Annotated in this window: 49 protein-coding genes and 1 pseudogene (2 of these 50 only partly in view); 29 read left to right on the top strand and 21 right to left on the bottom strand. The window is 70.7% G+C overall.

The window, feature by feature from the left end:
- The 4 genes from NMN56_RS19200 to purU all read left to right on the top strand — a co-directional run.
- A protein-coding gene (locus NMN56_RS19200) for an NsdA family TPR-like regulatory protein (RefSeq protein WP_274046091.1) crosses the window boundary here: on the top strand, positions 1-458 show its final stretch. Its footprint begins 934 nt before the window's first position; the window shows 458 of its 1,392 coding nt (coding positions 935-1,392); its start codon lies beyond the left edge, outside the window; its stop codon occupies positions 456-458.
- Between the two features lie 226 nt (positions 459-684).
- Positions 685-2,859 carry a hypothetical protein gene (locus NMN56_RS19205; protein WP_274046092.1) on the top strand — a complete coding sequence of 725 codons (2,175 nt, stop codon included), beginning with the start codon at positions 685-687 and terminating at the stop codon, positions 2,857-2,859.
- 59 nt (positions 2,860-2,918) lie between these two features.
- A complete protein-coding gene (locus NMN56_RS19210) occupies positions 2,919-3,416 on the top strand; it encodes an SCO4402 family protein (protein ID WP_430542644.1) in 498 nt (165 codons plus the stop codon).
- Between the two features lie 134 nt (positions 3,417-3,550).
- Entirely contained in the window at positions 3,551-4,450 is a 900-nt protein-coding gene (gene purU / locus NMN56_RS19215; RefSeq protein ID WP_274046094.1) for a formyltetrahydrofolate deformylase, read from the top strand.
- A 23-nt stretch (positions 4,451-4,473) separates the two neighbouring features.
- On the opposite strand, the gene NMN56_RS19220 is transcribed toward purU, so the two are convergent.
- Together NMN56_RS19220 and NMN56_RS19225 are read right to left on the bottom strand one after the other, a co-directional pair.
- Positions 4,474-5,820 carry a zf-HC2 domain-containing protein gene (locus NMN56_RS19220; RefSeq protein ID WP_430542638.1) on the bottom strand — a complete coding sequence of 449 codons (1,347 nt, stop codon included), beginning with the start codon at positions 5,818-5,820 and terminating at the stop codon, positions 4,474-4,476.
- Positions 5,821-5,963: 143 nt separating this feature from the next.
- Positions 5,964-6,515, bottom strand: a pseudogene (locus NMN56_RS19225) (sigma-70 family RNA polymerase sigma factor); the annotation flags it as partial.
- A gap of 373 nt (positions 6,516-6,888) precedes the next feature.
- On the opposite strand from NMN56_RS19225, the gene NMN56_RS19230 reads away from it, so the two are divergent.
- The gene (locus NMN56_RS19230) at positions 6,889-7,269 is read left to right on the top strand and encodes an STAS domain-containing protein (RefSeq protein ID WP_274046096.1); all 381 of its coding nucleotides are present in this window, start codon (positions 6,889-6,891) and stop codon (positions 7,267-7,269) included.
- Positions 7,270-7,368: 99 nt separating this feature from the next.
- On the opposite strand, the gene NMN56_RS19235 is transcribed toward NMN56_RS19230, so the two are convergent.
- A complete protein-coding gene (locus NMN56_RS19235) occupies positions 7,369-8,931 on the bottom strand; it encodes a class I adenylate-forming enzyme family protein (RefSeq protein ID WP_274046097.1) in 1,563 nt (520 codons plus the stop codon).
- A gap of 129 nt (positions 8,932-9,060) precedes the next feature.
- Here NMN56_RS19235 and NMN56_RS19240 point away from each other — a divergent pair, with 129 nt between their 5' ends.
- The 4 genes from NMN56_RS19240 (at position 9,061) to NMN56_RS19255 (ending at position 13,529) form a co-directional block, all read left to right on the top strand.
- A complete protein-coding gene (locus NMN56_RS19240; protein WP_274046098.1) occupies positions 9,061-10,287 on the top strand; it encodes an amidohydrolase family protein in 1,227 nt (408 codons plus the stop codon).
- Positions 10,287-11,459, top strand: coding sequence for an acyl-CoA dehydrogenase family protein (locus tag NMN56_RS19245; RefSeq protein ID WP_274046099.1), 1,173 nt, complete (start codon positions 10,287-10,289; stop codon positions 11,457-11,459). The genes NMN56_RS19240 and NMN56_RS19245 overlap by 1 nt, the downstream gene beginning before the upstream one ends.
- A 7-nt stretch (positions 11,460-11,466) precedes the next feature.
- Positions 11,467-12,522, top strand: a complete 1,056-nt coding sequence (locus NMN56_RS19250) for an acyl-CoA dehydrogenase family protein (RefSeq protein WP_274046100.1) — start codon at positions 11,467-11,469, stop codon at positions 12,520-12,522.
- 431 nt (positions 12,523-12,953) lie between these two features.
- Positions 12,954-13,529 (top strand): ATP-binding protein, encoded by a 576-nt coding sequence (locus NMN56_RS19255; RefSeq protein WP_274046101.1) that lies wholly within the window; start codon positions 12,954-12,956, stop codon positions 13,527-13,529.
- Between the two features lie 250 nt (positions 13,530-13,779).
- Here the strand turns inward: NMN56_RS19255 and NMN56_RS19260 are convergent, their stop codons facing one another.
- Positions 13,780-14,715, bottom strand: a complete 936-nt coding sequence (locus NMN56_RS19260) for a cyclase family protein (RefSeq protein ID WP_274046102.1) — start codon at positions 14,713-14,715, stop codon at positions 13,780-13,782.
- 150 nt (positions 14,716-14,865) lie between these two features.
- Here NMN56_RS19260 and NMN56_RS19265 point away from each other — a divergent pair, with 150 nt between their 5' ends.
- The 7 genes from NMN56_RS19265 (at position 14,866) to NMN56_RS19295 (ending at position 21,738) form a co-directional block, all read left to right on the top strand.
- The gene (locus tag NMN56_RS19265; RefSeq protein ID WP_274046103.1) at positions 14,866-15,777 is read left to right on the top strand and encodes an SDR family oxidoreductase; all 912 of its coding nucleotides are present in this window, start codon (positions 14,866-14,868) and stop codon (positions 15,775-15,777) included.
- A 43-nt stretch (positions 15,778-15,820) separates the two neighbouring features.
- On the top strand, positions 15,821-17,041 hold the full coding sequence (locus NMN56_RS19270; RefSeq protein WP_274046104.1) for an acyl-CoA dehydrogenase family protein: 1,221 nt from the start codon (positions 15,821-15,823) through the stop codon (positions 17,039-17,041).
- Complete coding sequence (locus NMN56_RS19275) at positions 17,038-18,513, top strand: aldehyde dehydrogenase family protein (protein ID WP_274046105.1); 1,476 nt, start codon at positions 17,038-17,040, stop codon at positions 18,511-18,513. The genes NMN56_RS19270 and NMN56_RS19275 overlap by 4 nt, the downstream gene beginning before the upstream one ends.
- Positions 18,514-18,570: 57 nt before the next feature.
- On the top strand, positions 18,571-19,638 hold the full coding sequence (locus NMN56_RS19280) for a Zn-dependent alcohol dehydrogenase (RefSeq protein WP_274046106.1): 1,068 nt from the start codon (positions 18,571-18,573) through the stop codon (positions 19,636-19,638).
- Between the two features lie 717 nt (positions 19,639-20,355).
- Positions 20,356-20,787 (top strand): hypothetical protein, encoded by a 432-nt coding sequence (locus NMN56_RS19285; protein ID WP_274046107.1) that lies wholly within the window; start codon positions 20,356-20,358, stop codon positions 20,785-20,787.
- A complete protein-coding gene (locus NMN56_RS19290) occupies positions 20,784-21,251 on the top strand; it encodes a hypothetical protein (protein ID WP_274046108.1) in 468 nt (155 codons plus the stop codon). The genes NMN56_RS19285 and NMN56_RS19290 overlap by 4 nt, the downstream gene beginning before the upstream one ends.
- Before the next feature lie 238 nt (positions 21,252-21,489).
- Entirely contained in the window at positions 21,490-21,738 is a 249-nt protein-coding gene (locus NMN56_RS19295; protein ID WP_283742497.1) for a hypothetical protein, read from the top strand.
- Positions 21,739-21,769: 31 nt separating this feature from the next.
- Here the strand turns inward: NMN56_RS19295 and NMN56_RS19300 are convergent, their stop codons facing one another.
- Entirely contained in the window at positions 21,770-22,714 is a 945-nt protein-coding gene (locus tag NMN56_RS19300) for a GlxA family transcriptional regulator (protein ID WP_274046187.1), read from the bottom strand.
- A gap of 82 nt (positions 22,715-22,796) precedes the next feature.
- Positions 22,797-23,897, bottom strand: coding sequence for a GlxA family transcriptional regulator (locus tag NMN56_RS19305; protein WP_347178621.1), 1,101 nt, complete (start codon positions 23,895-23,897; stop codon positions 22,797-22,799).
- A 239-nt stretch (positions 23,898-24,136) separates the two neighbouring features.
- On the opposite strand from NMN56_RS19305, the gene NMN56_RS19310 reads away from it, so the two are divergent.
- Together NMN56_RS19310 and NMN56_RS19315 are read left to right on the top strand one after the other, a co-directional pair.
- Positions 24,137-25,384: an MFS transporter gene (locus tag NMN56_RS19310; protein ID WP_274046188.1), complete on the top strand. Its 1,248-nt coding sequence runs from the start codon at positions 24,137-24,139 to the stop codon at positions 25,382-25,384.
- Between the two features lie 115 nt (positions 25,385-25,499).
- Positions 25,500-26,285: an NAD(P)H-dependent oxidoreductase gene (locus NMN56_RS19315; protein ID WP_274046111.1), complete on the top strand. Its 786-nt coding sequence runs from the start codon at positions 25,500-25,502 to the stop codon at positions 26,283-26,285.
- Between the two features lie 91 nt (positions 26,286-26,376).
- Here NMN56_RS19315 and NMN56_RS19320 read toward each other — a convergent pair whose 3' ends face one another.
- From NMN56_RS19320 to NMN56_RS19335, 4 genes are all read right to left on the bottom strand, one after another.
- Positions 26,377-27,030, bottom strand: a complete 654-nt coding sequence (locus NMN56_RS19320) for a flavin reductase family protein (protein ID WP_274046189.1) — start codon at positions 27,028-27,030, stop codon at positions 26,377-26,379.
- A 117-nt stretch (positions 27,031-27,147) separates the two neighbouring features.
- On the bottom strand, positions 27,148-27,966 hold the full coding sequence (locus NMN56_RS19325) for an enoyl-CoA hydratase/isomerase family protein (protein WP_274046112.1): 819 nt from the start codon (positions 27,964-27,966) through the stop codon (positions 27,148-27,150).
- A 500-nt stretch (positions 27,967-28,466) separates the two neighbouring features.
- Positions 28,467-30,716, bottom strand: a complete 2,250-nt coding sequence (locus tag NMN56_RS19330) for an acetate--CoA ligase family protein (RefSeq protein WP_274046113.1) — start codon at positions 30,714-30,716, stop codon at positions 28,467-28,469.
- Between the two features lie 576 nt (positions 30,717-31,292).
- The gene (locus tag NMN56_RS19335) at positions 31,293-32,429 is read right to left on the bottom strand and encodes a flavin-containing monooxygenase (RefSeq protein WP_274046190.1); all 1,137 of its coding nucleotides are present in this window, start codon (positions 32,427-32,429) and stop codon (positions 31,293-31,295) included.
- 225 nt (positions 32,430-32,654) lie between these two features.
- Here NMN56_RS19335 and NMN56_RS19340 point away from each other — a divergent pair, with 225 nt between their 5' ends.
- The 3 genes from NMN56_RS19340 to NMN56_RS19350 all read left to right on the top strand — a co-directional run bounded on the left by NMN56_RS19340 (position 32,655) and on the right by NMN56_RS19350 (position 34,366).
- Positions 32,655-33,104, top strand: coding sequence for a DoxX family protein (locus NMN56_RS19340; RefSeq protein WP_274046114.1), 450 nt, complete (start codon positions 32,655-32,657; stop codon positions 33,102-33,104).
- Positions 33,104-33,562 (top strand): Zn-ribbon domain-containing OB-fold protein, encoded by a 459-nt coding sequence (locus NMN56_RS19345; protein ID WP_274046115.1) that lies wholly within the window; start codon positions 33,104-33,106, stop codon positions 33,560-33,562. Before NMN56_RS19340 ends, NMN56_RS19345 begins: the two co-directional genes overlap by 1 nt.
- A gap of 291 nt (positions 33,563-33,853) precedes the next feature.
- Positions 33,854-34,366, top strand: coding sequence for a GNAT family N-acetyltransferase (locus NMN56_RS19350; RefSeq protein ID WP_274046116.1), 513 nt, complete (start codon positions 33,854-33,856; stop codon positions 34,364-34,366).
- 56 nt (positions 34,367-34,422) lie between these two features.
- Here the strand turns inward: NMN56_RS19350 and NMN56_RS19355 are convergent, their stop codons facing one another.
- Positions 34,423-35,190, bottom strand: coding sequence for a polysaccharide deacetylase family protein (locus NMN56_RS19355; protein WP_274046117.1), 768 nt, complete (start codon positions 35,188-35,190; stop codon positions 34,423-34,425).
- Positions 35,191-35,393: 203 nt separating this feature from the next.
- A complete protein-coding gene (locus NMN56_RS19360; protein WP_274046118.1) occupies positions 35,394-36,611 on the bottom strand; it encodes a thiolase C-terminal domain-containing protein in 1,218 nt (405 codons plus the stop codon).
- 120 nt (positions 36,612-36,731) lie between these two features.
- Here NMN56_RS19360 and NMN56_RS19365 point away from each other — a divergent pair, with 120 nt between their 5' ends.
- Positions 36,732-38,135 (top strand): acyl-CoA dehydrogenase family protein, encoded by a 1,404-nt coding sequence (locus NMN56_RS19365; RefSeq protein WP_274046119.1) that lies wholly within the window; start codon positions 36,732-36,734, stop codon positions 38,133-38,135.
- Positions 38,135-38,608 carry a nitroreductase/quinone reductase family protein gene (locus NMN56_RS19370; protein ID WP_274046120.1) on the top strand — a complete coding sequence of 158 codons (474 nt, stop codon included), beginning with the start codon at positions 38,135-38,137 and terminating at the stop codon, positions 38,606-38,608. Before NMN56_RS19365 ends, NMN56_RS19370 begins: the two co-directional genes overlap by 1 nt.
- Before the next feature lie 303 nt (positions 38,609-38,911).
- Here NMN56_RS19370 and NMN56_RS19375 read toward each other — a convergent pair whose 3' ends face one another.
- On the bottom strand, positions 38,912-39,559 hold the full coding sequence (locus tag NMN56_RS19375; RefSeq protein WP_274046121.1) for a TetR family transcriptional regulator: 648 nt from the start codon (positions 39,557-39,559) through the stop codon (positions 38,912-38,914).
- A gap of 114 nt (positions 39,560-39,673) precedes the next feature.
- Here NMN56_RS19375 and NMN56_RS19380 point away from each other — a divergent pair, with 114 nt between their 5' ends.
- A complete protein-coding gene (locus tag NMN56_RS19380) occupies positions 39,674-40,543 on the top strand; it encodes a VOC family protein (protein WP_274046122.1) in 870 nt (289 codons plus the stop codon).
- Between the two features lie 288 nt (positions 40,544-40,831).
- The gene (locus tag NMN56_RS19385) at positions 40,832-43,762 is read left to right on the top strand and encodes an outer membrane protein assembly factor BamB family protein (protein WP_274046123.1); all 2,931 of its coding nucleotides are present in this window, start codon (positions 40,832-40,834) and stop codon (positions 43,760-43,762) included.
- Positions 43,763-44,075: 313 nt separating this feature from the next.
- Here the strand turns inward: NMN56_RS19385 and NMN56_RS19390 are convergent, their stop codons facing one another.
- Positions 44,076-45,524, bottom strand: a complete 1,449-nt coding sequence (locus NMN56_RS19390) for an amidase (RefSeq protein ID WP_274046124.1) — start codon at positions 45,522-45,524, stop codon at positions 44,076-44,078.
- A gap of 295 nt (positions 45,525-45,819) precedes the next feature.
- Positions 45,820-46,404: a Trp biosynthesis-associated membrane protein gene (locus tag NMN56_RS19395; RefSeq protein ID WP_274046125.1), complete on the bottom strand. Its 585-nt coding sequence runs from the start codon at positions 46,402-46,404 to the stop codon at positions 45,820-45,822.
- A gap of 171 nt (positions 46,405-46,575) precedes the next feature.
- Between NMN56_RS19395 and NMN56_RS19400 the strand changes: the two genes are divergently transcribed.
- The gene (locus NMN56_RS19400; RefSeq protein WP_274046126.1) at positions 46,576-47,157 is read left to right on the top strand and encodes a hypothetical protein; all 582 of its coding nucleotides are present in this window, start codon (positions 46,576-46,578) and stop codon (positions 47,155-47,157) included.
- Between the two features lie 60 nt (positions 47,158-47,217).
- Here NMN56_RS19400 and NMN56_RS19405 read toward each other — a convergent pair whose 3' ends face one another.
- A complete protein-coding gene (locus NMN56_RS19405) occupies positions 47,218-47,925 on the bottom strand; it encodes an SDR family NAD(P)-dependent oxidoreductase (RefSeq protein WP_274046127.1) in 708 nt (235 codons plus the stop codon).
- A gap of 181 nt (positions 47,926-48,106) precedes the next feature.
- On the opposite strand from NMN56_RS19405, the gene NMN56_RS19410 reads away from it, so the two are divergent.
- The gene (locus NMN56_RS19410) at positions 48,107-48,937 is read left to right on the top strand and encodes a helix-turn-helix transcriptional regulator (RefSeq protein WP_274046128.1); all 831 of its coding nucleotides are present in this window, start codon (positions 48,107-48,109) and stop codon (positions 48,935-48,937) included.
- Positions 48,938-49,023: 86 nt separating this feature from the next.
- On the opposite strand, the gene NMN56_RS19415 is transcribed toward NMN56_RS19410, so the two are convergent.
- The 3 genes from NMN56_RS19415 to NMN56_RS19425 all read right to left on the bottom strand — a co-directional run bounded on the left by NMN56_RS19415 (position 49,024) and on the right by NMN56_RS19425 (position 51,494).
- A complete protein-coding gene (locus NMN56_RS19415; protein WP_274046129.1) occupies positions 49,024-49,833 on the bottom strand; it encodes an enoyl-CoA hydratase/isomerase family protein in 810 nt (269 codons plus the stop codon).
- Positions 49,830-50,258: a Zn-ribbon domain-containing OB-fold protein gene (locus tag NMN56_RS19420; RefSeq protein WP_274046191.1), complete on the bottom strand. Its 429-nt coding sequence runs from the start codon at positions 50,256-50,258 to the stop codon at positions 49,830-49,832. Before NMN56_RS19420 ends, NMN56_RS19415 begins: the two co-directional genes overlap by 4 nt.
- 96 nt (positions 50,259-50,354) lie before the next feature.
- The gene (locus NMN56_RS19425) at positions 50,355-51,494 is read right to left on the bottom strand and encodes a lipid-transfer protein (RefSeq protein ID WP_274046130.1); all 1,140 of its coding nucleotides are present in this window, start codon (positions 51,492-51,494) and stop codon (positions 50,355-50,357) included.
- 166 nt (positions 51,495-51,660) lie between these two features.
- Between NMN56_RS19425 and NMN56_RS19430 the strand changes: the two genes are divergently transcribed.
- Positions 51,661-53,367, top strand: coding sequence for a fatty acid--CoA ligase family protein (locus tag NMN56_RS19430; protein ID WP_274046131.1), 1,707 nt, complete (start codon positions 51,661-51,663; stop codon positions 53,365-53,367).
- 89 nt (positions 53,368-53,456) lie between these two features.
- Positions 53,457-53,876 carry a pyridoxamine 5'-phosphate oxidase family protein gene (locus NMN56_RS19435; protein WP_274046132.1) on the top strand — a complete coding sequence of 140 codons (420 nt, stop codon included), beginning with the start codon at positions 53,457-53,459 and terminating at the stop codon, positions 53,874-53,876.
- A gap of 1,264 nt (positions 53,877-55,140) precedes the next feature.
- Here the strand turns inward: NMN56_RS19435 and NMN56_RS19440 are convergent.
- Positions 55,141-55,494, bottom strand: coding sequence for a hypothetical protein (locus NMN56_RS19440; RefSeq protein ID WP_274046134.1), 354 nt, complete (start codon positions 55,492-55,494; stop codon positions 55,141-55,143).
- A gap of 334 nt (positions 55,495-55,828) precedes the next feature.
- On the bottom strand, positions 55,829-56,790 hold the final stretch of the coding sequence (gene afsR / locus NMN56_RS19445) for an SARP-family global regulator AfsR (protein ID WP_274046192.1). Its footprint extends 1,984 nt past the window's final position; only the last 962 of its 2,946 coding nucleotides appear in the window; its start codon lies beyond the right edge, outside the window; it ends in the stop codon at positions 55,829-55,831.

Genomic DNA, 56,790 nt, shown 5'->3' on the forward strand with positions numbered 1-56,790 from the left:
CCCTGATGGGAGACGCGCGGGCCTGTCAGTCGGCGTCCACACGGGCGTTGACGGCGATGGACGCGGCGGACGCCGCCGAGGGCTCGGGCGACGACCCCGTATGGATCGCGCACTTCGACCGCGCCTACCTGGCGGACGAACTGGCGCACTGCCACCGGGACCTGGGGCAGGCGGAGAGCGCGGCGGCACGCGCCGAGGAGGCCGTCGCAGGGCACCCCGAGGGGCGCGCGAGGCGGCGTGCCATCGGGCTGTACCTGCTGGCGAGCGCACAGGTGCAGCAGCGCGAGATCGAGCGGGCCTGCCATACGGGGGCGCAGGCGACCGAGCTGCTGGGCGGGCTGCGTTCGGACCGGGGCGCCGAGTATCTGGACGACTTCCGCCAGCGGCTCGAACCGTACGGAGAGGAGCCCGTGGTCCGCGAGTTCTCGGCCCGCCTGGAACTGGCCGCGGTGGCGTGAGTCCGCGAACCGGCCCGCCCGGGCCGGGTCTGCGAACCGGCGGCCTGGGACGAGTCCGCGAACCGGCCGTAGTGGCGGGAGTCTGCTGCTATATAGGGCCTATATCCCCTTCGCAGGGACATGAGGGGAAGACGGTGTCTCCGTACTCTGGGGGCGTAGTCCCTCGTCCGTGTGAACCGGTAGCGTGAGCCGACGATTCCGTTAGCTATGCGAACGAGGAGTCTCGGTGACAACGCACAACGGACGCGGACAGGACGGGATTTCCGGCACTCCCGGTGACCCTCAGCTGCCCGCGGCCACGACCCCGCGCGAAGGGGTCGTGCTGCCGGCGCACGGTGACCCATGGACTCCCGAACAGCAGCAGCAGGTCCAGGCGGCGCAGGCACAGGTGCAGCCGCCGTCAGGGCAGCCCTGGGGGCAGCCCTGGGGCCCGGGAGCGGCGCCTGGCCCCGTACAGGGCGAACAGGGGCCCGGCGCAACGGACGGCGGACAGGGAGCCGGTGTACCGGGTGGGCCGGGACACGGCGGCCCTGACACGGCGCATCCGGTCGCTCCGGGGCAGCCGCCCGCCGCGTCGCAGCCGTTGCCGCCCGAAGGGGCGCCGGCGCCGCCGCCCCCGCCCCCCGCGCACGCGCCCATGGTGCCGGGAGCCGGGCACGTGCTCCCGCAGCCCGGAACGGACGGCTACGGGCACTCCCGGCCCGGTACGGATGGCTACGGGCACTCCCGGCCCGGTACGGATGGCTACGGGCAGCCGTTGCCTGGTACGGGCGGCTACGGGCAGTCATTTTCCGCGCAGTCGCCACCGCCGCAGTCGCCGCCGCAGTCGCAGCAGCCCGGCATCGGCGGGCCGCCCCCGTCCCAGCCGCTGCCCGGCGGCCCCGGTCCCGGTGGTCAGCTTCCGCCCGGTACGGACGGCTACGGGCAGCCGTTGCCTGGCGCGGGCGGCTACGGGCAGTCATTTTCCGCCCAGCCGCAGCCCGGGGCCGACGCCGCGTACGGACAGCCCGCGCACGGCACACAGGGCCGTCACGCCTTCCCGCCGGCCGGTGCCCACGCACCGGTGCCGCCTGCCGTGCCACCCGCGGCGCCCCCTCCTCCCACGCTGCCTCCCGAGCAGCCGCGGCCTCTCGACTCGGAGTCCACGCAGATGCTCCCGCCGATCACCGGCGAGGGTCCGCAGCACATCGGCATGGCCATGGACGCGGGCCGGGGGCACGGGCAGGGCCCGGGACAGGGACAGCCGGGTTCCGAGGACGGCACGCAACTGCTGCCGCCACAGCCCCCGGCGCCGGCAGCGGGCGCCGACTCCGAGGCGACGCAGTACATAGCCCCGGTCCCCGGGGACTCCGAGGCGACGCAGTACATGGCGCCGGTCACGGGCGAAGCTGAGGCGACGCTGCTGCGCACCCCGCTGCCCTCCGAGGGCGACGCCGGCGGCGGCACCGGCGCGCACGGGCAGGGCGCTCCCGGACAGGGCGCTCCCGGCCAGGGGGCGCCGGGGCAGGGCGCTACGGGGCCTGGCACGCCGCCTCCTGGTGAGCGGCAGCCGCTTCCCGAGTTCGAGAATCTCTTCAGGGCGGAGCCTTCCTCGCGCGACGAGCCCGACGACTCCCCGGGCTCCACCCAGAGCCTGCCGGTCTTCAACCAGGCGGCGGCGCAGCAGCACGAGCGCCAGCAGCAGCCGGGCTTCACCGGGGCCCAGGGCTTCGACCAGTACGAGCCGCAGGGCAGGGCCGCGCGGCGGGGCGCCGAGCGCGCGCGGAGCCGCAGACGCGTGCCGCCCGGGCTGTTGATCGGCGCGGGTCTCGCGGGGGTCGCCGTGATCGGCGTCCTGGTGGGTATCGGCCTCTCCGGCGGCGACGACACGAGCCCCACGGCGAACAAGAAGGACGCCTCCACGGCGCCCGCCGGGCACGAGGAGTCCTCGCCCCCGGCGTCCGATCCGGCCGAGGAGCAGGCCAAGAAGCTCGACGCACTTCTCGCCGACAGCAACAACAGCCGCTCCGCCGTTGTCAGTTCGGTGGAGCGGATCAAGTCCTGCAAGATGCTCGGCAAGGCGGCGACGGACCTGCGGGCCGCGGCGCGGCAGCGCACCGGTCTGGTGAAGCGGCTGGGCGAGCTGAAGACGGACAAGATCCCCAACAGCGCCTCGCTCAACTCCGCGCTCGCCCAGGCATGGAAGTCCTCCGCCTCTGCCGACAACCACTACGCGGGCTGGGCCGACCAGACGGCCAAGAAGCACGGCTGCCACAAGGGCAAGGCCAGGGGCACCGGCAAGGCCGTGGCGGGCAACCGTGCGAGCGGCGCCGCGACGGCGGCCAAGAAGAAGGCGGCACAGCTGTGGAACCCGACGGCACAGAAGTACAGCTTGACGAAACGGCAGTTCAGCGAGCTGTGACCGGGGGAGCCGACGGGGCAGCGGCGGGTACCGGCATCGGGAACGTATGGTCGATGACCATGCAGCAAGGTTCCGTGAAGTCTTCCCGCCGTGGGCGTCGTTCCACCACCATGGACGGCATGCCTGTCAATGACGTGCCCTGGTGGCGCTGGCGCAGCAATGTGCGCTCGGCGCTTCACATGCTCTCCGACCCGGCCTTCCAACAGGAGTGCTGGCTGACCGGCCGCCCCGGATACGGCGATGTCACCGACGCCGTCTACCGCCTCGTCGAGGACACGTGGCTGGACAACTGGTCGGCGGAGAAATACGTCGGCACGATCTTCAGGGACACGCAGGAGGCCGCGCTCGTGGACGCCGCCGTGCTGCGCGTGCTGCGGATCATGCACCAGGTGGGTGCCGATGCCCCGGTCGCCTCGTACATGGAGCACCAGTCGTGGCCCGACGCCGTACGGGCCGCGCGGGAGGCCCATGTGTACCTGGCCGCGAACGACGGCGAGGACCCGGACGAGGCCCCGCGCTCGCTGGACGTACTGGCGATCATGCTGCGGACGGTGTGACGGCGGCCGGTGTGACGCCGCCGGGTGGTGTGGACACGGGCGGTGCGACGGCCGCTTCGTGGCGCCGGACCGTATGACGCCGGGCGTCGCCGTGCGGAGCGGGGCACTGGTCCGGATATGCCAGTCTTGAGTTCATGAGCCAGTCGCACCCCGCCCCCGTCGCCGCTGCCGAATCCGAGCAGACGGGGCAATTCGTACTCACCCTCTCCTGCCCGGACAAGCAGGGCATTGTGCATGCCGTGTCGAGCTACTTGTTCATGACCGGCTGCAACATCGAGGACAGTCAGCAGTTCGGGGATCACGACACCGGCCTCTTCTTCATGCGCGTGCACTTCACGGGCGGCACCACGGTGGACAAGCTGCGGGCCAGCTTCTCCGCCGTGGGCGACTCCTTCCGCATGGACTGGCAGATCCACAGGGCCGAGGAGAAGATGCGCGTCGTCCTCATGGTCAGCAAGTTCGGGCACTGCCTCAACGACCTGCTCTTCCGCTCGCGGATCGGCGCGCTCCCCGTGGAGATCGCCGCGGTGGTCTCCAACCACACCGACTTCGCCGAACTGGCCGCCTCCTACGACGTTCCGTTCCACCACATCCCGGTGAAAAAGGGCACGGAGAACTCCAAGGAGGAGGCGGAGGCGCGGCTGCTCCGGCTCGTCGAGGACGAGCGGGTCGAACTCGTCGTCCTGGCACGCTACATGCAGGTTCTTTCCGACAACCTGTGCAAGCAGCTCTCGGGCCGGATCATCAACATCCACCACTCCTTCCTGCCGAGCTTCAAGGGCGCCAAGCCCTACCACCAGGCACACGTGCGCGGCGTCAAGCTGATCGGCGCCACGGCGCACTACGTGACGGCCGATCTCGACGAGGGCCCGATCATCGAGCAGGAGGTCGAGCGGGTGGGCCACGAGGTGACCCCCGAGCAGCTCGTCGCGGTCGGCCGCGACGTGGAGTGCCAGGCGCTCGCACGCGCCGTGAAGTGGCACAGCGAGCACCGCGTACTGCTCAACGGCCAGCGCACCGTGGTCTTCACCTGACCCGGCGCGTTCCCCCGGCCGCCCTACAGGCGGGAGAGCGAGGCGGCGGCGAACAGTACGTCCCGGATCGCCTCTCTGTCGCCGTCCTGGCCGGCCGCCGCGTCCTGTGGCGGTACGTGTCCCGCGGCCAACTGGCAGAACTCCAGCCCGTCCAGCGCCACATGGGCGACTTCCTCCTCCGGCGAGGCATCGGCGCCCGGTGAGTCCAGCGGGATGTACCAGTGGCCGCCTCCGCTGCCCTCCACCTCCAGGTGGAGTGTCCGTCCCGGCGCACCGGCGGCGGCCAGCTTCCGGGGCGGAGGCGCGAGGCCCGCGCGGCGGCGGCCCGCGATGGTGCCGGGGAGCTGGCGGGCCGCGAGGTCGACCAGCAGGTTGAGGTGCCCGGCTGCGGGTGGCCCGTAGGGATAGTCCACGGCGTCCGCGATGTCCTCGGCGTGCATCCAGCACTCGAAGGCGCGGTCGAGGAAGGCGTCGTGCAGGGGCAGGTCGAACTCCCCGTAGGAGACCCGGAAGTCCGCCGTGTCACCCTCGGCGAAGGAGACGTGACGGATCATCGCGTGGCCCTGGTCGCGCCACAGCTCGCGCGCCGCCGCCGTGTGGTGCTCGCCGGGATCGAGCGCCCAGAACGCCTCCGTACGCGCGACAGGGCCCTGAACGACGTCGCCGGGGAAGATCTCGCCGGGGAAGGCGGCGGCACCCCGTGCCTCGCCGGGTGAACGCCGCGCGGGACCGCCTGGTCCCTCCCCGTGGCGGAGCGGGTCGGGCAGCCCGAGTACGGGCGCGACCAGTCCGTCGACAGCGAACAGGTGGCCGATGACCCCGGCGACCGTCGTGTCCCGTTCGGCCTCGCGCTCCCCGTCGAACCAGCGCAGCCGCACCGGAGCACGCCATTCCGCGTCCGCCATGTCACGCAGCAGCGCGTCGAGCCGCGCGGTCTCCGCGTCGTAGGGCGCGGCCCAGTCCGGCACCGGGATGCGGGGCGGGCGCCGTACCAGGCAGCCTTCCAGCACGCGTGTGCGCAGCATCGGATCCAGGTCGAGGCTGTCCTCGGCGTGCAGCAGGCCCACCGCGTCCCGCAGCCGCAGTGCCTCCTCCGCGCAGGTGGCGCAGTCCGTGAGGTGCGCCTCGACGGCGGCCGTCTCCTCGGCGGAGCAGGCGGCCAGTGCCCACGCGCCGAGCAGCGACTTGAGGACCTTGTGGTCGAGCCCACCGGGACCGGGCGCGCCGTGCCCGTATCCGGCGGGCGTGGGCGGGGGTGCGGGCGGCTCGCCTCCTGGGGCTGCGGGCATGGGCGGGCCTGTGGGCATGGGCGGGGGTGCGGGCACGCCGGGCTCGTCCGGGTTCGGGGGCGGCCCCGGTGGGGCGCTCACTGACGGCGCTCCAGGCCGTGCGCGGTGCCCACGCCGCCATGTGCCGAGCCCAGGCCGTGCGAAAGGCCCACACCGCCCGAGGAGCCTGCGCCGCCGCCCGAGGAGCCTGCGCCGTCTGAGGAGCCCGCGCCGTCGACCTCCGGGGGTGGCGGGGCGGTGGGCTGTGTCATGGCGGAGGAGAGCAGTTGGAGCCCCAGCCGCAGCCGTCGCCGGGCCTCGTCCTCGGTGACGCCGAGCCGCTCGGCGGTCTGGCGGTAGTCCCTGCGCTGGAAGTACGCGAGTTCCAGCGCGGCACGCAAAGAGGCGGGCATCGAGGTCACGATGTAGTCGGCGCGCGCCGCTGTGGAGGCCGCGCGGACCTTCTCCTCGACCAGCTCGGCCTGTTCGGGCGAGTACGGGCCGTGGCCCCGCTGCCGCCGGCGCAGCCTGCCGGTGGCGATCCGCTGGGTCAGCGCGGCGATCCAGGAGCGCATCGGACCCTCGCGGGGATCGAAGGCGTGCGGGTTCTCCCAGACGTACGAGAAGACCTCGCGAGTGGCGGCGTCGGCGGCCTCGTCGTCGTCGAGTACCCGGTGGGCCAGGCTGTGGACCAGGGAGGCGAAGCGGTCGTACAGCTCACCGAGCGCAGCCGCCTCGCCCCGGGCGAGGCGCTGCTGCATCTTCCGGTCCCAGCGCGGTGATGTGTCATTCGCCATGGTGCTCCCCGGCCCTCGGCGCCGCTCGATTCCGTTTTCCGTGGTGGGAGCCCGGTCCGCTGCCGGAACTCCCGTCCTTGTTACGCCCGTCAACACCTCGAATGTAATGCGAGGGGCTGGCAACGCATGCCCCTTTGCGGCAATGTGCGCTCCGACGTGGTTGCTGATGGTGGTTATTCCGTCACAGGCTGCTTGATTCTGTGGGGAGTTGTGGGGGCGGAGCGGCCTGAGCTGCGGAAGTTATGGGGGCGTGACCAGAGGTTTCGGGAGGTACGACCTGGTGACGACATAAGGTCGTTCCTGGGGACCAGTTTCGGCAGGGGCCGGCCGGGCAGCCGAGTGCTGTAGGCGAACGACGAAGGGGTTGCGGGGCGTGTCGTTGAAGGTGCTGGAGGAGGAGCGGGGTGAGTGGGCCGTGCTCCGGGTCTCCGGCGAGCTGGACCTGGTCACCTCGCCCGCGGTACGGCAGCACGTCCATGACGCGGTGGCCGAGGGGCGGCACAGTCTGGTGCTCGACCTGTCGGACGTCCTGTTCTGCGACTCCAGCGGCGTGGGCGTCCTGATCGCCTCGCGGCGGCTGATGCGCTCGTGTGCGGGGCGGCTGCGGCTGATCCTGCCGGCGCAGGGAGCCGTGGACGGCTCGCACGTCAACCGTGTGCTGGCGGCGCTGGGCGTGCGCCGGCTCTTCGACTGCTACCCCGACCTGGACGCCGCCACGTCCTCCCACGCCGCCACCGGCCCGCTCACGGCCTGAGCACGCACAAGCCCGCACGCGGCCTGGGCAGGCGGTGCGCTCGGTGCGTACCGGTGAGCGTGCGGTGGGCCTGTGGCCGTCCGTGGTCCGCCTTTCCGGTCACGCGAAACGCTCCCTGAGCTTGTACTTGAGCACCTTCCGCAGCGCCTCGTTACGCGGCAGCGCGCTCACGACCTCCAGCTGCTCGGGCAGCTTGTACGTGGCCAGTCCCTCCGCCCGCAGGTACGTGGTCAGCTCCTCCAGCGTGACGTCAGGAGCGCCCTCCGGCTGCTCGACGACCGCGCAGACGCGTTCCCCACGCTCCCGGTCAGGCAGGCCGATGACGGCGGCGTCGCCGACGGCGGGGTGCTCGTAGAGCAGTTGCTCGATCTCCTTGGCCGAGATGTTCTCGCCCTTGCGGATGATGATGTCCTTGGTGCGCCCCGTCAGCACCAGGTGGCCGCTCTCCAGGAGGCGCCCCAGGTCGCCGGTGATGAGGAAGCCGTCGCAGTCGAATGCCTCCGCCGTCTGCGCGTCGTCGAGGTAGCCCTTGCACACGGCCTCTCCGCGCAGCCTGACCTCGCCCTCCGTACCGGCGGGCAGTGGCTTGCCGTCGGGCTCGGTGATCCGTATCTCCATCGCCTCGGGGGGCCGGCCCTCCGAGGTCGCCAGGTGCTCCGGGGTGTCGTCGGGGGCGCCCATCGTGATCATCGGGGCCTCGGTCATCCCGTAGCCGTGGGTGAGCTGGCAGCCCAGCTCGGCGACGACCTCGTGGTACAGCTCCGCGGGTTTGGCCGCGCCGCCGCCCGCGAGAAGGCGCAGGGTGGGGATGAGCGGGGCGCCGGGGCGCTTGCGCTGCTCGGTGAGGAACATCGAGTAGAACGCCGTTGAGCCGCCCGCCGTGGTCACTCCGTGCCGCCTGTAGCCGTCCAGTGCGCCGGGCATCGCGAACTTCTCGAAGAGCACGGCGGGGAACCCGTAGAGCAAAAGCATCACCAAGTAGTCGGGTCCGCCGATGTGCGCGTAGGGGAAGGCGATCGAGCCGACGTCGTCGGTACGCAGGTGCAGCGCGTGTGCCAGGCAGGAGCCTCCCGCGATGAGGCTGCGGTCGGTATGGCGCACACCGCGCGGATCGGAGGTCGTACCGGACGTCCAGTAGACCCATCGCACTTCGGTACCGTCCTCGGGCGCCGGTGGCAGCAGCGCCGGGTCGCCGTCCGGCAGCGCGTCGTACGCGGTCAGTGCGCGTGGCTCCAGGTCGAGGTCCCCGGTGATCCGCGCCGCCATCTCCCCGTAGTCGAACCCGCGCCACTGTCCCGGGTGCGCGTAGTAGGCGGCGCCGGTCGCGCGCAGGGCGAGCGTCACCTCGCGGTCGCGGTAGACGGGGATGACGGGGGTCTGGCGGACGCCGAGGCGCGCCAGGGCGAGCGAGAGGACCACGGTCTCGATACGGGTGGGCAGTTGCCAGGCGACGGTGTCCCCAGGGGCCACACCCAGCGCGTGCAGCCCGGCTGCCACGCGCTCGGCGCGGTCGCGCAGCCCGCCGAAGGTGAGCGTTCTGTCGTCGGCGGGGTCGTCGGCCGCCTGGATCAGCACGGGTGCGCCGGGGCTGAGAGCGGCCCGGCGTGCGACCAGCTCCCACAGGGTGCGCGATGCGCCGAGTGCGTGTGCGGTACCGGACATGCCGTCCTCCCGAGCTGACGTCCCGTCAGATTGTGCGGGAAGCGTAGGCCGCTACGCCTTGTCGGTCCAGAGGTCGCGGGGCTAGCCTCTATCTGACGGGTCATCAGATATGGGTGAGGGGATACTCCGGTGACGGAACTACCGCGCATCATCAGCGTCGACGACCATGTGATCGAGCCCGCGCACCTCTTCGAGACCTGGCTGCCGAAGAAGTACCGCGACCGCGGTCCGCAGCCGCTCACCGCCGGGATCGGCGAGCTGGAGTACGTCGGCGGCAAGTACCAGATCACCATGGACCCCGACGGGCCGCCGACCGACTGGTGGATCTACGAGGACCTGAAGTTCCCGTACAAGCGCAACATCGCAGCCGTCGGCTTCGACCGCGACGACATGACGCTCGAAGGCATCACCCGCGCGGAGATGCGGCGCGGCTGCTGGGACCCGAAGGAACGCCTCAGGGACATGGAGGCCAACCATGTGGAGGGCTCCCTGTGCTTCCCCACCTTCCCCCGCTTCTGCGGCCAGACCTTCGCCGAAGCGCACGACAAGGAGGTCGCGCTCGCCTGCGTGCGCGCCTACAACGACTGGATGGTCGAGGAGTGGTGCGGTGACAGCGGGGGGCGCCTGATCCCGCTGTGCATCATGCCCCTGTGGGACATCGACCTGGCCGTCGCCGAGGTACGGCGCAACGCGGCGCGTGGCGTGCGTGCGGTCACCTTCAGCGAGATCCCGACCCACCTGGGGCTGCCCAGCATCCACTCCGGCTACTGGGACCCCTTCTTCGCCGTATGCGAGGAGACGGGAACCGTCGTCAACATGCACATCGGTTCCTCGTCCCAGATGCCGGCCGCGTCCCCCGACGCACCGCCGGCCGTCCAGGCCGCGCTGTCCTTCAACAACGCCATGGCCTCCATGATGGACTTCCTCTTCAGCGGCGTATTGGTGAAGTTCCCCCGCCTCAAACTCGCCTACAGCGAGGGCCAGATGGGCTGGATCCCGTACGCGCTGGAGCGCGCGGACGACGTGTGGGAGGAACACCGCGCCTGGGGCGGCGTACGCGACCTGATCCCGGAACCGCCGTCCACGTACTACTACAGGCAGATCTTCTGCTGCTTCTTCCGTGACAAGCACGGTGTCTCGGCGCTGGATTCGGTCGGGCGCGACAACGCCACCTTCGAGACCGACTACCCGCACGTCGACTCGACCTTCCCGCACACCAAGGAGGTCGCTCTCGACCACGTCAAGGGCCTGGACGACGAGACGGTCTACAAGTTGATGCGCGGCAACGCCATCCGCATGCTCGGCCTGGACCTCGACCGCACCCTGGAGCAGTACCAGGCAGCCCGGGCCCGCTGATGGACCTGGGACACACACAGGAGGAAGAGGACTTCCGCAGGAGGCTGCGCACATGGCTCGCAGAGGTGCTGCCAGAACTGCCGCCCCGCCCGGACCCGCTGGACTGGCCCGGGCGCCGCGCCTACGACATGGGCTGGCAGCGGATGCTCCACGACGCCGGATACGCAGGGCTGCACTGGCCCGAGGACGCCGGCGGCGGGGGCGCCACACCCACCCAGCACCTGATCTACCTGGAGGAGACCGAACGCGCCGACGCGCCCTACGTAGGCGCCGGCTTCGTCGGACAGCTGCACGCGGGACCGACCATCGCGGCAGAGGGCACGCCCGCACAGCGCCGCCGCTGGCTGCCGCCCATCCTGCGCGGTGACGAGGTGTGGTGCCAGGGCTTCAGCGAACCCGGCGCCGGCTCCGACCTGGCGTCGCTCCGTACGCGCGCCGTGCGCGACGGTGACGACTACGTGGTCACCGGTTCGAAGATCTGGACCTCGCACGCCGAGGTCGCCGACTGGTGCGAACTCCTCGTACGCACCGACCCGCAGGCGCCCCGGCACCGTGGCATCACCTGGCTCGCGATGCCCATGGACGCGCCCGGCATCACCGTACGGCCCCTGCGCACGCTGGCGGGCTCGACAGAGTTCGCCGAGGTCTTCCTCGACGAGGTGCGCGTACCGGTCGGCAACAGGGTGGGCAAGGAGAACGACGGCTGGCGCGTCACCATGGTCACCCTCTCCTTCGAGCGGGGCACGGCGTTCGTCGGCGAAGTGATCGCCTGCCAGCGCGTGCTGCGCTCCCTGGCGCGCACGGCGCGGGACAACGGGCGCTGGGACGACCCCGTGCTGCGCCGCAGACTGGGGCGGCTCCAGGCCGAGTTCACCGCGCTGTGGCGGCTCACCCAGTGGAACGTCAGCGAGGCCGAGCACTCCCTGCGCCGGGGCGGTACGGGAGTGCCCGGCGTCGGCGGCTCCGTCTTCAAGCTGCGCTTCTCCGACGCGCGCCAGGAGCTGTACGAGGCGGCTGCGCAGGTGCTGGGCGCCTGTGGCTCCCTGGACGCCGACCACGCGTGGACACAGGAGCGGCTCTCCTCGCTCTCGTACACCATCGCGGCGGGCACCTCACAGATCCAGCGGAACATCGTCGCCGAGCGCATCCTCGGCCTGCCGAAAGGACGGTGAACCGGGCGTGGACTTCCGGCTCTCCGAGGACCAGGAGGCGCTGCGACGCGGCATGCGCGAACTACTGGAGGCCCGTTTCGACCATGAAGCGCTCCGGCACGGCGCCGAAGCGGAGTCCCAGGGCGCCGCGCTGGACGCGGGACTGTGGAAGGAGCTGGGCGAGGCGGGGCTGTTCGCGCTCCGGTTGTCAGAACAGGAGGGCGGTGTCGGGCTGGGGCTGCCCGAGGCCGTACTCGTCTTCGAGGAGGCGGGGCGCGCGCTGCTGCCGGGGCCGCTGGTCGCGAGTCACCTGGCGGCCGGTCTCGTGCCGGGCGCCGCGGACGGTTCCGTGATCGTCACGGCGCTCGACCTGGAGGCCCGTACGCCCGTCGAGCATCTGTCCTCCTCCGCGCGCGTTCTCGTTCTCGGCACGACGGTGAGCGCCCTGGCGCCGGGCACGCTCACGGTGCGCCCGATGCGCTCGGTCGACCCCCTCTCGCCGCTGCACGCGGTGGCGGAGGAGGACGAGCGCGCGGACGGGGAGGAGGTGCGCGAGCACGAGGACGAGCACCGGGAGGAGGACAGGAAGGGCCGGAAGGCCGGGGTGTACGGGAAGGCCGGGGTCGAGGAGCGGGCGGGCGCAGGCAGGGAATCACTGCAGGCCGATCCCGTGCGCCTGCGGCGTGAGGCCATGCTGCTCACGGCCGCGCAGCAGCTCGGCAGCGCGGGCAGGACGCTCGACATGGCCGTCGCCCATGCCCGTACGCGCGAGCAGTTCGGGCAGCCGATCGGTGCCTTCCAGGCGGTGAAGCACCTCTGCGCCGGGATGCTGGTCCGTTTGGAAACATCCAGAAGTGTGGTTTACGCCGCCTCGGTCACCGAAGACGAGAGTGAGGCACTCGCCGCCAAGCTCCTCGCCGACGAGGCCGCGGTGGCCAACGCGCGGGACTGTCTGCAAGTGCACGGTGGGATGGGCTTCACCTGGGAGGCCGAGGTGCACCTCCATCTGAAGCGGGCGTGGTTGCGTGCCGAACAGTGGGGAACGGCAGGGGCTGCTGAGGACAAATTGGCAGCAGCGCTCTAAACGCCGTTTCGCCGGATGATGTCCAAATTCATCCGGGTAATGCGGTGTTGCTTGATTACGCTGCGTTGATATTGCCTCGTTTCCATGAAGTGACCACCTGGAGCGGTAGAAGGCATTCCGCTCGGGTACGCTCCGTCGGGTGCGCGTACGAGATGAGTCTTCCGAGATGGTCGGCCAAGGGCCGGGGCGAGGTCTGCCGACCCCCGTTGACCATGGAACAAAGGGTGTCCAGGAGGTTCGCTCGATGCCGTTCGAGTCCCCGCTCCGGGCGTCGCACAGTATGCCGTGCGTTTACTCCTTTGCGCCGGAATATGCCTGAAGCGCTTGTTGTCGTCACGGCGAGTCAATCATGCTGTTCCTCGCCGAAGTCACAGTCCGTGACTTCATCAAAACGCGAGGCGATGTGTCCGCCAGTTCGGATGGTGTGAGCGGTGCAGGTGCTTCAGGAGCAGTTGGAGATCGGACCGGATCCGACGGAGGTGGCGCGCGCCCGTAGGTGGGCGAGGTCCCGTCTCGCGGGTGCCGGTGTGGACGCGGACGAGTCGCTCGCCGAGACACTGATTCTGTTGATCTCGGAACTTGTCACCAACGCGGTTGTGCACACAGGTTGTCCGGCTGTGCTGTGCATGCTTCTGCCGCGGCAGCGGGGCCAGGGCGGCCAGTACGGCCCCGCGGGCCCCGTGCGGGTCGAGGTCGCGGATGCCAGCAGCCGTCCCCCGCACCGGCGCCAGGCGGAGGGCGAGGACACCAACGGACGCGGCCTGGAACTCGTTTCGGGGCTCGCCGATCGCTGGGGCTGGGAGCGCGAGGCCGGCGGCAAGCGCGTGTGGTGCGAGCTGGACACGACGCCCCGGACCCCGGCCACCGGCCATGAGTTCGGCCCCGGCGCGAGCGGCCGTACGACCGGCATGGGCGCCCGTCCGGGCATGGGTCAGGCGCTGGGCCCGGACGTCTCCTGCGGTGCGCCCCTGTTGCCCGAGGCGCTGAGGCTGGGCGCGTTCGGCTGAACACGCGCCGGGCAAAACGGTCAAAGCCCCCAAAGTCCAGACCAGGTGTTGACGTGCCGTGCGGGGTTGATCACCCTTGGGTGGAGCGATTCGTCGCGAGGGGACGCCGAGAAGCCTGAGGTTGCTTGGCGAGTGCGGGTCGTGGTCCGGTGTCGGCCTCCATCGAGAGGCAGGGCCTGAACGCCGGAGCCGGGTGGCGGTCGCTGTGCCGTGCTCGGGGTGTGCATTCGCGCACCGCCACCCGTGGGGACTACAGGACCGCGACCGGTGCCACTGGGGCTCCCGTTCCGCCGGTGAAGGGTTCGGGCGGGGCGCTCAGCAGGAACTCGTAGCGGCGTTCCTCGGCGCAGGTCTCGGACAGTTCCTCCAGGTTCCAGTTCTGGCCCTGGAGCATGCCCATCTCGACGAGGTCGAGGGCGTGTACGGGCATCCACAGGTCTTCGATCTCGGGCGGGAAGATCTCGAAGGTCAGGGTGTCGTTGGCGACGGCCGCCACATCCCGGGTGTGGAACCACTCGGGGGTGCGCAGGGACAGGCCGGGGGACGGGTACGCGTACGCGTGTTTGTCGCCCGAGAGGTACTGCCGTATCTGCCCGGTGCGGACGAGCACGATGTCGCCGGGGCGTACGCGTGTGCCACTGAACTCCTCGGCGGCGTCCAGGTCTTCGGGAGTCACGGCGTGGTCGCCCGCCAGGGACTCCGCGCCGCGTGCCCGCGCCACGTCCAGGAGGACGCCGCGTGAGACCAGAGGCCGGGTCTTCTCGATGCCGCTGTAGGCGGCGCCGCCGTGCGCGGTCACGGTGTCGGCCGGGCGGCCGTTGTAGATCTTGCCCGCGTGCGAGACGTGGGTGAGGCCGTCCCAGTGGGTCGCCGCCTGGAGCCCCATGGTGACCGCGTCGTCGCTGGTCGCGACGGTGCCGGGGCCGAACAGCTCCAGATTGAGCGCGACCATGGTGTGCAGCGGGTTCACCCGCCCCGCGATCATGCCGGTCTGGACGCCGTCCTGCTGGAGCGGTAGCGCGAGGGGTACGCGGCGGCCGGTGCGTACCGTCGCCGCGGCGGCGCGCACCACTTCGTCGGTCACCAGGTTGAGGGTGCCGATCTCGTCCTCCTGGCCCCAACGCCCCCAGTTGTTCACGCGCTTGGCGATGTCGCGGAACTCCGGGTTGTCCGCCGGCAGCGTCATCTGTCCTCCCAGGTATGTCCGAACCGGCGTGCCGCCCACGGCTCTTGTCGTCGGGCCTTGCCGGCGGTCTCTTGTCTGTGGGTCTTGTGTTCGTGCGGTGCCTGCTCAAGAATCTAACGGTCCGTCAGAAAACGCGGGAAGGGGCGCGACGTGGGGAACTTCTTGTCAGGCAAGGTGGTCGCCGTGACCGGCGCCGGACGCGGCATCGGCCGCGCCGTCGCACTGGCCTGCGCAGCCGAGGGCGCGAAGGTCGTCGTCAACGACTACGGCGTCTCCATCGAGGGCGGCACCCCCGAGAGCGAGATCGCCGAGGCCGTGGTGAAGGAGATCGTGGCGGCGGGCGGCGAGGCCGTCGCCGTCGCGGACGACGTCTCCACCATGGACGGCGGCCAGCGCGTCGTGGACACGGCGCTGACCAGGTACGGCCGTGTCGACGGTGTTGTGTGCGTCGCCGGAATCCTGCGCGAACGCATGCTCTTCAACATGAGCGAGGAGGAGTGGGACCCCGTCGTCGCCACCCACCTCAAGGGCACCTTCACCCTCTTCCGCGCCGCCAGCGCGGTCATGCGCAAACAGAAGACCGGCACCCTCATCGGCTTCACCAGCGGCAACCACCAGGGTTCGGTCGCACAGGCCAACTACGCCTCCGCCAAGGGCGGCATCATCTCCCTCGTCCGCAGCGCCGCACTCGGCCTGCACAAGTACGGCGTCACGGCCAACGCCGTCGCACCCGTCGCGCGCACCCGGATGTCCGCCAACGTCCCCATGGAACTCAAGGAGATCGGCGAACCCGAGGACGTCGCGCCCCTCGTCGTCTACCTGCTGAGCGACCGCGCAAAGGAACAGGAGATCACCGGGCAGGTCTACACCGTCGCAGGGCCCAAGATCGCCGTGTGGGCGCAGCCCCGCGAGCTGCGGGCCGCCTACGCGGAGGGCTCCTGGACCCCCGAGCGGATCGCCGACTTCCTCCCCGGCACCGTCGGGACGGACCCGATGCCGATGCTGGAGCGGCTCAAGGAGATGACGGAGGCCGCTGCCAGGAAGGACAGGCCCAACGCGTGACCCCGGCAGGCGGCACGCCCCGCACCGCGGGAGAGGAGGACGCGTGGACTTCAGCTTCACCCCCGAGGACGAGGACTTCCGTGCCGCCGCGCGCGCCTGGCTGAAGGCGCATCTCGTCGGCGAGTACGCCGAGGCCGCCGGTCAGGGCCGCCCCGGCAGCGAACACGAGGCCGGCCCCGTGCGCCACCGCTGGGAGCGCGAACTCGGCCGCTCCGGCTGGATCGGCATCGGCTGGGACCGCACCCACGGCGCCTACGGCAACAGGGAAGCCACCCTCACCCAACAGGTCGTCTGGGCCGAGGAGTACGCCCGTGCGGGGGCGCCGGGGCGCGTCGGCCACATCGGCGAGAACCTCCTGGCTCCCACCCTCCTCGCCTATGGCACCGACGCACAGCGCCACCGCTTCCTGCCTCCCGTCGCCCGCGGCGAGGAACTGTGGTGCCAGGGCTACAGCGAACCCGGCGCCGGGTCCGACCTCGCCGCCGTACGCACCGCAGCCGTACGGGACGGGACAGACGGCGGGACCTACCGCATCACCGGCCAGAAGATCTGGACCTCCCTCGCACACGAGGCGGACTGGTGTTTCGTGCTCGCCCGCACGGAGCCGGGCTCCGTAGGGCACAGAGGGCTCTCCTTTCTGCTGGTGCCGATGGACCAGCCCGGGCGCGTGGACGTGCGGCCCATCCGGCAGATGTCGGGGACGGAGGAGTTCAACGAGGTCTTCTTCGACGGCGCCCGCGCCGAGGCCGCTCACCGCGTCGGCGCCGAGGGCGACGGCTGGCGGGTGGCCACGGGCCTGCTCGCGCTGGAGCGCGGCGTCTCCACGCTCGTCCAGCAGATCGGCTTCGCCGCCGAACTGGACGAGGTCGTGCGCCTCGCCTTGCACACCGGCGCGGCCGACCGCGACCCCGTACTGCGCGACCAGCTCGTGCGCGCCTGGGCCGAGTTGAGGACCATGCGATGGAACGCCCTTCGCACCCTCGGCGGCCCGGGCGGCCGGACCGAAGAGGGAGCACCCAGCGTCGCCAAGCTGCTGTGGGGCGGCTGGCACCAGCGGCTGGGCGAACTGGCGATGCGGGTGCGCGGTGCCACCGCCGCACTCGGACCGGAGGACTGGTCCCCCCAGCGCCCCTATGAACTCGACGCGCTGCAACGTCTGTTCCTCTTCACCCGCTCCGACACCGTCTACGGCGGCTCGGACGAAATCCAGCGCAACATCCTCGCCCAGCGGGTGCTGGGCCTGCCGAGAGAGGCACGTACGTGACGACGGAAGCGAAGACCTACCGGCACTGGATCGACGGATCCTGGCGCCGGCCGGAAAACGGCCACTACGAGGTCATCAATCCCGCGACCGAGGAACCCGTGGGGCGGGCCCCCGAGGGTGGCAGCCTGGACGTCGACGCCGCCGTACGCGCGGCGCGTACCGCCCAGGAGGAGTGGTCGCGCACCGATCCGCAGGAGCGCTCCAGAGTGCTGGACCGGATCGCGGAACTCCTCACCGAACGCGGACCGGAGCTGGTACCACTGCTCCAGGCCGAGACCGGGGCCACCCTCAAGGTCGCGCGCGGGATGCAGATGCCCACCGCGGCCGACCGCTTCCGCCGCTACGCGCGCGGCGCGCTGGAACCGGACACCGTGCCGCTCGCCCCCCAGCCCGTCCGGGCGAGCGCGCTGGCGCCCGGCGGACTGATCGGTGCGGCGGCGGTGCGCCGTCCCATGGGTGTCGTCGGATGCATCACCTCCTACAACTTCCCTGTTGTGAACCTCGCGGGCAAGATCGCGCCCGCGCTCGCCATGGGTAACGCCGTCGTGTGCAAACCCGCGCCCCAAGACCCCTTGGCCTGCCTGGAGTTGGGCCCAATCCTCCAGGAAGCCGGGCTCCCCGACGGGCTCTACAACGTCGTCACCGGGTCCGGCGCCGCGACGGGGGAAGCCCTCGTCGCGCACCCGGACATCGACATGATCAGCTTTACGGGCTCCACCTCCGTAGGAAAGAAGATCGCTGAAACGGCCGGCCGGACCATGAAGCGCACCCTCATGGAACTGGGCGGAAAGGGTGCGGCATTGGTGCTGGACGATGCGGGCGACAGCATCCGCAAAGCAGCACTGGGCTCGGTCGCCTCGACCTGGGCCTTTCACAGCGGCCAGATCTGTACGGCGCCGACGCGCGTGCTCGTACACCGCTCGCACTACGACGAGTTCGTGACTGCCCTGTCACAGTACGCTTCCGCACTGACACTCGGCGATCCCACGAAAGAGCGAACCGTGGTCGGCCCCGTCATCTCCGCAGCTCAGCGCGACCGGGTCGAGGCGTATGTCGAGGGCGCCCGTGAGCAGGGCGCGAAGATCGTGGTCGGCGGTGAGCGTCCGGACGAGCCCCGCGGTTTCTATGTCGCTCCCACGCTGATCACCGACGTCACCCCCGACATGACCGTGGCCCGCGAGGAACTGTTCGGACCCGTCGTCGTAGCCCTGCCGTTCGAGGATGAGGACGAGGCCGTGCGGATCGCCAACAGCACGCCGTACGGGCTCTACGACTACGTCTTCAGCGGCGATGCCGGCCGCGCCTGGCGGCTCGCCAGCCGGCTGCGCAGCGGGAACGTCGGCATCAACACCGTCCAGCGGCACCCGGAGACACCGTTCGGTGGCTTCAAGGAGTCCGGAGTCGGGCGGGACGGCGGTTCCTTCGGGCTGCACGCGTACAGCGAACTCCAGTCCGTCGTCTGGCCGTCGTGAGCCACCGCCGCCGGGCCCAGCAGGGCCCGGCGGCCATGAGGGAGTGAGGGAAGTGCCATGAGAGGCGTGATCCTGGAGGGCGAGCGGGCTCAGGTCGTCGATGACCTGGAGGTCCGCGCGCCCGGACCCGGCGAGGTGCTCGTCGGCATACGCGCTGCGGGCCTGTGCCACAGCGATCTTTCCGTGATCGACGGGACGATTCCGTTCCCGCGCCCCGTCGTCCTCGGACACGAGGGCGCCGGCGTGGTCGAGGCGGTGGGCGAGGGGGTCGGGCACGTGGTGCCCGGCGACCATGTGGCGCTCTCCACGATCGCCAACTGCGGGGCGTGCGCGGAGTGCGCGCGTGGGCGCCCGACCATGTGCCGCAAGGCGATCGGCAGGCCGGACCGGCCGTTCTCGCGTGGTGGGAGCACGCTGTACAACTTCGCCTCCAACTCCGCATTCGCCGAGCGCACCGTGGTCAAGGCCGTACAGGCGACCAAGATCCCCGAAGACATCCCATTCCCTTCGGCGGCACTCATCGGCTGCGGTGTTCTGACGGGCGTCGGCGCCGTACTGAACAGGGCGAAGGTCGACCAGGGCGAGACGGTCGTGGTGATCGGCGTGGGCGGCATCGGCCTCAACGTCCTCCAGGGCGCGCGGATCGCGGGCGCCTCCACGATCGTCGCCGTGGACGCCAACCCCGAGAAGGGTGACGTGGCACGGCGGTTCGGCGCCACTCATTTCGTCGACGCCTCCGCCGTGAGCGACACCGTGGCCGCCGTCAAGGAGATCCTGCCCGACGGGGCCGACCACACCTTCGAATGCGTGGGCAGCACCGCGCTCGTACGGCAGGCCATCGACCTGCTCGACCGGCATGGGCAGGCGGTGCTGCTGGGCATGCCCGCCGCCGACGCGGAGGCGTCGTTCCTCCCTGCCGCGATGTTCCTCGACAAGTCGATACTCGGCTGCCGCTACGGCTCCTCGCAGCCGCCGCGCGACATCGCCCTCTACGCGAGCCTCTACCGAGAGGGGAGGCTCATGCTGGACGAACTGGTCACCGAGGTCTATCCGATCGAGGACTTCGACAAGGCGGCGGACGACGCGCACCACGGGCGCGTGGCCCGGGGGGTGCTTACGTTCTAGGCTGCGCTCGCCTCTGCGAGGGGCCGGATGGGTACCCCGCCCCGGGGTGTGCCCCCGGGGCGGGGCGTGCCGACTACTAGGGCGTTGCTGTGGCTCGTGGACGAGGTCACTGACCTGGTGACGACCGTCCCGACGGTCAGGGTGCCGTGGCCGACGTGGACGCGGCGCCCCTCGCCCGCGCTGCGGGAAGCCGCGCGCCTCTTTTGCGACGCCGCGCGGCGTCACGTTGCGGGTCCCAGGCCCATGCTGACTGGACTGGCAGGGAGCCGGCCGACGTTCGCCGCCCGCTTCCGCCTGCGCTGTCCGGGCGCCACCTCGGTGACCTCGGCGTCAACGCGCGGTAGAGGCCGCGGGGTTGGCCGCCCTCCGGAAATCGGCCGCGAACCGCTGCCAGGAGTTGTCCGCGGACCAGCGCCGGTGCTGCTTGCAGCCCGTGCGCCAACGGTTGTTCCGGTCGCGGAGATTCCGTGAGGGTACGTCTGCGAGGCCCGTACGCCATTCCGGTGAGCGTTCGCGGAAACGGGGAATTGCCTCGGGCCGGCGCTTCGGGTCCGTTCAATCGCGGCCCATTCAGGGCAGTTTCGGGCCTCGCCGAAAGTCCTGGTCTGCCCCTGGGGCGCCCTGCATCCTGTTTCTGCCGCGTCCGTTGCGGGATTCCGGGATGCGGGGGGTGCGTGCCGACCTCGACCCGTGGCACGACAAAGGGGGAACCACTGTATGCGCACATCAGGAAATGCGGTGGCTTGTGCCTGCGCCGTACTGGTCGCGAGCGGCGGCCTGACGGCGAGCGCCACCGCTGCCTACGCCGGGGGCGTTACGCAGACGGCGGCACCGAAGGCGTCGACCACGTGTGAGGCATTCCAGAAGCCGTACGCGAGGTGCGCATCACCTTCCAAGGGGCGTACGCAGGGTGCCTACATGGACAAGGGTGACAAGGTCGACATCGTCGACCGGTACCGGAACGGCCGGTCGACGAAGGTGGTGCTCCACGTCAAGGGGAGCGGAAAAGCCTATTTCTCCAGCAACGGCAAGCAGCACAGGGTCATCGGGAACCGCTACACGGAAGGCAAGAAGGTGCGTATCAAGGTGTGCACCTCGTTCAGCAAGAAGGCCAAGTGCTCTGACTGGAGCGGCTGGGGGGCCACATGAAGCACCGCACACACCGACACGGGAAGGCCGTCGCAGCCGCCTGCGCCTTGGCCATCACCACAGGTGGGCTCGCCGCTGCCGCGGGGACAGCCTCCGCCGATACGCCCACGCCCCGTCGCGCCGCTGCGGTGCCGCTCGCGGAAGTGAAGAAGACGAAGTGCTACACCCGCTCGGACTCAGACATCACAGCCGGCTGCGCCTCCTCGAAGAAGAACCGGACGTTCACCTGGTTCGACACCGACGGGGACGACATCGGGATCGTGGATCGCTACCGCAATGGGCGTTCCACGAAAGTCAGGCTCAAGGTCGAGGGGTACAAGGTCAGGAATTACAGCAGCAAGGGCAAGAGTCTGAGGGTCGTCGACGCAAACTTCAAGGAGAACAGGGAGGTTCGCATCAAGGTGTGCACCTCATTCAGCAAGAAGGCCAAGTGCTCCGGTTGGAGTGACTGGGACTGGACCTGATCGCGGGGCAAAGGGAGTTCATCGGAATTCCTGCCGACGGGAGACGCCATCCATGAATGTACACAGGAATCGCATTGCAGTGGCTTGCGCGAGCGTGCTCATTGCGCCCGCACTCGCTGCGCTGCCTGCGGTCGCGGATTCGGGCAACGGGGCGAAGCCGGCACCGCACTTGAAGAAGACCACGTGCGAGCCCGTGATGGTCGAGCCGGCCGCGTACTGCCGTAGCTCGAAGCGGAACGTGACGCAAGTGACGTACATCGACAAGGGCGACAGGATCAAGATCCTTGACAAGTACAACAACGACCGCTGGACAAAGGCGGTCGTCCATGTCAAAGGTCACTCGGTGAAGAAGCTCAGCAGCAAGGGAAAGAAGCACCGGGTCGTCGAAGGCCACTACCCCGAAGAGCGGTCGATCCGGGTCAAGGTCTGCACCTCATGGACGAAGAAGGCCAAGTGCAGCGGGTGGTCACGCTACTTCGCGACCTGAGGCGCGGGGTGCCGACTACTGGTGGCACCGCTCAGGCAGCCGCCGTACGTTCCGTCTCCGCGCGGAACGTACGGCGGTACGCGCGCGGGGAGACGCCGAGGGCCGCGTGCAGGTGCTGGCGCAGGGAGGCGGCCGTGCCGAAGCCGGCGTCCGCTGCTACCCGATCGACCGGCAGGTCCGTCTCCTCCAGCAGGTGTCTGGCCCGCTCGATGCGCTGCTGCGTCAGCCAGCGCAGGGGCGTGATGCCTACTTCTTCGCGGAAGCGGCGGGTGAAGGTGCGGACGCTCATGGTTTCTTGTGCGGCCAGTTGGCTGAGGGTGAGGGGGTGTTCGAGGTGGTTGAGTGCCCAGGAGCGTGCTGTGGCGGTGGAGGCGAGGCCGGGTGGGGGTACGGGGTGGCGGATGAACTGGGCCTGGCCGCCGTCCCTGTGGGGTGGCACGACCGTGCGGCGCGCCACTTCGTTCGCCACGGCCGAGCCGTGGTCGCACCGGATCATGTGCAGGCACAGATCTATGCCTGCGGCCTCTCCCGCGGAGGTCAGCACGGAACCCTCGTCCACGTAGAGCACGTCCGGGTCGAGGCGCACCTGCGGGTAGAGCGCGCGGAAGCTGTCGGTCGACATCCAGTGTGTGGTGGCCCGCTTCCCGTTCAGCAGGCCGGCGGCGGCGACCAGGAAGGCGCCCGTGCAGATGGAAGCGATCCGGGTGTGCTGGCCGACCCGGTCGAGCGCTGAGCGGAGGGGGCCAGGGAGCGTCCCCGTGGTCTCCGTCTCGTCAGGTTCGTGGGTCGCCGGAACGATGACGGTGTCCGCCTCTGCCAGTGCCTCGGGGCCGTGCGCCACATGGATGGGGAAGTCGGCGTCCGTACGCACGGCGCCGGGCTCCACGGCGCAGGTGACGATCTCGTAGAGAAGCTCGCCCTCCGGGGTCTGCGCGCGGCCGAACACCTGGTGGGCGAGGCCGAGTTCCATGGGCATCACACCGTGCCGTACCAGCACGGCCACCTTGTGCCTACGGGGGTGTGTGAAGACCTGTGGTGTCGCGTTCACGGCCGCCTCCTCAGAGTTGTGTGGCGGTTTCGGCGAAGTGACCGGCGGTACGGGCAGTACCGGCTTTCACGTCTGTGTCTGTGTCCGTGCCCGCGTCTGTGCCTGAGACCGTGCCCGCGCCTGGGACCGTGCCCGCGCGGAACGTACGCCTGTAGGCGCTCGGTGAGACGCCCAGGCTCGCCTGGAAGTGCATACGGAAGGTGGCTGCCGAGCCGAAACCGGAGCGCTGGGCGATCTGGTCGACGGACAGGTCGGACTCCTCCAGGAGCGTGCGGGCCCGCTCGGTGCGCTGCTGGGTGAGCCACTGCTGTGGGCTGATGCCTACTTCTTCGCGGAAGCGGCGGGTGAAGGTGCGGACGCTCATGGTTTCTTGTGCGGCCAGTTGGCTGAGGGTGAGGGGGTGTTCGAGGTGGTTGAGTGCCCAGGAGCGTGCTGTGGCGGTGGAGGCGAGGCCGGGTGGGGGTACGGGGTGGCGGATGAACTGGGCCTGGCCGCCGTCCCTGTGGGGTGGCACGACCGTGCGGCGCGCCACTTCGTTCGCAACGGCCGAGCCGTGGTCCTTGCGCACCATGTGCAGGCACAGATCCACACCGGACGCGATGCCGGCCGAGGTCAGCACGGAACCCTCGTCCACGTAGAGCACCTCGGGGTCGAGCCTGACGTCCGGAAAGAGGCGCTGGAAGCGACCACTTGAGCGCCAGTGCGTTGTGGCCCGTTTTCCGTCCAGGAGCCCGGCTGAGGCCAGCACGAAGGCACCCGTGCAGATGGAGGCGATGCGGGTGCCTGGCCGGATGCGCGCGAAGGCGTCCATGAGGCCGGCGTTCAGTTCGCCGCACAAGTAGGGCTCGTCGCGCTCGTGGGCCGCGGGCACGATCACGGTGTCCGCCTCGGCCAGTGCCTCGGGGCCGTGCGCCACGTTGATCGTGAAGTCCCCGTCCGTTCGGATCTCGCCGGGCTCGGTAGCGCAGGTCACCACCTCGTACAGCGGCTCTTCCGACGCGGAACGTGCCTTGCCCATCAGGCAGTGCGGGATGCCCAGCTCGATCGGCAGCAGACCATGACGCACGAGTACGGCGACCTTGTGGAGCCCCGGGCGGGTGAAAGCGGTCATGGCCCGATCCTCGCACATAGTGACCTTCAGGCCACTCGTTCGGTGAGGGCTCGCAACGGAAGCTGGTCCGCGTGACTCAGACGCTCCCCTCACAGCCGCCTTCAGAGGGCGACGCCCCTCAGTCGGCCTCCCCGGAAGATTCCCCTCAGCCGCTTTCCCCGGACGCTCCCCACCAGTCGCACGCGAAGGGCTCTCCCTCTCAGCCGCACGCCCGGGTCGGCGCCCCACGTCCGCCGAAGGTGGCGGGCGGGCGGCGCCCGCGCGTACACCGCGCCTGGTGGGTCGCGTTCGTCTGCTTCGTCGCTCTCGTCGGGGCGGCGGGATTCCGAGCCACTCCGAGCGTGTTCATCGACCCGCTGCACGAGGAGTTCGGCTGGTCGCACGGCACCATCTCCTCGGCCGTCGGCCTCAACGTGCTGCTGTACGGGCTCACGGCCCCCTTCGCCTCCGCACTCATGGAGCGTTACGGCATCCGGCAGGTCGTCTCCACCGCGCTGCTGCTGATCGCGGCGGGCAGTGGCCTGACGGTGTTCATGCAGTCCCAGTGGCAGCTCGTTCTGTGCTGGGGCGTTCTGGTCGGCATCGGATCGGGCTCCATGGCGCTCGCCTTCGCCGCCACGGTCACCAACCGGTGGTTCGTCGCCCGGCGCGGCCTGGTCAGCGGCATTCTGACGGCGGGCAGCGCGACGGGCCAGCTCATCTTCCTGCCGCTGGTCGCCCTGCTTGTGGAGGGCTCGGGATGGCGCACCGCCTCACTGGTCGTCTCCGGGGCTGCACTACTTGTCGTCCCTCTGGTGATCTGGCTGATGCGGGACCACCCTGAGGACGTCGGTCTGCGCCCTTATGGAGCGCCCGTCGGCCACGTCGCGCCCGTGGCTGACCCGGCGGGCGCCACGCGGCGCACCCTTACGGTGCTGTGGTCCGCCGCACGCACCCGGGTCTTCTGGCTCCTCGCGGGAACGTTCGCGATCTGCGGGGCCTCGGCCAACGGCCTTATGGGCACGCATTTCGTCCCCGCGGCGCATGACCACGGGATGGCCGTTCCGGTCGCCGCCTCGCTGCTCGCGGCCATCGGCGTCCTGGACCTGATCGGCACTGTCGCCTCCGGTTGGCTGACCGACCGCTTCGACGCACGCAGACTACTTGCGCTGTATTACGCGCTCCGTGGTCTGTCGTTGCTCGTGCTGCCGATGCTGTTCGCCGACTCGGTGCAGCCTCCGATGCTGTTCTTCATCGTCTTCTACGGCCTCGACTGGGTCGCCACGGTGCCGCCCACCATGGCGCTCTGCCGCGAGCACTTCGGTGAGGACAGCGCCATCGTCTTCGGCTGGGTCGTCGCCTCGCACCAGGTGGGTGCCTCCCTCGTCGCCTTCCTTGCCGGGCTCGTGCGCGACGCCACCGGCACCTACGACCTGGCCTGGACGGGCGCGGGCGCGCTGTGCGCGATGGCCGCACTGATGGCACTGATCATCCGCCGTCGCGTCTGAGCCGCTACGGGCAACCATGTGGTGAAGAGGGGAGCAGGGAGTGTGGCCAGAACCTTGCACTTGTCGTCCATACGGCCACTCGTTTCGTCCGGAGCGTCCGCGCAGGATCGGACGCATGAAGACACTCTGGATTTTCGCCCACCCTGAAGCCCGTTCCCTGAACGCCTCTCTGCGTGACGCTGGAGTGAGCACACTGCGCGGACTCGGCCATGAGGTACGCGAGTCCGACCTCTACTCCATGGGCTGGAAGCCCACCGTGGACACCGGTGACTTCCCCCGGCGGCCAATCGGGCGGCTACTGGTCGGCGAAGAGCAGGAACGCGCGTATGCAGGAGGCGGGTTCAGCGCTGATGTGCGGGCCGAACAGGAGAAGATCGCATGGGCCGACACGCTGGTCTTCCACTTCCCCATGTGGTGGTTCGGGCCGCCGGCCATCCTCAAGGGGTGGTTCGACCGCGTGCTGGTACAGGGCTTCGCGTTCGGAGTGAAGGCCCCGGACGGACACACCCGGCGCTACGGCGACGGAGGGCTCGCGGGCAAGCGTGCCATGGTGCTCACCTCGGTCGGTGCCCGCCCCTCCGGCTTCGGCCCCCGGGGTATCCACGGCCACATGGACGACGTGCTCTTCCCGCTGCACCACGCGATCTTCTGGTACACGGGCATGGAGGCCCTGCCGCCCTTCGTGGTGTACGGCGCCGACCGGATCACCGAGGACGGTTTCGCGCCGGTCGAGGAGGAGTTGCGGGGCCGCCTGCGCGAACTCCCCACCATGGAACCGCTGGCGTTCCGCCACGAGGCCGGAGGCGACTACGACGAGGACCTGGTGCTCAAGCCGCACGTCGCACCCGGCGTCACGGGAAACACCGCCCACTACCGCGAACGGGCACTCGTAGCGCGGTGACCACGGGCGCCGACGGGTGGTGACGAACGGGTCCTGCGCGTACGTCGTCGGGCGCGCAGCTCACGTACAGAAGCGCGGAGACCACGTACGCCTATGGCGCGTCCAGGCGCTCGAAGCGCCCCAGCTTGCCGCGGTGGAACAGGAGGGGATCGCCGTCTCCCTCTTGCGCGTCCAGTGCACGCACGCGTCCCACGACGATGAGGTGGTCGCCGCCCGTGTGAACGGCGTGGATCTCGCAGTCGATCCAGGCGGACACGCCCTCCAGCAGCGGCGAGCCGGTGACAGGCGCGGGGGCGTGGGTGACTCCGGCGAACTTGTCGGCGCCGCTCACAGCGAAGGCACGGCACAGTTCGTTCTGGGCGGCGGAGAGCACGTTCACGCAGAAGACCCCGGCGCGGGCGATGCGGGGCCAGGTGGTGGAGGTGCGGGCGACCATGAAAGACACCAGCGGCGGTTCCAGCGAGAGGGAGGCGAAGGACTGGCAGGCGAACCCGGCAGGCCCCGTCTCGCCCTCGGCGGCCGGGGCCGTGACGACAGTGACGCCCGAGGCGAAGTCCCCCAGTACGCGGCGGAAGACGGCCGGATCGACGGGGGCGCGCTCGCCGTCGCGTACGGCGCGCAGGTCGGGGCGCGGCAGCGCCGTCGGCGCCGCGGCCCCGTCCGGCGGATGCGCGGGCGCGGCGGACGTCGCGGTCGTGGTGGACGAGCCGACCGCGCGCAGATAACGCACCGCGGTCGCTGCCATACCGGCATGTCCCATCATGGCTTCATTGAATCTGATGCTCCGTCAGATTGGAAGGCTTGCGGGCCGGTTGACCCCGCATGAGGAGTCGCCTGCCTCTCCAGGGTAGCCACACCCGCTCTACCGGCCCTCGAACGTGGCGTCACGCCGCTCGACGAAGGAGTCCACGCCCTCTCGCGCGTCCCGCGTCGTCATATTGATCTCCTGTGCGGTCGCCTCGGCGGAGAAGGCGGGAGCGCGGCCTCCGTCGAGCGAGTCGTTCACGAGCCGCTTGGTGAGCGCCAGCGCCCGGGTGGGCCCGGCCGCCAGCCGCTCGGCCCAGGCACGCGCGGTCTTCTCCAGGTCCGCCGCAGGAACGACGCGGTTGACGAGTCCGATGCGTTCGGCATCGGCCGCCGGCAGCGAGTCGCCGAAGAACATCAGCTCCTTCGCCTTCTGCGGCCCCACCAGCCGTGGCAGCAGATACGCGCCACCCCCGTCGGGTACGAGCCCGCGCCGCACGAAGACCTCGACGAACTTGGCTTCCTCCGAGGCGATGACGAGGTCACAGGCGAGCGCGAGATGCGAACCGATGCCGGCAGCCGTGCCGTTGACCGCCGCGATCACCGGCTTCTCGCAGTCCAGTACCGCGGCGATCAGCCGCTGCGCGCCGCGCTCGATGGTGCGGGCCACATCGCCCGCCACACGCTCACGGCCCGCGTCCGGGGTGCCCCGCAGATCGGCGCCCGCGCAGAATCCTCGCCCCCGCGCCGTGAGCACGACCGCCCGTACGGCAGGGTCGGCGGAGGCGTCGGCGAGCAGCGAAATGAGACGTTCGCGCTGGTCCCAGGTGAGGGCGTTCATGGCGTGGGGACGGTCGAAAGTGATCCACGAGACGCCGTTGTCAGTGGCGTGCGCCACACTTTTCTCCACGGGTTCTTCACGGGGGGAGGACGTCATGAGGAAGCTCCTGTTCGCCATGGGGCGGGCGTGCTCGGTGCGTTGGGAACGGGCGGCGCGCTGGACGCGCCGGGTGCGGTACGCGGGACGGACGTGCTGGACATGGCGCGGCCCGTGGGGACGGCACGCCCGCATGGTGCGCCACCTGCCGCCCACCGCCAAGACGGGACCGGCCCGCGGAACCGGACCTGCGCTCAAGTCCTGCCCCGCACTTGGACCTTGCCCGGGTCTCAAGGCTGGGTCCGCTCGCAAGCCCGGGCCCGCTCGCAAGGCCGGGCCCGCTCGCAAGGCCGAGCCATGCCTCGCGGGTGGCCCGGCCCGCGGAGGCGGCTTCGAGTCTGGCCTCTGGTCCGGTCCGGGGCCCTGGCCCGGCCCCGACCCCGATCCCGGTATCGGGCCCCATCAAAGGCGAAGGACAAGACCAGAGCCAAGGGCAATGCTGGGGCCAACGCCAACTCCAGGGCCCTGTGCGGGCGTCGGCGGCCCCAGCCGGTGCGCTCTCACCGGCAGACGGCGAGTGCGTCGAGTGCCACGGCGCCCTGTCCGCGTGGCAGGACGACCAGAGGGTTGATGTCCAGTTCCGCGAGCCCTCCCGACTGTCCGTCGCCGCCCAGTTCCAGGGCCATCCGCTGGATGCGGAGGATGACCTCGACGAGCGCGTCGGTGTCGGCCGGCGGCCTGCCGCGCACGCCGTCGAGGAGCGCGGCGCCGCGCAGCTCGCCGAGCATGGCGCGGGCCTGGTCCTCGCCGAAGGGCGGGACGCGTACGGCCGAGTCGCGCAGGACCTCGACCAGTACCCCGCCGAGCCCCACGGTCACGGTGGGCCCGAACAATTCGTCCTGCGTGATGCCGACGACCATCTCCACGCCCGGGTCGACCATCTGGCACACGAGTACGCCGTCCAGTTCGATGCCCTCCTGCTGGGCGATGTCGGTCAGCTCGCGATAGGTGTCCCGTACCTGGCTGGCCGAGGTCAGCCCGATCCGTACGAGGCCGTACTCGCTCTTGTGCGCGAGCTGGGGGGCCGACGCCTTCATGACCACCGGATAGCCGACCTGAGCGGCGGAGCGGACGGCGCCGGCCGCGCTGGTGCACAGCTGTTCGCGCGGTACGCGGACGCCGTAGGCGCGCAGGAGCTGCTTGCCGGCGTGTTCGCTGAGCTGCTGGCCGGGGCGCAGCAGTGCCTGCGCCTTGCGGACCGAGGGGGAAGGCGTGCGGGGTGCGTCGTCGAAGGGGGAGCGGTAGGCACGGGTGAAGCGGTGGTGGCCGAGATAGGCGCTGACGGCGGTGACGCAGTTGGAGAACGTACGGAAGGTGGCGACGCGGGAGGAGCCGAGCAGTGTGTCGCGGTAGGCGTCCTCGGTGCCGACGGGCGAGCCCCATATGACGCAGATGAGCTTGTCGGTCTCCTCGGCGGCGTCCACGAGGTCCTGGGCGAGCTTGTCGCTCATGGGCGGGAACGGGCCGGTGATCGGGCAGACGAGCACCCCGACCTCCGGGTCGGCCAGGATCGCATCGATGATCTTCCTGCCGCGCCAGTCGCCCACGGGGTGACCGCCGTTGTCGATCGGGTTGGAGACGTTGAGGTAGTCGGGTATCCAGGTGTGCAGCTCGGTCTGCTTGGAGTCCGAGAGCGTCGGCAGGGTGAGTCCTGCGGAGGTCGCCATGTCGGAGAAGTGCGCTCCGGTTCCGCCGGATATCGAATACACGGCCACGCCCTCGGCGCGCGGCGGGCGCGCGCGGGCCAGCAGGGCCGAGGTGTCCTGGAGTTCGTCCAGGCCGTCCACGCGGATGACGCCGTACTGCCGCATCGCCGCATCGACCGTGGTGTCGGCGCCGGTGAGCTTGCCGGTGTGCGAGGCGGCCGTACGGGCTCCGGTCTCGGTGCGGCCGACCTTCACGGCGACGACGGGTACACCGTTGCGCGCCGCGCGGTCGGCGGCGAGGAGGAAGGCACGGCCGTCCTTGAGCCCTTCCACGTAAGCGGCGATGGCGCCGACCTCGGGTCGGGTGGCGAAGTAGGAGATGAAGTCGGAGGTCTCCAGGTCTGCCTCGTTGCCTGTGGGCGCCCAGTGGGAGAGGCGTACGCCCAGTTCCTGGAGGGTGAAGAGGGGGCGCCCCTGGTGGCCTGACTGCGTGATCAGCGCGATGGCGGGACCTTCGAGGTCGTCGCGGAAGTGTTCGAAGGCGTTGAGGTTGGTGTTGGGCCCCAGCAGCCGCAGACCCGAGTCAGCGGTCACCTCCGCGAGCCGCTCCTGTGCTGCCGCGCCCTCCTCACCGGTCTCGGCGAACCCGGAGGCGAAGGCCACGGCGAACTTGGTCTTCGTATCGGCCAGTTGCTCGATCACGGGCAACGGGTCGGCGACGAGGAGCACCGCGAGGTCGACGGGTTCGGGCAGGTCGGCGACGCTGGGCGCGCAGGGCAGCCCGAAGACCGTCTGCCGCGTGGGGTGCACGGGGTGCAGCCGCGCGCCGACCCGCTCGGCCCAGGCCAGCAGCTGGCGCGTGATGCCGGTGTTGGGCCGCCCCTCGGCATCCGAGGCGCCCACGACGGCGACGGACTCGGGCCGGAAGAACCGGTCCAGGTCGGGCACGGGCGCGTGCAGAGGACGTCCGCTGACGTCGAGGTCGTCGACGGGGGTCTCGGCTCTGCCGTGAACGGCGCCGAGCCCCTCCGCCTGCTCGCCGCAGGCCAGCACGCGGGCTGAACGGTGGGTGGTGGTGAGGGTGCCGTGAGTCGATCCGAGCATCGTTCTCGCCCACTCCTGTGTGATGGCCGACACAACTGAACTGACGCAGTGTCAGATTACTCAACTGACGCTGTGTCAGGAAGTGGTGCGCGAGTGATTGCCGACCCGGGATGCCGGGCCGCGGTGTGCAGGGACGGGTGAGGGGCGGGCGGGCGCGCGGGCTCCGGGGCGCCGCCGTGGCCCGGCGCTGGCCCGGCGCTGGGCCGGCGCTGGGCCGTGCCGGGCCGGTACTGAACCGGTGCGACGGTCGCTGTTGTGGTCGCTGCTGGGCCGGTGCCGTGCCCGGTGCCGGACCGGGAGCGGACCGGTGCCGCGGACCGGTGACCGTGATCCGGTAGCCGTGATCCGGGCTGGGCCGGTGTACGGGTGGCACATGGCTGGTGCGCGCGGTCGGTGCGGGACGCGCGTGGTCCGGTGGCCAGGTGCCGGTGCCGGTGCCGGTGCTGGGGCCGGTGCTGGGGCCGGTGCTGGGGCGGTCGGGCGGACGGTCGGCGCTGCGGTGGTGCGGTGGTGCGCCCCCTCCGGTCGGCGGTGGGGCACCGCCAGCCGACCGTGCGGGTCAGCCGACCGTGCGGGTCAGCCGACCGTGCGGGCCACCGCGCGGGCGATCCTGTGGGCGTCGAGTGCCAGTTCACGCAGTGTCCCGCTGATGGGGTTGGAGTACCCGGTGAAGTACAGCCCCGGCGCCGACGGATGGGCACGGGGCCCGTGCGCGAGGGGGCGTCCGCGCGCGTCCAGCACGCCGAGGTGGCCGACCAGGTTCTCCAGGCCGCGCCGGAACCCGGTGGCTGCTATCACCACCTCAGGGCTGAGGGTTTCGCCGTCCGCGAGCTGCACCTTCGCGCCGTCGAACGACTCGACGGCGGCCACAGGCTCCACCTTCCCGGCCTGCACCGCCTTGATCAGCCCCACGTCCTGTACCGGGATCGCGCCCTCCAGCACACGCGAGTACAGCCCGGGTTCAGGGCGCGGCAGCCCGTACGGGGTGAGGTCGGGCACCGATACCTTCGCCAGGCGTGCCGCCACCCGGTCGACGAGCCGTACGGGAAGCCGTCGGCACAGGATCGCGCTCCGTTGCGCGGGCCAGCCCAGGGTGGAGCGGCGCACGATGTGCGGGGGCGTGCGGACGGCGAGGCGTACGCGCCCGGCGCCGCTGTTGGCGAGGTCGGCGGCCAGCTCGGCGCCCGTGTTGCCGGCGCCGACGACCAGTACGTCCTTGCCCGCGTACGGAGAGGGTTCACGGTACTGGGAGGCGTGCAGGAGTTCGCCGGTGAAGGTGTCGCGGCCGGGCCAGGACGGCATGTACGCGGTGTGGTTGTAGCCGGTGGCGACGACGGTGGCCCATGTGGTCAGCCGTCGGCCTCCGTTGGCGTGCAGTACCCACTGCCCTCCATTGCGTTCGACCGTGTCGACCTCGACGCCCGTGGCGACCTCGATCCTGTGATGTGCCGCGTAGTCCTCCAAGTAGCGCACCAGGTCGGCCCGTGCGACCCAGCGCCCGTACGAGCGGGGGATGGGAAGGCCGGGGAGTGCGGACTGGGCGCGGGTCGTGTGCAGCCGTAGCCGCTCGTAGTGTCCACGCCATGAGGCCCCTACCGAGGGGGACTTCTCCAGTACGACCGCGCTGATTCCGCGCTGCTGAAGCGCGGCGGCGGTGGCAAGGCCGCCCGGCCCGGCACCGAGTACATGAACGGGGCTGCCGTCATCCGTCATGGGCATGCCGACGATCCTAGTCGCGCGGCCCCCTTGCGCACCTCCCCGTGCTTCCGGTGAACTGACGCCCCGTCAGTTGAACGGCGCATCGGCGACTGCCACCGGCACGGCCGGTGCGGCAGGAAGGGTCGGTGCGTCAGGTACCGGCTCTTGCGGGTTCCGGGCACTTCCGAACGCGTCCGGACAGTTCCGGAGGGCCCCGGGAAGTTTCGAGGAGGGTGAGGCATGGAGACCGTCTGGCTCAGTGGGGCCGAGTGGCTCGCGGTGCTGCGCGTCGGGCTCGGGCTGTGGTGGCTGGAGAGCTGGCGGCACAAGGACAAGAAGGGCTGGTTCGAACGCGGAACCGGCATCGCCTGGGCCACCGACGTCGCCTCCAAGCACCGGTGGGGCGCGGTGACCAAGGGCTTTGACGCAGTGGTGAAGCCGCGCCCACGCGCCATGGCGTACATCGTCGTCTATGCCGAACTGGCACTCGGGCTCGGCCTGATCGCCGGGTTCCTCACCCCGGTCGCGCTGATCGGCGGGCTGCTGCTCAATCTGCTCTACCTCGTCCTGATGATCCATGACTGGGCCGAGCAGGGGCAGAACGCGATGATGGCGCTCATCTCACTCGTCGCGCTCTTCGGGATGAGCTGGCAGACCTGGTCGCTCGACAGCGCGTGGGGGCTCTTCTGATGGGGGCGGCACCGAGGTTCGATCTGCCCGAGGCCGACGCGTTCACGCGCGCGTACTGGGAGGCCGCAGCCGAGAGGCGGCTGCTGCTGCGCAGGTGCCGCGCGGAGGGGTGCGGCGCCGCGCACCACTACCCGCGCGAATTCTGCCCCCGCTGCTGGAGCGAGGACGTCGTCTGGGAGGAAGCGAGCGGGCACGCCACCCTCTACACATGGTCCGTCGTACACCGCAACGACCTGCCCCCTTTCGGCGAACGTGTTCCGTATGTCGCGGCCGTCGTCGAGCTCGCGGAGGGCCCACGCATGATGACCGAGATCACCGGGTGCCCGGAAGAGCTGCTACAGGTCGGCATGGCGCTCCGCGCGGACTTCCGCAGGCAGGAAACAGGCGACACCGTGGCGGTGACGGGTGGCGGTGAAGGGGAAGGCGGCGTCGCCGTACCGGTCTTCCGGCCCGCGTGATTCCGGCGCTGTCAGCCTTGATGCGGGGTGGTGCGCCACGAGGTGGTGCGCCGCGAAATGGTGCGCTACAAGGCGGCAAGCCGCTGGGCGACACGGCATGCCATGGCATGAAGTGGTGAAGCGGCGGGACGCGAAGCCAGAAGCCGCGTGACGTGACGTGGCGCGGCGTGACGTGGCATGCCATGCGCTGACGTGTTCCGGCACGGCTGTGAGCGGAGACGTCGGCGGCGCGGCGCGTAGGTGCACGGCGGCGCCGCGTAATTCGCTGGAGAGCGGGGCCCAGGTTCGCGCATGCTGTGGGGTGTGCGTATCAGAACAGCGACCGAGGCCGACTGGGCCGCCATCTGGCCCTTCTTCCGCGCCATCGTCGCCGCGGGAGACACCTACACCTTCCCTCGCGACCTCGACGAGCGCGCGGGCCACGACATCTGGATGCTGGAGCCGCCCGCCCGCACCGTCGTCGCCGTGGACGAGGACGGCACGGTGCTCGGCTCGGCCAAGATGAACCGCAACCACATGGGAGCCGCTTCGCACATCGCCGGTGCCAGCTTCATGGTCGACCCGGCGGCGTCCCGCAAGGGCGTGGGCCGTGCCCTTGGCGAGTACGCCCTGAAGTGGGCGGCCGAAGAGGGGTACCGCGCGATGCAGTTCAACGCGGTCGTGGAGACCAACCACCGAGCGGTCGCCCTGTGGAAGTCGCTGGGCTTCCACATCGTCGGGACCCTGGAAGAGGGCTTCCTGCATCCCGAACACGGCTACGTGGGCCTGCACATCATGTACCAGCGCCTCACGCCGACGACGTAGCGGCCGGCCGCGGAGGCCGCGTCGGTCTCGCGGAGTCCACGCCGGGAACCCCGGCCTCAGGGACGGTAGATCGTGCCGGGGACCGGCTTCGCGGGGGCGAGAAGTTCCGGCACGGTGACGAAGGTGTAGCCCTTCTTCTTCAGTGCCTTGATGATGCCGGGCACTGCGGGAACGGTGCCCTTGTAGATGTCATGGAGCAGGATGATGCCGTCGCGTTCGGTCTGCTCCAGGACGCGCTTCTTGATCAGCTTCGAGTCGGTGGTCTGGTAGTCCTTCGCCGTCACGCTCCACAGCACCTGTGAGACGCCGAGGCTCTTGGATATCTCGCTGATGTTGTCGTCCGTACGCCCCTGTGGCGGGCGCATCAGGGTGGGCTCGGTGCCGGTCAGCTTCTTGATCTCGCGCTGGGGGCGGCCTATCTCCTCGCGGACCTCTTCGTCGGACAGGTCGGTGAGGATGCCGTGCGACCACGTGTGGTTGGCGACTTCGTGGCCCTCGTTCGCGATACGGCGCACGAGTTCGGGATAGCGGTCGATGTGCTTCTTGCCGAGCAGGAAGAACGTGGCGGGCACCTTGTCCTTCTTCAGGATGTCCAGCAGCTTCGGGGTGTTCTGACTCGGGCCCGCGTCGAAGGTGAGCGCCACGCACTTGGTCTCGCCGCAGTCCGTCCCGCCCGGCTTCCCGGCCGCCTGGGGCGCCGGCTCCTTGCGTGCGTCGTCGGGCGAGACGGTGTCGACCTTCGCGCAGCCGCTCACGGCGAGCGACACGCTCACAGTCGTCACGAGGGCAGCGGTCACCGCGGTTCGTATGCGCTTGATCTTCATGTGCAGCACTATACATAGCGAGTATATAGCGAGTGTATAGAGGGCCAGTGTAGTGCTGGAGTATAGACGGGGTGTATAGGCGCCCACCACGGCGTTCAGTCATGCGAAAGCGCTGGGCAGCGGTCGGACCGCAGGCTCAGGAGTGGGGCGGGGAGAGAGTGTGGGCCGAGAGCGGGGGTTGGGGCCGGGCGCGCTGAGTGGCGTCAGTCGCGGCCGAGTACGACCGTGCCCGAGGAGCAGAACCAGCCGCCCGTCCCCGAGGCGACGGCCAGTTCGGGCAGTGCGCCTCCGGCCTTGCGTACCTGCCGTGCCTCGCCCGCCTCGCCGCGCAACTGCCGTACGGCTTCCACCAGAAGGAAGAGGCCCCGCATCCCGGGGTGGCACGCGGACAGGCCGCCCCCGTCGGTGTTCACCGGTAGTGCTCCGTCCCGCAGGAGCCGCCCCTTCTCGACGAACGGGCCGCCCTCACCCTTCGCGCAGAAGCCCAGGTCCTCCAGTGTGACGAGGGTCATGTAGGTGAAGGCGTCGTAGATCTGTGCGAGGTCGATGTCGGCCGGGGTGACACCGGCCCGCTCGAAGGCCGTACGTCCCGAGGCGGCGGCAGGTGAGACCGTGAAGTCCTCCCACTCGGACATTGTCGTGTGCGAGACGGAAGTGCCGGAACCGAGTATCCATACGGGCGGCTTGGCCAGGTCCGGTGCGTGGTCCTCGGCGACGAGGAGCACGGCGCAGCCGCCGTCGGAACGTATGCAGCAGTGCAGCTTGGTGAACGGATCGGCGATCACGGGGCCCGCCAGTACGTCGTCCACGGTGATCGGGTCGCGGTACATGGCGTCGGGGTTCGTCGCCGCGTTGGCGCGCGCCTGTACGGCCACCTCGGCCAGCTGCTCCAGCGTCGTGCCGTACTCGTGCATGTGGCGGCGGGCCGCCATCGCGTACTTGGCGACAAGGGTGTGCCCATAGGGGACCTCGAACTGGAGCGGACCGCGCGCGCCGAAGGACAGGTTCGAGGTGCGGCGGCGTGCCTTGATGTCGGCGCGCGCGGTGGACCCGTAGACGAGAAGTACGGCGTTGGCGTGCCCTTCGGCGATGGCGTCGGCCGCGTGCGAGGCCATGACCTCCCATGCGGCGCCGCCGACCGAGGTCGAGTCGACCCAGGTGGGGCGCAGTCCGAGGTACTCGGCGACCTCGACGGGGGCGAGGGTGCCGAGTCCGGCGGAGGCGAGACCGTCGATCACGGAGCGGTCGAGTCCCGAGTCGGCGAGCGCACGGCGAGCGGCCTGCGCGTGCAGCGCGTACGGCGTCGCCTCGTCGACCCTTCCGCCGTCGGACAGGGCGACCCCGGCGACGGCGACCCGGCGCCGGCCGGTGTGTGAGCGGGATGAGGGCTGCGGAGCCGTCCAAGTACCTGCTGCAGACATAAATCTGACGGTACATCAGTTCTCTGGAGGGGGAACAGGTGACAGTGGGACGCGCACCTCTGGGCATCTGGGCCCGGTGTACCTAGCATGACGCCCCGTCAGATCTGAGGGGAGCTGTCGATGGACACCGCGTTCACCGAGGAGCAGGACGAGATACGCCGCACGGTGCGGGAGCTGCTCGCGCGGCGCTGCGGCCCCGACGACGTGAAGTCGGCGGTCAGGACCGGCGCCGGGTACGACGAGGAACTGTGGCGCACGCTGGCGGGCGAGCTGGGCCTGCCCGGCCTGACGCTGCCCGAGGAGTACGGCGGCGTGGGCTGCGGCGCCGCCGAACTGGCGCTCGTCTTCGAGGAGGCCGGCCGCGCCCTGCTGCCCTCACCACTACTGGCGACCGCCGCGCTCGCCGCGCCGCTCATCGCCTCGCTGGGTACCCCAGCGCAGCGCGGTGCGCTGCTGCCCTCGCTGGTGTCGGGTGAGCGCACGGCGGCGCTGGCCGTACCCGCGGGTGCGCTGCCCGTGGCACTGGGGCTCACCGGTGACGCGGCGGAGGACGCGGGCTGGGCGGGCGGCGGCCGTGCGGGCGGCATGCAGGCGTACCGCGACCAGCAGCGGCCCGGTGGATGGCGGCTCTACGGGGAGTGCGGTCAGGTGCTCAGCGGGCACAGCGCTGGACTGCTGCTGGTGGCCGCGCACGCGGGCGGCTTCGCGCGTAGTCGTACGTTGCTCTTCCTCGTGGACGCCGGATCGCCGGGGCTCGGGTGTGTCCGGCAGACGGCCCTGGACGAGACACGGGCCGTCGCACGGCTCGAACTGCGGGACACACCGGCCCGGTTGCTGGGGACCGACGACGAGCGGGCCGCGAGCACCGCCGCCGCTCTCGCCCGGCTCGGACCGCGCGTGGCTGCGGTGCTCGCGGCCGAGGCCGTAGGGGCCGCCGACAGCGCCCTCACCCGCACCGTCGCGTACGTGAAGCTGCGCGAGCAGTTCGGGCGGCCCATCGGCTCGTTCCAGGCCGTACAGCACCGCCTCGCTGACGTCTACGTGCAGGTGCAGGCAGCGCGCTCGGCGGCGTACTACGCGGCGTGGGCCGCCGACGCCCACGTGAACGCCCATGAGCACGCCGACGCCGACGCCGACGCGCGAGCGCGTGTACGGGGCGACGCGACGGCGGGTGGGCTCGCGCTGGCGCAAGGGCTGGAGGCGTTGCGGCTGGCCGCGGGAGAGGCCGTGCAGTTGCACGGTGGTGTCGGCTTCACCTGGGAGCACGAGGCGCACCTGTACTTCAAGCGCGCCGCGGGTGACGACCTGCTCTTCGGGCCCGTGCACAGGCTGCGCGCGCACGCCGCGGAACGGGCCGTGCTGTTCGCACCCGACGCCGGAGCCGACGGTCACGCGAACGGCGGCCGGGCGAGGCGGGAAGCGGGAGAACACGGAGGGCGGGAGACGGGAGAAGAGGCGGTGACCGGGAACAGCAGGGAAGAGGCAGAACGGGACAGGAAGCGGCAGGAGGCGGTCAGGGCCTGATGGACAAGACGAAGGCGATCCAGAAGGTGTCCTCCACCCGGGCTTTCGCACGGATCGCGCCCCATGTGATTCCCGTGCTCGACCGCGCGGTGCACCGCCTGTCGCGCGGCAGGACGATGATGAGCACCCAGATGCTGCCCGGAGTGGTGCTGACCTCGACCGGCGCCAAGAGCGGCCAGCAACGGGTCACTCCGCTCGCCTGCATGCCCGAGGAGGAACGGGGGAGCTGGCTGCTCATCGGCAGCAACTTCGGCCGTACGGGCCACCCGGGCTGGACGGCGAACCTGCGCCGTCACCCCGATGCCCGGATCAGCTGGAAGGGACGCGACATCGCCGTACGCGCACGGCAGTTGGAGGGTGAGGAGCGGGCCGAGGCGTGGGAGGAACTGCTGCGGTTCTGGCCGCCGTACTCCGTCTACCAGGCGCGGATCGAGCGCCGTATACGCGTGTTCAGACTGGAGCGGCGCGAGTGACTGAGGGAGGCAGACCGCGCGGCTGACGGTGCGACTGGTTGTGGGACGGAAACCGCGCAACTGCCGTGCCATGGGGACTGGGCGACTGACTGCGCGACCGGCCGGGGGCGGCTGGAAAACGGACACCGCGCGGTGGGCGGCGTTACTGGCGTACTACTGGTGATGCGGTTGCCGTGGGACCGGCGGTGCGGCCCCCGGCGTGACCGAGCGGGTGGCTGACGGTGCGCGCGCCTGCGGTGCGGGCGGTCGGCGTGATCAGTGGTCGCGCCCTCGCGCTCTGCCGGCCGTCACCTCCTCCGGCCGTTACCTCGCCGGCTTCTTGCCCGTCACGCCGAGGTGCACCAGGAGGGCGAGGCTGGGCTTCAGCTCGGACTGTTTGACGCCCCAGGTCTGGAAGCCCTTCTGGTGGCCCGCCACGGAGGCCAGCATGGCCACGAGGGAGCCCGCGACGGCGGTCGCGTTGATGTCCTTGTCGACCTTGCCCTTGGACTGGAGGTCCTTGATGGAGTCGGACAGGGAGTTGTTGACGGAGTTCAGGATCTTCATGCGGATCTTGTAGAACCGCTTGTCACCCTCGGCGGCGCCGAGGTCGACCACCCGGAGGATCGCGTCGTTCTTGCGCCAGAAGGAGAAGAAACCCTCGACCAGGTCCTCCGCCGTCTGTCTGCCTGCCTTGCCCACCCAGGAGCGCCCGGCGACCAGGTCGGTCAGCCCCGCACCCTCCTTCGCCATGGCCTCGGCGATCTCCAGCACGGCGCCCTCGACATCGGGGAAGTACTGGTAGAAGGTCGCGGGGGACGTGCCCGCTTTCCGTGCGACGTCGATGACCTTGACGTCGCGGTAGGGCGACGAGCTGAGCATCTCGCTGAGGCAGTCGAGCAGCTTCTGCCGCGTCGCCTGGCCGCGGCGTCCGGCCACCCGGCCGTCGACGGTTCGAACTTGTCCTGTCATGCCGTCAGCTTACCGAGGGGTGATCGGCCCGCGATTCCTCCGCATGCAAATGGGGTGCGACCACTCCGGCACGCGGTCAGAGCCCCTCGGCGGGACCACGAGGAGATTCGGAACATGACCGACAGCACCCGGCAATTCGCCGAGGGAGAACCCTGCTGGGCAGAGGTCACGCTGCCCGACGCCGAGGTGGGAAAACGGTTCTACGGCGCACTACTGGGGTGGACATTCGAACCGGCGCGCTCCATGGAGGACGACGGAGGGCCGCTGCACGGGACCGATGGCGGCAGGCTCCCGCACGCGGCGGACGAGGGTGGCCACCTCGCGGCGCTCCACGGCAGGCCGGTCGCCGCAGTCCGTGAGTGGTCGGGGCACGGACTACGGGCCGTCTGGCGGCTCCACCTCTCCACCGCCGACGCCGCCGCGGCCCTGACCCGCGTACGCGACGCGGGCGGCCGGGTGGTCGCGGACGCGGTGGAGGTGCCGGGCGGGGGCGTGACCGCCGTCGCCGCCGACCCCGGAGGCGCGGACTTCGGCCTGTGGGAGCCGCGAGGCGGCCGTACGGGTTTCGTGGCCGCCGACGAACCCGGCGCCTACGTGTGGGGCGAAGTGCTGGCGCGTGAGGAGGACAGAGAGGCCGTGGACACCTTCTACGAGCGGGTCTTCGGGTTCGGTACCTACCCGGCGGACTTCGGGGCCGGGAGCCCGGCCGAGGGCACCGACTTCGCCGTATGGGTCCCGTCGGGCGCCCCGGCCGGAGACGCGCGGGCGATCGGCGGACGCGGAACGCTCGATGTGGCCGCTTTCCCCGAGGCGGCACCACACTTTCTGACGTACTTCTCCGTAGCCGACTGTGCGGGGACGGCACATACGGCGGTGCGGCTCGGGGGCCGGGTGCACAGCGGCCCCATGGACACCGCGTACGGATGCCACGCCGTGCTCGCCGACGACCAGGGCGCGGAGTTCGCCGTCATGACGCGCAGCTGAGGGCGGCTCCGGAATGGAGTGGGCAGAGGGTTGGGGGAGCACCGCGAGGAGAGATGACCATGGGGGAAACACGGGGAGTTGAGAGGAAGCTGACAGGAGAGGAATGCCGGACTCATCCAGCACTGGGGTGCTTTGGTGTATGACGAAGACACTTACGAGCCGCCCCCGGGTTCGCAACCGCCGCGTCAGCCAGGAAGAATCAGCCTCCGGACCGCAGGTCCGGCACGGCAGTGAGAAGCTGCACGGGGCGGGAAGTCGTACGGCCCCTACGGGGAGGTGGCAGGCAAAGTGGTGGAGCAGCTGACGCAGCACGATCCGCGGCGGATCGGCCCGTTCGAGGTGCTCGGCCGTCTCGGTGCCGGCGGTATGGGGCTGGTCTACCTCGCGCGTTCGGCCTCGGGCCGGCGCGTGGCGATCAAGACGGTGCGTACGGAACTCGCGGAGGACCAGCTCTTCCGGGTGCGCTTCACCCGCGAGGTGGAGGCGGCGCGTGCGGTCAGTGGCTTCTACACGGCGGCGGTCGTGGACGCCGACCCGCGGGCGGCCATCCCGTGGCTCGCCACCGCTTATGTGCCCTCGCCCTCGCTTGAGGAAATAATCAACGACTGCGGTCTGCTGCCCGTGCAGGCGGTGCGCTGGCTGGCGGCGGGGATCGCCGAGGCGCTTCAGTCCATCCATGGCGCGGGCCTCGTGCACCGCGACCTCAAGCCGTCCAACGTTCTCGTCGTGGAGGACGGTCCGCGCGTCATCGACTTCGGTATCGCCTCCGGCGTCTCCAACACCCGCCTGACGATGACGAATGTCGCCGTCGGCACCCCCGCCTACATGTCGCCGGAGCAGGCGCGGGACTCACGCAGCGTCACCGGCGCCAGCGACATCTTCTCGCTCGCCTCGACCCTCGTCTTCGCCGCGACCGGGCACGCGCCCTTCCATGGGGCCAACCCCGTCGAAACCGTTTTCATGCTGCTGCGTGAGGGCCCCGACCTGGAGGGCCTGCCCGACGAACTGCGGCCCCTGATCGAGTCCTGTATGCGCATGGAGGCCGACCAGCGTCCTACGCCTGCCGACCTTCAGGCACAGCTGGCCCCGCACCTGTTCGCCGCCGGCAGCGACGACAGCGGCACCGTTTCCGCCTGGCTGCCCTCGACCGCCGTCTCGCTGATCGAGCGGCGCAGGGGAGGACGTACGGGGCTGCGGCGGCAGAGCGCGGAGAACAACGGCGGGGGCGCGGCGGCGCCCCACGGTGGCGCCCCGGGCGCGGGGCAGGGCGTGCCCCCGCCGCCCGAGGGCCCTCCCGTCTCACACGTAGAGCCCGGCCCCGCGGCCTCGGCGCACTCCGCTTCCGCGCAGTCCGCCCCGGCACCGGCTGCCTCAGCGCCGGCGGGGAAGTGGGAGCACGGCATTCCCGCCGGGCCCGGGGGCCCGGCCGCCATCGGCGGCGCCGGGGCCGAGCCGGCGCCCGGTCCTGACGCGGGCCGGGGCGCTGGGCCCGGCGGCGCTCAGGGCACCGGTTCCGCGCCCGTCGTCTCGCGCCCGTCCTCGCAGCCGGGTACGCCCGACGGCGGTCCCGTCAGGCTGCCTGGTTCGCATGTGCCCATCGGCCCGGGGCCCCGCCGCCCGGACGAGTCGGGGCGCGAGGCCGGTACGGGTGCCTCGACCGGCTGGGTGCGCCCGCCCAACGGTGCCCAGCACGCGGCGCCGCCCCAGCCGCACGCGCCGCCGCAGACCCAGTTCCCGCCGCAGGCGTCCCCGCCGTCACAGCCGTTGGGGCCTGGCCAGATGCCCGGTCAGGCGCCCGGTCCCGCACCCTCCGTGCTCGGGCAGCCGCAGGGCCCCCGGCACGCGGGCGGGCAGGACCACGGCGCCGCTGCCGCACAGGGCGGCCTGGCCGTCGGCCCGCCGCACGCGCCGCCGCTCGACGGGATGCCCGCAGCTCCCGCGGTGCCTCCCGCGAGCCCGCCCAGTCACGCGGTGCACCCCGGCCACCACGTAGCGCAGCAGTCCCAGCGGTCCCCTCAGCCGCAGCAGTCCCCGTCAGCGCCCTCTCCGCCCGCTGCGGAACCGCCGCCGCACTCCGCCGCCGCGCCGCAGCGCTGGCGTCCCTGGCGGTTCCGCATGTCGAACGACGTATGGGGCTCACCGGCCGTGGCCGACGACCTGCTGTACGTCACGTCGTTCGAGGTGCACGCGCTCGATGTGGCCAGCGGCCGACGGCAGTTCAAGACCCGTGAGGTCGCCTGGTCCATGGCCGTCTCCGGCGGACGTGTGCACGCTTCCGACGGACCGAGCCTGTACGCGCTCGACGCCACCAACGGCTCCGAGCGCTGGCGCCTGGCAACCGACGGCTGGGTCTACTCCCTCCAGGTCGACCGGGGCACCGTCGTCACCGGTACGCGCGGCGGCGGCGTGCAGGCATGGGAGGCCGCCAGCGGCGAGAAGCTGTGGGAACTCTCCGGCGCGCAGGCCGACTTCGAGACCCCCGAGGGCGGTCCCGTCATCGTCGACGGCACGGTCTACGCCTGGGCCGAGGGACGGCTGTACGCGCTGGAGGCCCGTACGGGCAGCGAGCGCTGGTCGTACCCGGTGGGTGACGCGTCCGCGACGGGCGGCGTACCCGTACGGCTCACGGCGGCCGAGGACGGCGCCGTCTACGTGTGCGCCGGCTCCCGCGTCTTCGCGCTGGACGCGGCAACGGGCACCGAGCGCTGGCGCTTCGATGCGCCCGCCGCCTTCCTGAGCCCGCCCGCCTTCGTTCCCGGGCCCGGCGTGACCGGCGGCGGCATCTACCTCGCCGACTACCTCGGCATGGTCTACGCACTCGACACCGGTAACGGTCACGACCGCTGGCGCATTGCCACCGAGGCCCGCCACTCGACGGAGGCCGTCGTCACGGCCGACGGGCTCGTCCACCTCGGGAGCGGCAGCGCGCTCTACACCCTCGACGCCGTGAGCGGTGCGCCGCGTTGGCGCTTCGCGACCGGCGCCGACATCGTCGGGGCGCCCGTCGTCGCCGACGGACGCGTCCACTTCGGCTCCGGTGACCACTGCCTGTACACGGTCGACGCGGTCGGTGGCCAGCTCCGCTGGAAGCTGGCCACCGGCGGTGAGATCACCGGCTCGCCTGTGGCGGCCGGTGGGGTCATCTACGCGTGCAGCAAGGACCGTTGCGTCTACGCGCTCGACGCGGCGAAGGGCACGGGGCAGTCCCGCACCACGTAGCCCGCCCGCCCCACCTGTGCCCCGCATGTATGCGTGCGCTCACCGGCTGCGGTGAGCGCCGCGTTGGCGCGACGCCCCATGGGGCGCGATGCCGTGATGCTCCATTGGGCATGATGCCGCGACGCCGCGTGCGCGCGGCAGCACCCTTTCGCGCCGCGGGCACGCTCAGCGAACTCCGGCCCGGGTGCGGCGGGATCGGGTCAGGCCGGTCCTTCGGGTGGCGTGGCGTCGCCGGTCTGTGCGAGTGGATGTTCGCCGCTGCGGTGGGGAAGAAGCCCGTGTCTCTTCCTCTGCGGACACCCGGTAGTGAGCCCTACTCCGGTGGCTGGAAGCCGCCGATCTTCTGCTCCAGCAGTTCGGCCAGCCGTAGTGGGGTGCGGTCCTCGGACATGGGGCCGATGAGCTGCACTCCTACTGGCAGCCCTTCCGGGGACCGGCCCGTTGGTACGGCGGTGGCGGGTAGGCCGGGCATGGTGGCCAGTCCGGCCCAGACGAGCTGGTCGAAGTAGGGGCAGGTGACGCCGTCGATGTCGATCCGGCGTTCCATAAGGTCGGGGTTGTGGTCATGGGGGAACGCGGGAGTGGGCGTGATGGGACACAGCACGGCGTCGAACTCGGCGAAGAGCTGCCGCCAGCCATGGCGGTGCAGCTCGCGTCGGTTGTTCGCCTCGATCCAGTCGCGGTGGCTCAACACGATGCCGCGCAGCCGCGCCGCGTCGAGACCCTGGTCGTCCGCGCTCAGTCCGGCGGCGCGGTTCCGTAGCTGTTCCATTTCGACGGGAAAACGCGCAGGGGAGCTCGAAAACAGCAACTGCGTGTAGAGCGTCCCGGCTTCGGCCAGGTCGGGCAGCAGGGGGCTGTGCCGGTCGACGCGGGCGCCGCCGTCGGCGAGCGCGTCGGCCACCCGGTTCACGCCCGCCCGCACGGCGGACCCGGTCGGAATCAGCGGATGTTCATCGAGGACCAGGACCCGGAAGTCGCAGAGCCGCTCGTGGCGCGCGGGCGGCAGCGTCAAGTGGTGCGCCACACCGAGCGTCAGCGGGTCGGGTCCCGCCATGACGTCGAGCAAAAGCGTGAGGTCCCGGGCACTGCGCGCCATGGGACCGACGACGGCGAGGTCGAGGTCGGCCGGCAAGGCCGGCGCGGGCGGCGGGACCATACCGCGGGTTGCCGCCAGCCCCAGTGTCGGCTTGTGTGCGTAGACACCGCAGAAATGTGCGGGAGTTCGCAACGAACCGGCGATGTCGGAGCCGATGGAAAGGGCGCCGAATCCGGACGCCAGGGCCGCCGCCGATCCACCCGAGGATCCACCCGGCGTGCGGCCGTGATCCCACGGGTTATTGGTGGTGCCGTAGATCTCGTTGAAGCTCTGCACATCTTGCAGCCCCAAGGGCACATTGGTCTTACCGAGCACCACGGCGCCCGCGGCCTTGAGCCGTGAAACCTGTACCGCGTCCTCGGCCGGTATGTGGTTCCGGTACGGCGGCATACCCCAGGTCGTGGGCAGTCCGGCGACGTTGTAGCACTCTTTGACCGTCACCGGAATTCCGAGCAGCGGCCGGTCCTCACCGCGGGCGCGTGCCCGGTCCGCACCGCGTGCGGCGGCCCGTGCGCGGTCGAAATCCGGCACACAGACCGCGTTGACCGCCTTGTCTTCCCGCTCGATACGGATAATCGCCTCATCGGTCAGTTCCGCCGATGTCACTTCACCGGTACGCAAGGCAGCCGCGAGTTCTTCGGCCGTCTGAAGATTCCATCCCATGAATCGGGACCGTATCGGCCTCTTGGGCAGGCCAGAAAATGCCGTTTCGCGCAATAGGACGGCTGCCGCAATACGCGACATGTTCCCCGCACGGCATGTTCCTCTTCGGCCCGGAGATGCGGCCCGGAGATGCGGCCCGGAGATGCGGCCCGGAGATGCGGCCCGGAGATGCGGCCGGCGGGCGGCCGGCGGGCGGCGATTGCGGCGCGCGGGCTATTTATTTCGCCGTTGCGGCGGAAAAGAATGGGATGGGCGCCGCGTCCGGGGAAGAGGGCCCCGTGGGCCCTGTTGGGTCCTACGCCGCGTGCCTGTGGTCGCCCTGGTCTTCCTCGCCGTCTTCCTGGGGGCGCCAGGAGGACGGCTGGTTCTGGGGCGGGGGCGGCGCGGGGAACTGGCGGGTGTTGTCGGGGCGGGCGGTGTCCGCGTGGGCCTCGTCGAGGCGGTTGTCCTTGCGGTGGCGGCCCGAGCCGGCGCGGCCCCGCATGACGACGGCCGCCGCCAGGAGGAGGACGCCGCCTCCAAGGGCCATCCCCGCACCGGAGTTGAGGCCGTTGTCGGCTGCCGTGAGGCTGCCGGCGGCCTGGCCCTGGCGCACCATCCACAGGATGGTGAAGCCGAGGGCCAGTACGGCTGCGACCGTGACCGTCAGGCGCGAGCGCAGCACGATACCCAGCACGGTGAGGACGGCCACGACCAGCATCACCAGGAAGAGGCCGGTGAAGAGCGACGCCCCAGCGCCGGTGATGCCGCCGCCCTCGAAGAGCTGGGTGAGGCGGAAATCGCGCCCATGGCGGCCGTCGTACCAAGGACGGAAGGGGCTCCATACGGCGACCGCCGCTCCGATGAGGGCGAGCAGGGACCCGAGACTGTTCCGGATCATCGGCTTCGCCTCCCTAATCCGGCGCCACTTTCCGGCGCCGCGCGGGTGCGTGATCCACTCTCGACGTTACGCCGCCGGGAACCCGCTCGCCACTGGTGGCGTCTCCAGCCGGTGACACAGTTGTGCTGCACGCGACAACCGTCGCGATCTGGCCCACGGGGGGACCTCTTCATGATGCGTATGCGCCACATCAAGCTGCTCGCGGCCGTCACGATCGTCCTTGTGACGCTGAGTGGCTTCAGTCCGGCGCGCAGCTCAGGCGGGCGCGGTGGCGGCGGCAAGAGCCACACCAGCGGGGGGAGCGGCGGGGGAGGGTGCAGCAGCGAGAAGTCCAGCAGCCACAGCGGTAGTTCGGACAGCTACGACAGCGACCGTTCCGGCAGTTACGACAGCGGCGAGGGTGACGGGCGCCGGCGTACTCCCCGGTACAACTCCAGCAACGGAGGCACCGGGAGCAACGGTTCCGGCAGCGATGCCTCACGCGGCACCCGTAGCGCTTCCGGATCGCTCATCGAGTGCGCCGCCGCGTCGAAGAGCCGCCCCAGCGCCACCGTACGGGTACGTAACAAAGGCTCCCGCCGTGGGACGTTCACGGTGAAGGTGCGCTTCCGTGACGGTGCGGGAAGCCTTCTGGACAGCGGTTCCGCCGGCGCCACGGTGCGCGGCGGGAGCACGAAGCGGGTGCGGGTCAAGATGAGCGCACCCGAACTGGTCGCACAGGTACGCAGCTGCGAAGTGGAGTACGTGCTCTGACCTCCGCCAGTAGGGCCGCTCTTCCGGCCCGTTGGCCTCGCGTACGGGAGGGCGTCCGCCTCACCAGGGGAGGGCGCCCTCGGCGTCGAAGTAGCCTCCGGTGGGACCCTGGGGCCCCACCTGTGCCATGCGCACGATGATCTCGGCGCCCTGTTCGACGGTCTGGACGCCGGTGTTCCCGTTCAGATCGGTCCTGGTGAAGCCGGGCTCCACCGCGTTGATCCGCAGGCGTGGGAACGCCTTCGCGTACTGGACGGTGAGCACGTTCACCGCGGCCTTCGAGGCGGGGTAGGCGACGCCGGGGTAGGCGTAACCAGGGGTGCCGGGGGTGGTGAGCCCGGTCAGCGAGGCCAGCCCGCTGCTGACGTTGACCACGACGGGGGCCGGTGAGCGTTGCAGCAGCGGGAGGAAGGCGTGGGTGACGCGCACGGTGCCGACGGCGTTCGTCTCGAACGTCTGCCGCATCTGCTCGGCGGTCACCTCGGCCGCGCCGATCACGTTGTTCTCCGCGTCCCGGCCCTCGACACCGGCGTTGTTGATGAGCACGTCCAGCCCTCCGGCGGCCTCGATGGCCTTGGCCGCCGCCTCGACGGACGCGTCGTCGGTGACATCGAGCTGGATGTCCCGCGCACCGAGTCGCTCGGCGGCGCGGCTGCCGCGTTCGGCGTCCCGACTGCCGAGGTAGACGGTGTGGCCCGCCGCGACGAGCCGGCGGGCGGTCTCGAAACCGAGACCCTTGTTTGCACCTGTGATCAGTGTCGTTGTCATGTGTCCACGATGCGCCACTTCCGCACGACCGGCCAGGTGTCCCCTTTTCCTGGGACCGTCAGTACCACGCACCGCCCGTGCCACCACCGCGCGGGCCACCACCGCGCGGGCCACCACCGCGCGTACCGCGAAGGTGCGGGCCGCGCGGTGCGCAGCGCCGTTCGCGGTGCACAGTGGTGTCATGGCGGCAACGGAGTTCGGGTACACGGTGCGGCGCTGGCGTGACCGGGTCTCACCGGAGGCGGCCGGGCTGCCTACGGGTGGACAGCGGCGGGCTGCCGGGCTGCGCCGCGAGGAACTGGCGCTGCTGGCCGGGATCTCCGTCGACTACGTCACCCGCCTCGAACAGGGCCGGGCCGCCCACCCGTCGGAGCAGGTCGTCGAGGCGCTGGCACGGGCGCTGCGGCTGTCGGCCACCGAGCGCGCGCACCTGTTCTCCGTCGCCGGTCTGGTGCCGCCAGGGCGCGGCACGGTGCCGGGCCACATCACCCCTGGCGTGCAGCGGATGCTGGACAGGCTGAACGGGACTCCTGTAGCGGTCTTCGACGCGGCGTGGACGCTGTTGCTCGCCAACCCGCTGTATGTGGCGCTGATGGGCGAGTGGCACGGCAACGAGCGCAACGCGGCATGGCGGACCTTCCTCGGCTCGGGAAGCCGGGTGCGCCACACGCCGGAGTCCCGGCGCGCGATGGAGGCCGCGCAGGTCGCCGAGTTGCGTGCGGCGGTGATCAGCTACCCGGCTGACCAGCGGTTGCGTGCCCTGCTCGCGGAACTGCGTACACAGAGCGCGCGGTTCGCCGAACTGTGGGACGCGGCCGTCGTGGGCCGGCACGAGGCGTCACGCAAGACCGTCGACCACCCGCGGGTGGGTGCCCTGACGCTGGACTGCGACGTGCTCAGTGTCGGGGGCAGCGATCTGCGCATCATGGTCTACACGGCCGAGCCGGGTACCCAGGACGCCGAACGGCTGGCGCTGCTCGCCGTCCTCGGTACCCAACCCATCGCCGGCTAGTCGGCTGGAAGCGCGCTGGACCGCCCCCGGCAGGATCCGGGTACCGGCCTTCCCGGCCGTGGCCCCCACCTCACGGGGCCATACACCTACCGCACCCGCACCTCCCCGCCGGGTCCGGAGCCGCTCGCTCCGGACCCGGCGCGTCCGGGCCGGTCGGCGAAGAGGGCTGCCTGGCGTTCGGGGGAGAGGTTGCCGAGTGCGATGAGGTGCGGTGCCTGGGCCATCGCTTGCGTGCGTGCGGCTTCTTTGGCGGCCCATACGGATCTGACGGTGCCCTGGACGGCCTCGGTCGGATACGAGGCCAGTACGCGGGCGCAGCGCCGCGCGGCGTCCAACGCGCCTCCTGGTGGCGCGAGTTCGGACACGAGTCCGGTCTCGTAGGCGCGGCGGCCCGATATCCGTTCCGCCGTGCCCATCAGCGCCATCCGTGCGACCTCGCCGAACGGCATGCGCTGGGCCATGCCCATGGCCTCATAGGCGCTGACCATCCCGTAGGTCGTGTGCGGATCGAAGAAAGTGGACTCCTCTGTGGCGACGAGAAACTCCGTTTCGCTCAACAAGTAGAAGGCGCCTCCGCACGCCATGCCCTCCACAGCGGCGATCACGGGGACCCACAGGTCGTTGGCCTTGGGGCCGATGGTCAGCAACGGGTCCTCGATGGCGTACGGGGAGTGCGGCTGGGGCACGTCGCCCGCCACTTCCCTGTCGATGCCCGTACAGAAGGCTCTGCCGCCAGCGCCCGTGACGACGGCCGCCCGTACGCCGGGGTCCGTACGGAAGCCGCGCCAGAGTGCCGCGAGGGCGCGTGCGTCGGCGAGGTCGATCGCGTTGTGCTTCTCGGGGCGGTCCAGTACGACCGTCGCGACGCCTTCGACGGTCTCCGAACGGATGCTCATGGCCGCTCCAGCAGCCAGCGCGGCACCGTGGTGCCCTCGTCCGTGTTGTGGAAGGCGACCTTCACTGGTGCGCCGATGCGCAGCTTCGCCGGGTCGACGGAGTTGAGCGCGGCATCGGGTGAGGTGACGAGGTTGCCGACCAGCCGGATGTGGGGTGCCTCGGCCAGCTCGACGACGATCGCGTTGTACGGGGCCAGCTCCGCGTACCCGGGCAGCAGCGGAGGGTGGGGGAAGACGTAGGACCAGATGCGGCCCCGACCGCTCATCCTGCGCCACTCGCTGTCGAAGGACTGGCAGTGCGGGCAGCAGGGGCGCGGGGGAAACCGGAGCGCGTCGCACTGCGTGCATGCCTGTACGCGCAGCTCGCCCTGTGCGGTGTACTCCCAGAAGGGAGCACCGTCGTCGTCGGGCACGGGCGACAGCAGCGCGGCGGCGGGTGCGGCCGGTGCGTTCGGATGCGCATGCGCGTCGGTGTCCGTGTTCACGTCCGTGTTCACGCCTGTGTTCGTGTTCGCCATGGGTCAACTCCTCAGCAGCAGTGCGGAGGTGGGCACGCCCTCGCCCGCCGTGACCAGGCAGGTGGAGGCGTCGGGTACCTGGGCCGTAGAGGTGCCGCGCAGCTGTTTCACGCCCTCGTTGATGAGGTTGAATCCGTGTACGTACGCCTCGCTCAGGCCGCCGCCCGAGGTGTTGAGCGGGAGCCTGCCGCCGATCTCCAGCGCGCCGCCCTCGGTGAAAGCGGCGCCTTCTCCGCGCTCGCAGAAGCCGTAGCCTTCAAGAGAGAGTGGGATGAGTGGGGTGAAAGCGTCGTATATCTGCGCGACATCCACATCCTGTGGACAGAGATCGGCCGTCTTCCAGAGGTGCTGCGCCGCCGTCCACGCCGGGCCCGTGAGCGGATCGTCGTTCCAGTAGTTGACCATTCCGTGGTGCTGGGCGGGCAGGCCCTGCGCCGCCGCGTGGACATAGACGGGTTTCTGGCGGCAGTCGCGTGCGCGGTCGGCCGAGACGATGACGCAGGCGAGGGCGCCGTCGGTCTCCAGGCAGTTGTCGAAGAGGCAGAGCGGGTCGCTGATCCAGCGGGCGGTCATGTACATCTCGCGGGTCAGCGGGCGCTCGTACATCATGGCCGCGGGATTCTGGTTGGCGCGGTTGCGGCACGCCAGCGCGACGTTGAACAGGTGGTCGCGGGTCGCGCCGTACTCGTGCATGTAGCGCCGCGCGAGCATGCCGATCTCGTCGGCGGGGCGCAGCAGCCCGAAAGGGCGCGTCCACTGTGCCGGGGTGGGGAGTTGAACGCTGGTGTTCTTCCAGGGGCGGGCGCCCGAGCCCCGTTTGCGTGAGCGCCAGGCGACGCCCACGGTTGCCTGTCCCGTGGCGACGGCGGCAGCGAGATGCGCGACGGTGGCGCACGAACCGCCGCCGCCGTAGCCGACCTTGGAGAAGAAGGTGACGTCGCCGGCGCCGATGGACTTGGCGACCTCGACCTCGTCGGTCTCCTCCATTGTGTACGAGGCGAAGGCGTCCACCTCTGAGGGAGCGATACCCGCGTCGTCCAGCGCCCGCAGGATGGCGCGGCAGGCGAGTGCCTTCTCGGATTCGGGGAGCCGCTTGGCGAACGGCGTCTGGCCTATGCCGACGATCGCCGTGGCGTCCTTCATGGCCACCTCCGGGTCTGTTCCGTTGCTGACAGGGGAGGAGGCTACAGCTAATCTGACGGGTAGTCAGCTAGTGCGGGTCCGGCGGCGAGCGAGAACGTCCCTGTCACACAGGCGCGTTGCCGCGGGTCATATAGGTGTAGCCAGCGGTTCAGAAGGAGGGCGCGTGGTGAGTGGTACGGAGACTTCTCCCGGACACGGGACCATTCCCGGACTCGTACGAGCCGCGGCCGAGCGGTACGGCGCCCGCGAGGCCGTTGTCGAAGGGCGCACACGGATCAGCTATGCCGAGCTGGGCGAACGCGTCGAACGGGCCGCTGCCGCCTGCCTCGCCTCGGGGGTCGAGCCCGGTGACCGGGTCGGCATCTGGGCACCCAACACCCTGGACTGGATCGTCTCCGCGCTCGGCGCCGTCACGGCCGGCGGCGTTCTCGTGCCGCTCAACACCCGCTTCAAGGGCGCGGAGGCGGCCTACGTCCTCGAACGCACCCGCGCCAAGCTGCTGTTCGTGACCGGCACCTTCCTCGGTACCTCCTACGTCGCCTCACTGCGCCGCGCGACGGCCGAGGGACCCGGAGAGACCGCCGGTGCGGAGAGCGGGGAAGGGGGCACCTCGCGGCCCGGTGCTGCCCGGCCGGGGCCTGCCGGGAGAGGACCGCTGCCCGGACTGCCGCATCTGCGCGAGGTGGTGGTGCTGGCCGAGGACGCGCCGGCGGACTTCAGCTCCTGGAGCCGCTTCCTGGCGCGCGGCGAGGGTGTATCGCAGGAGGCAGTCCGCGAACGTGCCGCGCTCATCGGCCCGGCCTCACCCTCCGACATCACCTTCACCTCGGGCACCACGGGCCACCCCAAGGGTGCGGTCGTCACCCATGAGCAGACCCTGCGCGTCTACGCGGTGTGGAGCGAGATCGCGGGGCTGGAAGAGGGCGACCGCTACCTCATCGTGAACCCGTTCTTCCACACCTTCGGATACAAGGCCGGAGTGATCGCCTGCCTGATGCGGGGCGCGACGATGATTCCGCAGCCGGTCTTCAGCGTGGAGACCGCGCTCGCGCACATCGCCACCGAGCGCATCAGCGTGCTCCCAGGACCACCCACCCTGCACCAGGCGATCCTGGACCACCCAGCACGCCACAAGCACGACCTGTCCGCGCTGCGCCTGGTCGTGACCGGCGCGGCCGTCGTACCCCTGGAACTGGTCGAACGGCTGCGCGCCGAGCTGAAGGTGGGCACCGTGCTCACCGCGTACGGACTGACCGAGGCGTCCGGCACCGTCACCATGTGCCGCAGAGGCGACCCGGCCGAGGTCATCGCGGGCACCTCCGGACGCGCGATACCGGAGACCGAGGTGTGCGTCGTCGCCTCGACCGGAGCGGTCCAGCCGCCCGGCGAGCCGGGCGAGGTGCTTGTGCGGGGGTATCACGTGATGTCCGGGTACTTCGAGGAACCGCAGGAGACGGCCAGGGCCATCACGCCCGACGGCTGGCTGCGCACGGGAGACGTCGGCGTCATGGACGCCGACGGCAATCTGCGGATCACCGACCGGATCAAGGACATGTTCATCGTCGGCGGCTTCAACGCGTATCCCGCCGAGATCGAGCAACTCCTCGTCCGCCACCCGGACATCGCCGACGTCGCCGTCGTCGGCATACCGGACACGAGACTGGGCGAGGCAGGCAAGGCGTTCGCCGTACGGCACAAGGGCGCCACCGTCACGGCCGACGAACTGATCGCCTGGTCCCGCCGCGAGATGGCCAACTACAAGGTGCCCAGGGAGGTCGAGTTCGTGTCCGAACTGCCCAGGAACGCGAGTGGGAAGGTGCTGAAGACACGCCTGCGGGGCACGCGGACTGCACCGGCGGGTGCGGGCGGGTGACCCCGGCCGTCGGAATACCCGGTGAGGTGGGGCGCGTTGGGTGCAGCACGGAAACAACACGCCTGCCCTACCGCTGAGGAGCTCACGCCATGGCCCTGACCCCGGAAGAGCGCGAAAGATTTCTGTCCGAACCGCGCATCGGCGCGCTGGCCGTCGGGCGAGGTGAGAAGCGTGGGCCCCTCAACGTCCCCATCTGGTACCAGTACGAGCCTGGCGGCGAGCTGTGGGTCCTCACCGCTCGTGACTCGGTCAAGGCACGTGAGATCGCTCGGGCCGGACGCTTCACGATCCTCGCCGAACGCCTCGACCCCACGGTCCGTTACGCCTCGGCCGAGGGCCCCGTCATCACCACGACCACCACGACGGAGGCAGAACTCCGCGAGATGACCGCACGCTACCTGCGCCCCGACCGCGTCGACGCCTACGTGGCGGAGGGCTCGGCGGAAAAGAACGTGACCATCCGCATGCGCCCCGAACACTGGCTGGCCGCCGACCTCGGCGCCATCTGAGGATCCGCCGGACCCGGGCGGGCCCGGACCTGGGCGGGCCCCGACTCGCACAGGCCCTACCTGCACGGGCCCCGACCTGGGCGGGCCCTGACTCGCACAGGCCCTACCCGCACGGGCCCGGACCTGGGCGGAGTCCACAGGCGGACACGGGCGGACACGGGCGGACACGGAGCCGCACGGGCCTGCCCCAACCCGCACGGGCCTGCCCCAGCCCGGGGGGCCTGCCCAACCCGGGCGGGTGCCCCAACCCGTACGGACCCGGGCAGGCGCCCCAACCCGCATGGGCCCGGACGAGCCCGGACCCGTACAGGCGGATGTGGGCGACCCATTCGGTTCGGTCCCCGGTGTGAGCGGTGGCGCGAATGGCGAAGAGGGCCTCTCCGTCTCGGGGGAGGCCCTCTCCGGTTCCGGTTCCGACGCTGGTGCCGTTGCCGGTGGTGGTTCGTGTGGTGAGATCCGGCGGTGGGGTCCTCCGGTGCTAACTGGAGTGTCGGTTGTCGATGCCCACGGTGCTGCTACTGATGTGGTGGTTGCCACCGACGACGCCCGAGCTGTGTCGGCTGTCGGTGTCCACGGCAGTCTGGGAGGTTGCCGAGGACCCCCCGTCGCTGGTGAGCGCGAGTGCAGGACTGGCCATGGCGCTGAACACACCCAGGGTGAGAGCGCAGGTGGCGACTATCTTCTTCGAGCGGGTCACGACAACTCCTCTATGGGGGACTGCGAACCGTGATTCCTTTGTTACGCTACGACGCCGTTGGGGGACCGAAAATGATCGGTTCCTTTCGTTGGCCTGGAACAGGCGGCGAAGGGCCGATTCCGGCCGGGCTACCCCTGGCGAGGCGGCCTTATTGGTTGAAGCGTTCATATCGTTCATATCGACGAAGGCCGCTGTCGACGGCTCCCCCTCTGTGCCGTCGACAGCGGCCCACGTGTCCCCCGTCGGCCTGATGTCAGGTCGCGGCTTCCCCCGTTGCTACCCCGTTGTTCCCGTTGTTCCGTTCCCCCGCCGGCGGGGCCCTTGTCCCCCGTAGGCCCCGCCGCTTCCCCCCCGTTGTGCCGTTCCCCCGTGAGCCCTGTTCCCCCGTGGGCTCCCGCTTTCCCCCGTAGGGCCCGCTTCCCCCGTGGACCCTCATTTCCCCCTAGGGCCCCGCTTCCCCCGTAGGGCCCCGGTCCCCCGTGGGGCCCTGTCCCCCCGGGGCCCCGTCGTTCCCCCGTACTTCCCGGGCTTCCGAACCCCCCAGTCCGGCCGCCTGAGCGGGAAGGATCAGGAGGCGTGGCGGCTTGTGGTGCCGATGTCGCTGTTGGACTCCTCGGCTTCCTTGGCCACGCCGTTCGCCTCGGCCGGGTGCTGCTCCTTGGCCTCGGCATCCGACGCGTGCCGGCTGTCGGTGCCCACGTCCGAGGCGTGGCGGCTCTCGGTCCCGACGTCCGAGGCGTGGCGGCTCTCGGTCCCGACGTCCGAGGCGTGGCGGCTCTCGGTTTCCACATCAGAGGCGTGCCGACTCGTGGTGCCGACGTCCGACGCATGGCGGCTCTTGATGCCGATGTCAGATGCGTGCCGGCTCTGAGTGGTCAGCTCGTCGTCGACGGTCACGGTCTTCTGTTCGTGGGTTCCCATGGTGGCTGTCTCCTCTTCTGTGGGTTTGACGGTGCCCGTCCAGCGGCTCCCCCGTGGGCCGCCGGACGGGCGTGCGATGGCCGCCTGCCATGGGCGAGGTAGCGGCCTTTCCCCCATCGATCCGCCTGCCCCCCGACGCGCCGGATCGATGTGATTGAGCATGGACCGCGGTGATAAACGATTGATGAACGTCCGCTTGCATCGCACCCTGTACGGCGAGCGAGGCTTTCCGCCACGGAAGGAAACCCTCCACCGTGCGGCGAGCAGCGCTCCCTCCAGGATGGGCAACGCTCCCACGGCGAGCGGCGCTCCCTGCCCCGTGGGCGAGGCTGCCCTACACGGCGAGCGAGGGTGCGAGCAGAGCCCGGACCTCACTGGCCTCCGGGGCGTCGATCTGGTCGAAGATGGTGAGCGCCTCTTGCCAGCAGGCGCGTGCGCGGTCCGTCTGGCCCAGCGCCGTGAGGGACTTGCCCAGCACGACGAGCACGGTGCCGCGGCGCCACTCGCCGCCGATACCGCGCAGCGCCAGTGCCTGTTCGGCCTGGCTGGCCGCCATCCCGGGCTTGTCGGCCGCGAGATAGACCTGCGCGAGCCTGAAATGGACGGTGCCCTCCCACAGGTGCTGCCTGCTGCGGCGGAAGATGGCGAGGGATTCGGTGAACCGCTCCTCGGCCTCGTCCAGCCTGCCCGCCGCTGTGAGCACGGTGCCGAGCGCGTACAGCCCGTTCGCCAGCCGCATGGAGACCTCCAGCTGGCGGTAGATGGACACGGCCTGCGAGGCCAGCTCCACGGCACTCTCGTGGCGGCCGAGGCCGACGTGGGAGCGCGCCAGGTTGCTCAGCGCGCTCGCCTCGGAGGGGCCGTTGTCATACGCGCGGAAGGCCGTGACGGCCTGGCTCAGATATTCCTCGGCGTCGGCCCAGCGGCTCTGGTAGATCGCGACGATGCCCCGGTCGTTGAGCGCGTAGGAAGCGGCGATGGGGTCGTCGGCCGCGCGGGCCAGAATCATCGCCCTGCGGGCTTCCTCGTCCGCGTCGTCGAAGCTGCCGGTGGTGAAGTGCAGCCCGGTGCGCACCGAACGGGCCCGTGCCTCGGCCTGGAGGTCACCGGCCTCGTTCGCTGCCTCTTCCAGGAGCGTGGCCACCTGCTCGAACTGCCGGACGTTGACGCCGGCTTCGGCCAGATCGATCGTCGCCATGAGCAGGTCAACCGCACGACGCAAAGTGGAGCCCTGGGCGAGCTGACGAGCGGTCGCGAGATAGCTTCCGGTCTCCGTGAAGTGCCAGTTGACAGCGT

The sequence above is a fragment of the Streptomyces iconiensis genome (assembly GCF_028657195.3).
In the GTDB taxonomy this organism is placed as follows: domain Bacteria; phylum Actinomycetota; class Actinomycetes; order Streptomycetales; family Streptomycetaceae; genus Streptomyces; species Streptomyces iconiensis.

Excerpts from the sequence above, each read along its gene's own strand:
- NMN56_RS19355 (WP_274046117.1), bottom strand. The coding sequence starts at position 35,190 with ATGAAGATCAAGCGCATACGAACCGCGGTGACCGCTGCCCTCGTGACG.
- NMN56_RS19290 (WP_274046108.1), top strand. The coding sequence starts at position 20,784 with ATGAAGCACCGCACACACCGACACGGGAAGGCCGTCGCAGCCGCCTGC.
- NMN56_RS19305 (WP_347178621.1), bottom strand. The coding sequence starts at position 23,897 with ATGACCGCTTTCACCCGCCCGGGGCTCCACAAGGTCGCCGTACTCGTG.
- NMN56_RS19405 (WP_274046127.1), bottom strand. The coding sequence starts at position 47,925 with ATGACAACGACACTGATCACAGGTGCAAACAAGGGTCTCGGTTTCGAG.
- NMN56_RS19260 (WP_274046102.1), bottom strand. The coding sequence starts at position 14,715 with ATGACGCTGCCGGCGGACAACCCGGAGTTCCGCGACATCGCCAAGCGC.
- NMN56_RS19235 (WP_274046097.1), bottom strand. The coding sequence starts at position 8,931 with ATGTCCGGTACCGCACACGCACTCGGCGCATCGCGCACCCTGTGGGAG.
- NMN56_RS19320 (WP_274046189.1), bottom strand. The coding sequence starts at position 27,030 with ATGGCAGCGACCGCGGTGCGTTATCTGCGCGCGGTCGGCTCGTCCACC.
- NMN56_RS19330 (WP_274046113.1), bottom strand. The coding sequence starts at position 30,716 with ATGCTCGGATCGACTCACGGCACCCTCACCACCACCCACCGTTCAGCC.
- NMN56_RS19335 (WP_274046190.1), bottom strand. The coding sequence starts at position 32,429 with ATGACGGATGACGGCAGCCCCGTTCATGTACTCGGTGCCGGGCCGGGC.
- NMN56_RS19360 (WP_274046118.1), bottom strand. The coding sequence starts at position 36,611 with ATGTCTGCAGCAGGTACTTGGACGGCTCCGCAGCCCTCATCCCGCTCA.
- NMN56_RS19350 (WP_274046116.1), top strand. The coding sequence starts at position 33,854 with ATGCTGTGGGGTGTGCGTATCAGAACAGCGACCGAGGCCGACTGGGCC.
- NMN56_RS19410 (WP_274046128.1), top strand. The coding sequence starts at position 48,107 with ATGGCGGCAACGGAGTTCGGGTACACGGTGCGGCGCTGGCGTGACCGG.
- NMN56_RS19345 (WP_274046115.1), top strand. The coding sequence starts at position 33,104 with ATGGGGGCGGCACCGAGGTTCGATCTGCCCGAGGCCGACGCGTTCACG.
- NMN56_RS19245 (WP_274046099.1), top strand. The coding sequence starts at position 10,287 with ATGGACCTGGGACACACACAGGAGGAAGAGGACTTCCGCAGGAGGCTG.
- NMN56_RS19390 (WP_274046124.1), bottom strand. The coding sequence starts at position 45,524 with ATGGGATGGAATCTTCAGACGGCCGAAGAACTCGCGGCTGCCTTGCGT.
- NMN56_RS19425 (WP_274046130.1), bottom strand. The coding sequence starts at position 51,494 with ATGAAGGACGCCACGGCGATCGTCGGCATAGGCCAGACGCCGTTCGCC.
- NMN56_RS19340 (WP_274046114.1), top strand. The coding sequence starts at position 32,655 with ATGGAGACCGTCTGGCTCAGTGGGGCCGAGTGGCTCGCGGTGCTGCGC.
- NMN56_RS19315 (WP_274046111.1), top strand. The coding sequence starts at position 25,500 with ATGAAGACACTCTGGATTTTCGCCCACCCTGAAGCCCGTTCCCTGAAC.
- NMN56_RS19380 (WP_274046122.1), top strand. The coding sequence starts at position 39,674 with ATGACCGACAGCACCCGGCAATTCGCCGAGGGAGAACCCTGCTGGGCA.
- NMN56_RS19400 (WP_274046126.1), top strand. The coding sequence starts at position 46,576 with ATGATGCGTATGCGCCACATCAAGCTGCTCGCGGCCGTCACGATCGTC.
- purU (WP_274046094.1), top strand. The coding sequence starts at position 3,551 with ATGAGCCAGTCGCACCCCGCCCCCGTCGCCGCTGCCGAATCCGAGCAG.
- NMN56_RS19280 (WP_274046106.1), top strand. The coding sequence starts at position 18,571 with ATGAGAGGCGTGATCCTGGAGGGCGAGCGGGCTCAGGTCGTCGATGAC.
- NMN56_RS19375 (WP_274046121.1), bottom strand. The coding sequence starts at position 39,559 with ATGACAGGACAAGTTCGAACCGTCGACGGCCGGGTGGCCGGACGCCGC.
- NMN56_RS19435 (WP_274046132.1), top strand. The coding sequence starts at position 53,457 with ATGGCCCTGACCCCGGAAGAGCGCGAAAGATTTCTGTCCGAACCGCGC.
- NMN56_RS19415 (WP_274046129.1), bottom strand. The coding sequence starts at position 49,833 with ATGAGCATCCGTTCGGAGACCGTCGAAGGCGTCGCGACGGTCGTACTG.
- NMN56_RS19365 (WP_274046119.1), top strand. The coding sequence starts at position 36,732 with ATGGACACCGCGTTCACCGAGGAGCAGGACGAGATACGCCGCACGGTG.
- NMN56_RS19210 (WP_430542644.1), top strand. The coding sequence starts at position 2,919 with ATGCAGCAAGGTTCCGTGAAGTCTTCCCGCCGTGGGCGTCGTTCCACC.
- NMN56_RS19285 (WP_274046107.1), top strand. The coding sequence starts at position 20,356 with ATGCGCACATCAGGAAATGCGGTGGCTTGTGCCTGCGCCGTACTGGTC.
- NMN56_RS19395 (WP_274046125.1), bottom strand. The coding sequence starts at position 46,404 with ATGATCCGGAACAGTCTCGGGTCCCTGCTCGCCCTCATCGGAGCGGCG.
- NMN56_RS19300 (WP_274046187.1), bottom strand. The coding sequence starts at position 22,714 with ATGCCCATGGAACTCGGCCTCGCCCACCAGGTGTTCGGCCGCGCGCAG.
- NMN56_RS19440 (WP_274046134.1), bottom strand. The coding sequence starts at position 55,494 with ATGGGAACCCACGAACAGAAGACCGTGACCGTCGACGACGAGCTGACC.
- NMN56_RS19370 (WP_274046120.1), top strand. The coding sequence starts at position 38,135 with ATGGACAAGACGAAGGCGATCCAGAAGGTGTCCTCCACCCGGGCTTTC.
- NMN56_RS19325 (WP_274046112.1), bottom strand. The coding sequence starts at position 27,966 with ATGACGTCCTCCCCCCGTGAAGAACCCGTGGAGAAAAGTGTGGCGCAC.